General features: G+C 60.9%; 48 protein-coding genes (1 of these 48 only partly in view). 26 read left to right on the forward strand and 22 right to left on the reverse strand.

Translation table 11 applies throughout. The features are described 5' to 3' along the window. Nucleotides 1-171 precede the first annotated feature (171 nt). The gene (locus ACP7C6_RS00005; RefSeq protein WP_122684816.1) at nucleotides 172-1449 is read right to left on the reverse strand and encodes a serine/threonine transporter; all 1278 of its coding nucleotides are present in this window, start codon (nucleotides 1447-1449) and stop codon (nucleotides 172-174) included. A gap of 284 nt (nucleotides 1450-1733) precedes the next feature. Here ACP7C6_RS00005 and ACP7C6_RS00010 point away from each other — a divergent pair, with 284 nt between their 5' ends. The 5 genes from ACP7C6_RS00010 to ACP7C6_RS00030 all read left to right on the forward strand — a co-directional run bounded on the left by ACP7C6_RS00010 (nucleotide 1734) and on the right by ACP7C6_RS00030 (nucleotide 6017). Next, nucleotides 1734-2327 carry a TetR/AcrR family transcriptional regulator gene (locus ACP7C6_RS00010; RefSeq protein ID WP_028616455.1) on the forward strand — a complete coding sequence of 198 codons (594 nt, stop codon included), beginning with the start codon at nucleotides 1734-1736 and terminating at the stop codon, nucleotides 2325-2327. A gap of 184 nt (nucleotides 2328-2511) precedes the next feature. After that, nucleotides 2512-3036 (forward strand): cysteine hydrolase family protein, encoded by a 525-nt coding sequence (locus ACP7C6_RS00015; protein ID WP_426107968.1) that lies wholly within the window; start codon nucleotides 2512-2514, stop codon nucleotides 3034-3036. Between the two features lie 53 nt (nucleotides 3037-3089). Beyond that, on the forward strand, nucleotides 3090-4043 hold the full coding sequence (locus ACP7C6_RS00020) for a 2-hydroxyacid dehydrogenase (RefSeq protein ID WP_236321729.1): 954 nt from the start codon (nucleotides 3090-3092) through the stop codon (nucleotides 4041-4043). A gap of 129 nt (nucleotides 4044-4172) precedes the next feature. Further along, nucleotides 4173-5240 (forward strand): phosphotransferase family protein, encoded by a 1068-nt coding sequence (locus ACP7C6_RS00025; RefSeq protein ID WP_426107970.1) that lies wholly within the window; start codon nucleotides 4173-4175, stop codon nucleotides 5238-5240. A gap of 9 nt (nucleotides 5241-5249) precedes the next feature. Beyond that, nucleotides 5250-6017 (forward strand): SDR family oxidoreductase, encoded by a 768-nt coding sequence (locus ACP7C6_RS00030; protein ID WP_068932786.1) that lies wholly within the window; start codon nucleotides 5250-5252, stop codon nucleotides 6015-6017. A gap of 117 nt (nucleotides 6018-6134) precedes the next feature. Here ACP7C6_RS00030 and ACP7C6_RS00035 read toward each other — a convergent pair whose 3' ends face one another. Continuing rightward, nucleotides 6135-6587, reverse strand: coding sequence for a carboxymuconolactone decarboxylase family protein (locus ACP7C6_RS00035; RefSeq protein WP_426107973.1), 453 nt, complete (start codon nucleotides 6585-6587; stop codon nucleotides 6135-6137). A gap of 155 nt (nucleotides 6588-6742) precedes the next feature. Here ACP7C6_RS00035 and ACP7C6_RS00040 point away from each other — a divergent pair, with 155 nt between their 5' ends. The 3 genes from ACP7C6_RS00040 (at nucleotide 6743) to ACP7C6_RS00050 (ending at nucleotide 9039) form a co-directional block, all read left to right on the forward strand. After that, nucleotides 6743-8176, forward strand: a complete 1434-nt coding sequence (locus ACP7C6_RS00040) for a PLP-dependent aminotransferase family protein (protein WP_068932784.1) — start codon at nucleotides 6743-6745, stop codon at nucleotides 8174-8176. Nucleotides 8177-8259: 83 nt separating this feature from the next. Further along, nucleotides 8260-8541 carry a putative quinol monooxygenase gene (locus ACP7C6_RS00045; protein ID WP_028616462.1) on the forward strand — a complete coding sequence of 94 codons (282 nt, stop codon included), beginning with the start codon at nucleotides 8260-8262 and terminating at the stop codon, nucleotides 8539-8541. A gap of 96 nt (nucleotides 8542-8637) precedes the next feature. Next, nucleotides 8638-9039 (forward strand): cupin domain-containing protein, encoded by a 402-nt coding sequence (locus tag ACP7C6_RS00050; protein ID WP_028616463.1) that lies wholly within the window; start codon nucleotides 8638-8640, stop codon nucleotides 9037-9039. A 121-nt stretch (nucleotides 9040-9160) separates the two neighbouring features. On the opposite strand, the gene ACP7C6_RS00055 is transcribed toward ACP7C6_RS00050, so the two are convergent. Next, on the reverse strand, nucleotides 9161-9790 hold the full coding sequence (locus ACP7C6_RS00055; RefSeq protein ID WP_426107976.1) for a DNA-3-methyladenine glycosylase I: 630 nt from the start codon (nucleotides 9788-9790) through the stop codon (nucleotides 9161-9163). A 217-nt stretch (nucleotides 9791-10007) separates the two neighbouring features. On the opposite strand from ACP7C6_RS00055, the gene ACP7C6_RS00060 reads away from it, so the two are divergent. The 4 genes from ACP7C6_RS00060 (at nucleotide 10008) to ACP7C6_RS00075 (ending at nucleotide 13654) form a co-directional block, all read left to right on the forward strand. Continuing rightward, a complete protein-coding gene (locus ACP7C6_RS00060) occupies nucleotides 10008-11333 on the forward strand; it encodes a C4-dicarboxylate transporter DctA (RefSeq protein ID WP_311895705.1) in 1326 nt (441 codons plus the stop codon). A gap of 169 nt (nucleotides 11334-11502) precedes the next feature. Beyond that, the gene (locus ACP7C6_RS00065; protein ID WP_028616466.1) at nucleotides 11503-12204 is read left to right on the forward strand and encodes a FadR/GntR family transcriptional regulator; all 702 of its coding nucleotides are present in this window, start codon (nucleotides 11503-11505) and stop codon (nucleotides 12202-12204) included. Between the two features lie 17 nt (nucleotides 12205-12221). Next, nucleotides 12222-12905 (forward strand): GntR family transcriptional regulator, encoded by a 684-nt coding sequence (locus ACP7C6_RS00070; protein WP_028616467.1) that lies wholly within the window; start codon nucleotides 12222-12224, stop codon nucleotides 12903-12905. Between the two features lie 128 nt (nucleotides 12906-13033). Beyond that, complete coding sequence (locus ACP7C6_RS00075) at nucleotides 13034-13654, forward strand: hypothetical protein (RefSeq protein ID WP_028616468.1); 621 nt, start codon at nucleotides 13034-13036, stop codon at nucleotides 13652-13654. A gap of 54 nt (nucleotides 13655-13708) precedes the next feature. Here ACP7C6_RS00075 and ACP7C6_RS00080 read toward each other — a convergent pair whose 3' ends face one another. Beyond that, nucleotides 13709-18577: an NAD-glutamate dehydrogenase gene (locus ACP7C6_RS00080; RefSeq protein ID WP_028616469.1), complete on the reverse strand. Its 4869-nt coding sequence runs from the start codon at nucleotides 18575-18577 to the stop codon at nucleotides 13709-13711. A 491-nt stretch (nucleotides 18578-19068) separates the two neighbouring features. Between ACP7C6_RS00080 and ACP7C6_RS00085 the strand changes: the two genes are divergently transcribed. From ACP7C6_RS00085 to ACP7C6_RS00115, 7 genes are all read left to right on the forward strand, one after another. Beyond that, a complete protein-coding gene (locus ACP7C6_RS00085) occupies nucleotides 19069-19422 on the forward strand; it encodes a hypothetical protein (protein WP_028616470.1) in 354 nt (117 codons plus the stop codon). A gap of 292 nt (nucleotides 19423-19714) precedes the next feature. Then, the gene (locus ACP7C6_RS00090; protein ID WP_003174327.1) at nucleotides 19715-20674 is read left to right on the forward strand and encodes an AAA family ATPase; all 960 of its coding nucleotides are present in this window, start codon (nucleotides 19715-19717) and stop codon (nucleotides 20672-20674) included. A gap of 5 nt (nucleotides 20675-20679) precedes the next feature. After that, complete coding sequence (locus ACP7C6_RS00095) at nucleotides 20680-21609, forward strand: DUF58 domain-containing protein (protein ID WP_426107982.1); 930 nt, start codon at nucleotides 20680-20682, stop codon at nucleotides 21607-21609. Beyond that, complete coding sequence (locus ACP7C6_RS00100) at nucleotides 21609-22103, forward strand: DUF4381 domain-containing protein (RefSeq protein WP_028616472.1); 495 nt, start codon at nucleotides 21609-21611, stop codon at nucleotides 22101-22103. Before ACP7C6_RS00095 ends, ACP7C6_RS00100 begins: the two co-directional genes overlap by 1 nt. Further along, nucleotides 22096-23184: a vWA domain-containing protein gene (locus ACP7C6_RS00105; protein ID WP_122814562.1), complete on the forward strand. Its 1089-nt coding sequence runs from the start codon at nucleotides 22096-22098 to the stop codon at nucleotides 23182-23184. The genes ACP7C6_RS00100 and ACP7C6_RS00105 overlap by 8 nt, the downstream gene beginning before the upstream one ends. Continuing rightward, nucleotides 23181-24917 carry a tetratricopeptide repeat protein gene (locus ACP7C6_RS00110; RefSeq protein ID WP_426107985.1) on the forward strand — a complete coding sequence of 579 codons (1737 nt, stop codon included), beginning with the start codon at nucleotides 23181-23183 and terminating at the stop codon, nucleotides 24915-24917. Before ACP7C6_RS00105 ends, ACP7C6_RS00110 begins: the two co-directional genes overlap by 4 nt. Beyond that, the gene (locus tag ACP7C6_RS00115; protein ID WP_068935901.1) at nucleotides 24914-26554 is read left to right on the forward strand and encodes a BatD family protein; all 1641 of its coding nucleotides are present in this window, start codon (nucleotides 24914-24916) and stop codon (nucleotides 26552-26554) included. The genes ACP7C6_RS00110 and ACP7C6_RS00115 overlap by 4 nt, the downstream gene beginning before the upstream one ends. 81 nt (nucleotides 26555-26635) lie before the next feature. On the opposite strand, the gene ACP7C6_RS00120 is transcribed toward ACP7C6_RS00115, so the two are convergent. Together ACP7C6_RS00120 and ACP7C6_RS00125 are read right to left on the reverse strand one after the other, a co-directional pair. Continuing rightward, nucleotides 26636-26911, reverse strand: a complete 276-nt coding sequence (locus ACP7C6_RS00120) for a type II toxin-antitoxin system RelE/ParE family toxin (RefSeq protein ID WP_028616476.1) — start codon at nucleotides 26909-26911, stop codon at nucleotides 26636-26638. After that, the gene (locus ACP7C6_RS00125) at nucleotides 26911-27183 is read right to left on the reverse strand and encodes a CopG family ribbon-helix-helix protein (protein ID WP_028616477.1); all 273 of its coding nucleotides are present in this window, start codon (nucleotides 27181-27183) and stop codon (nucleotides 26911-26913) included. Before ACP7C6_RS00125 ends, ACP7C6_RS00120 begins: the two co-directional genes overlap by 1 nt. Before the next feature lie 416 nt (nucleotides 27184-27599). Between ACP7C6_RS00125 and ACP7C6_RS00130 the strand changes: the two genes are divergently transcribed. The 3 genes from ACP7C6_RS00130 to ACP7C6_RS00140 are packed head-to-tail and all read left to right on the forward strand — an operon-like array spanning nucleotide 27600 to nucleotide 33066. Continuing rightward, the gene (locus ACP7C6_RS00130) at nucleotides 27600-28841 is read left to right on the forward strand and encodes an exonuclease SbcCD subunit D C-terminal domain-containing protein (RefSeq protein WP_028616478.1); all 1242 of its coding nucleotides are present in this window, start codon (nucleotides 27600-27602) and stop codon (nucleotides 28839-28841) included. Then, complete coding sequence (locus ACP7C6_RS00135) at nucleotides 28838-32476, forward strand: AAA family ATPase (RefSeq protein ID WP_308907516.1); 3639 nt, start codon at nucleotides 28838-28840, stop codon at nucleotides 32474-32476. The genes ACP7C6_RS00130 and ACP7C6_RS00135 overlap by 4 nt, the downstream gene beginning before the upstream one ends. Continuing rightward, nucleotides 32473-33066, forward strand: a complete 594-nt coding sequence (locus ACP7C6_RS00140; RefSeq protein ID WP_068935895.1) for a glutathione S-transferase — start codon at nucleotides 32473-32475, stop codon at nucleotides 33064-33066. Before ACP7C6_RS00135 ends, ACP7C6_RS00140 begins: the two co-directional genes overlap by 4 nt. A gap of 32 nt (nucleotides 33067-33098) precedes the next feature. Here the strand turns inward: ACP7C6_RS00140 and ACP7C6_RS00145 are convergent, their stop codons facing one another. The 5 genes from ACP7C6_RS00145 to ACP7C6_RS00165 form a co-directional block, all read right to left on the reverse strand. Then, nucleotides 33099-33278 carry a hypothetical protein gene (locus ACP7C6_RS00145; protein ID WP_016980181.1) on the reverse strand — a complete coding sequence of 60 codons (180 nt, stop codon included), beginning with the start codon at nucleotides 33276-33278 and terminating at the stop codon, nucleotides 33099-33101. A gap of 156 nt (nucleotides 33279-33434) precedes the next feature. After that, nucleotides 33435-34610 (reverse strand): lactonase family protein, encoded by a 1176-nt coding sequence (locus tag ACP7C6_RS00150; RefSeq protein WP_426107990.1) that lies wholly within the window; start codon nucleotides 34608-34610, stop codon nucleotides 33435-33437. Then, nucleotides 34597-34893 (reverse strand): DUF5629 family protein, encoded by a 297-nt coding sequence (locus tag ACP7C6_RS00155; RefSeq protein ID WP_426107992.1) that lies wholly within the window; start codon nucleotides 34891-34893, stop codon nucleotides 34597-34599. Before ACP7C6_RS00155 ends, ACP7C6_RS00150 begins: the two co-directional genes overlap by 14 nt. A 78-nt stretch (nucleotides 34894-34971) precedes the next feature. Further along, complete coding sequence (locus ACP7C6_RS00160) at nucleotides 34972-37347, reverse strand: efflux RND transporter permease subunit (RefSeq protein WP_028616482.1); 2376 nt, start codon at nucleotides 37345-37347, stop codon at nucleotides 34972-34974. Nucleotides 37348-37362: 15 nt separating this feature from the next. Continuing rightward, entirely contained in the window at nucleotides 37363-38391 is a 1029-nt protein-coding gene (locus ACP7C6_RS00165; RefSeq protein WP_426108314.1) for a WD40/YVTN/BNR-like repeat-containing protein, read from the reverse strand. A 306-nt stretch (nucleotides 38392-38697) separates the two neighbouring features. On the opposite strand from ACP7C6_RS00165, the gene ACP7C6_RS00170 reads away from it, so the two are divergent. Beyond that, nucleotides 38698-39813, forward strand: coding sequence for a Gfo/Idh/MocA family protein (locus ACP7C6_RS00170; RefSeq protein ID WP_426107994.1), 1116 nt, complete (start codon nucleotides 38698-38700; stop codon nucleotides 39811-39813). Nucleotides 39814-39883: 70 nt separating this feature from the next. Here the strand turns inward: ACP7C6_RS00170 and ACP7C6_RS00175 are convergent, their stop codons facing one another. From ACP7C6_RS00175 to ACP7C6_RS00220, 10 genes are all read right to left on the reverse strand, one after another. Then, the gene (locus ACP7C6_RS00175) at nucleotides 39884-41587 is read right to left on the reverse strand and encodes an AMP-binding protein (RefSeq protein WP_068935889.1); all 1704 of its coding nucleotides are present in this window, start codon (nucleotides 41585-41587) and stop codon (nucleotides 39884-39886) included. A 31-nt stretch (nucleotides 41588-41618) separates the two neighbouring features. After that, nucleotides 41619-42917 carry an acetyl-CoA C-acetyltransferase gene (locus tag ACP7C6_RS00180; protein WP_068935887.1) on the reverse strand — a complete coding sequence of 433 codons (1299 nt, stop codon included), beginning with the start codon at nucleotides 42915-42917 and terminating at the stop codon, nucleotides 41619-41621. Then, nucleotides 42914-43804, reverse strand: coding sequence for a MaoC/PaaZ C-terminal domain-containing protein (locus tag ACP7C6_RS00185; RefSeq protein WP_426107997.1), 891 nt, complete (start codon nucleotides 43802-43804; stop codon nucleotides 42914-42916). Before ACP7C6_RS00185 ends, ACP7C6_RS00180 begins: the two co-directional genes overlap by 4 nt. A gap of 3 nt (nucleotides 43805-43807) precedes the next feature. Continuing rightward, the gene (locus ACP7C6_RS00190) at nucleotides 43808-45151 is read right to left on the reverse strand and encodes a 3-oxoacyl-ACP reductase (protein WP_311892647.1); all 1344 of its coding nucleotides are present in this window, start codon (nucleotides 45149-45151) and stop codon (nucleotides 43808-43810) included. Nucleotides 45152-45241: 90 nt separating this feature from the next. Continuing rightward, complete coding sequence (locus tag ACP7C6_RS00195) at nucleotides 45242-47767, reverse strand: acyl-CoA dehydrogenase (protein WP_426107999.1); 2526 nt, start codon at nucleotides 47765-47767, stop codon at nucleotides 45242-45244. A 313-nt stretch (nucleotides 47768-48080) separates the two neighbouring features. After that, nucleotides 48081-49538: an outer membrane protein transport protein gene (locus ACP7C6_RS00200; protein ID WP_122728263.1), complete on the reverse strand. Its 1458-nt coding sequence runs from the start codon at nucleotides 49536-49538 to the stop codon at nucleotides 48081-48083. A gap of 185 nt (nucleotides 49539-49723) precedes the next feature. Further along, nucleotides 49724-50227, reverse strand: a complete 504-nt coding sequence (praB, locus tag ACP7C6_RS00205) for an alkane oxidation protein activator PraB (protein ID WP_311892652.1) — start codon at nucleotides 50225-50227, stop codon at nucleotides 49724-49726. Between the two features lie 132 nt (nucleotides 50228-50359). Next, nucleotides 50360-50854 (reverse strand): alkane oxidation protein activator PraA, encoded by a 495-nt coding sequence (gene praA / locus ACP7C6_RS00210; protein WP_028616492.1) that lies wholly within the window; start codon nucleotides 50852-50854, stop codon nucleotides 50360-50362. Between the two features lie 133 nt (nucleotides 50855-50987). Next, nucleotides 50988-52268 (reverse strand): alkane 1-monooxygenase, encoded by a 1281-nt coding sequence (locus tag ACP7C6_RS00215; protein WP_068935880.1) that lies wholly within the window; start codon nucleotides 52266-52268, stop codon nucleotides 50988-50990. 294 nt (nucleotides 52269-52562) lie between these two features. Next, complete coding sequence (locus ACP7C6_RS00220) at nucleotides 52563-53561, reverse strand: alpha/beta fold hydrolase (RefSeq protein ID WP_305381220.1); 999 nt, start codon at nucleotides 53559-53561, stop codon at nucleotides 52563-52565. A gap of 267 nt (nucleotides 53562-53828) precedes the next feature. Between ACP7C6_RS00220 and ACP7C6_RS00225 the strand changes: the two genes are divergently transcribed. The 3 genes from ACP7C6_RS00225 to ACP7C6_RS00235 are packed head-to-tail and all read left to right on the forward strand — an operon-like array spanning nucleotide 53829 to nucleotide 57103. After that, nucleotides 53829-55367 carry a flavin-containing monooxygenase gene (locus ACP7C6_RS00225; RefSeq protein ID WP_426108003.1) on the forward strand — a complete coding sequence of 513 codons (1539 nt, stop codon included), beginning with the start codon at nucleotides 53829-53831 and terminating at the stop codon, nucleotides 55365-55367. Next, nucleotides 55364-56254 carry an SDR family NAD(P)-dependent oxidoreductase gene (locus ACP7C6_RS00230; protein WP_028616496.1) on the forward strand — a complete coding sequence of 297 codons (891 nt, stop codon included), beginning with the start codon at nucleotides 55364-55366 and terminating at the stop codon, nucleotides 56252-56254. The genes ACP7C6_RS00225 and ACP7C6_RS00230 overlap by 4 nt, the downstream gene beginning before the upstream one ends. A 15-nt stretch (nucleotides 56255-56269) precedes the next feature. Then, nucleotides 56270-57103 (forward strand): metal-dependent hydrolase, encoded by an 834-nt coding sequence (locus tag ACP7C6_RS00235; protein ID WP_028616497.1) that lies wholly within the window; start codon nucleotides 56270-56272, stop codon nucleotides 57101-57103. Here the strand turns inward: ACP7C6_RS00235 and ACP7C6_RS00240 are convergent. After that, a protein-coding gene (locus ACP7C6_RS00240) for an EAL domain-containing protein (RefSeq protein WP_028616498.1) crosses the window boundary here: on the reverse strand, nucleotides 57100-57486 show its end. Its footprint extends 1689 nt past the window's final position; the window shows 387 of its 2076 coding nt (coding positions 1690-2076); its start codon lies off the right edge, out of view; it ends in the stop codon at nucleotides 57100-57102. The genes ACP7C6_RS00235 and ACP7C6_RS00240 overlap by 4 nt on opposite strands.

Raw genomic sequence — 57486 nt, forward strand, 5'->3', positions numbered from 1 at the left:
GGATTCAAGCCGGAGTGAGGGCACACCGAGCCTAAGCGAGGTGCCGAGTGTTGGGGCAAGAGCCTTTTGGTTACTTTTGGGCTCTTTTCAAAAGTGACCCGCCGTAAGGGCGGAACCAATATCAGCCATCACCGCAGCAACGGATATGTACACCAACAGACCACACCAACCTCAAGCAAAAAACGAATAAACCACCGCACTGATCGCCACCAACCCCACCGCCGTGACAAACACATTGGACGCCTGCCCACGGTACTTGGCCATGGCCGGCACCTTACGGATGGCATACATCGGCATCAGAAACAGGATCGAAGCAATGATCGGACCGCCCAGCGCCTCAATCATCCTGAGAATGCTTGGGTTCAACGTGGCAACGATCCAGCACACCACCAACATGAACGCCGCCGTCATCCGGTCCAGACGCTTGGCCTCAGGACGACGACCGGTCTTCAGCACCAGCCCCTTGAGGCCTTCACTCGCACCGATGTAATGCCCCAAGAACGACTTGGCAATCGCCACAAACGCGATCAACGGCGCTGCAAACTCGATGGTCGGATTATTGAAGTGGTTGGCCAGATACGACAGGATCGACAAATTCTGTGCCTTCGCCTCGGCGAGCTGCGCCGGTGACAGGGTCAGCACGCAACTGAACACGAAGAACAGCACCATCACCACCATCAGCAGATGCGCGCGAGACAGGATCTGCGAGCTGCGCTCATCAGCGTGGACGCCGTACTGGCGCTTCTGGTCCACCGCAAAGGCCGAAATGATCGGCGAATGGTTAAACGAGAACACCATCACCGGAATCGCCAGCCACAGGGTATTGAGCAAGGCGGACGGCGCAGGCACCACGCTGGCAGTGCTGAGAATGCCGCCATTCCAGTGCGGGATCAGGTACACCGCCAGGAACAGCAACGCGACGATAAACGGATACACCATCAGGCTCATCGCCTTGACGATCACTTGCTCACCGCAACGCACCACGGCCAGCAAACCGAGGATCAGCACGAACGACAGGAGCGCCCGTGGCGGCGGCATGATGTGCAGTTGATGCTCCATGAAGCTGCCGACGGTGTTGGTCAACGCCACGCTGTAGATCAGCAGGATCGGAAAAATGGCGAAGAAGTACAGCAAAGTGATCAGCGCGCCGGCCTTGATGCCGAAGTGCTCTTCGACCACGTCGGTGATGTCGGAGCCTTCACGGCCGGACAGCACGAAACGGGTCAGGCCACGGTGGGCGAAGAAGGTCATCGGGAACGCCAGCAGCGCGAGGATCACCAGCGGCCAGAAGCCACCCAGGCCCGCGTTGATCGGCAAGAACAGCGTACCGGCGCCAATGGCGGTGCCGAACAGGCCAAGCATCCAGGTGGTGTCCTGGCGGCTCCAGCTTGTGAGGGTTGCAGGTGTCGTTGCATAGCGTTCGTCGACGCTATTGGCCTGATCATTCATCCGGTCGGATCTCCGCATTTACACGGCCGGGACGAGTCAGAAAAACCTGACAGGCAGCGCCCCGACCATAGAAGGGGCCGGATTGTCCGGGATTCTTGTGAATAAGCAAAGACTTAGCTGAGGAACGGTGGTGCGGTGCAGGCCCGCAGGGGCACCTGTATACGGCGGTATTCGGGGCGTGCGGCTGAATGTGAAATATACATTCCCGCACAAATCTATTTTAGAATCGCACGTGATCCTGTAGTTTTCATCCAGCATCCGCCGTTTATCCAGAGAGCCCTGCCATGCCTCGCGTTTCCCGCAAACAAGCCGAACTCAATCGCGAAATCATCGTCGAGGCTGCCACGCATCTGTTTCGCGAACGCGGCTTGCACGGCATTAGTCTGTCGGACGTCATGGCCGCCGCGGGCTTGACCCACGGCGGTTTCTACGGGCACTTCGCCTCCAAGGAAGCCCTCGCCACCGAAGCCTGCCAGCAGGCATTCGAGCAAGCGAACCTGGGCTGGCAGGCAAAAATCGATCACAGCGAAGATCAACAGGCTGCCCGCGTGGCCGTGATGGGGCCTTATCTGACAGCCACCCATCGCGACAACCCTGGCGATGGCTGCCCTGTGTCGGCCTTCGCCCCGGACATGTGCCATGAGCCCGCCGACAGCGCCTTGCAGCATGCTTTTATTGAGGGCGTCGAGAAGTCGCTTGAGGTCTTTGCGCAGCTACAGGATGGAGATCGCCAGGCAATGCTGGCCAACTACGCGATGATGATTGGCGCAGTGACCCTAGCGCGTGCGACACGTGGCATTGAGCTGTCAGATGAGTTCCTGGTTGCTGCACGAAATGCCCTACTGGCCGTTGACAGCCCTTCCTCCGTCCCGGCATGATCAGGCCATGAACATTTTCCAGCGCTTCCTCACCCGCACCACCACCACGACCGCTTACGGCGGGTCGCGCGGTGGCTGTGAGTGCCTGAGCTAGACACTTCACAGATTCAACCCAAGGCCCCGCCAGCAATGGACGGGGCCTTTTTATTGCTCCGTCCATGTGGCTATCACAAGGAGCAACACCATGGCTGACGCCCTGCTGATCATCGACATGCAAACCGGCTTATACGATGGCCCGGAAAAACCCTTCGAGCGCGAACGCGTGCTCGCCACCCTCAACCTGCTGATTCAGCGTGCACGCCATGCTGGCGCCCCGATCTTCTTCGCCCGTCACACCGGCCCGGCAGGTTCACCGATTGAAGCCGGGAGCCCGCTCTGGCAGTTGTGGCATGAGCTTGAGGTGGATGAGTCCCGCGATCAACTGTTCAACAAAACCCGCCCCAGCTGCTTCCTGGGCACAAATCTAGAACAGCAACTGAGAGCAGCGCAGGTCAAAGACCTGGTGATCGCCGGTATGAAAACCCAGTTCTGCATCGACACTACTTGCCGGGTCGCCGTGGAATTAGGGTTTTCGGTGGCGCTACCGGAAGACGGCCATACCTGCATGGACACACCGGCACTCAAGGCCGAAGCGATTATCGAGCATCACAATGCGACCCTTGCCGGGGCGTTTGTGAAGCGTACATGCGCGGCCGAGGTCCGCTTCTGATCGCACAGATACGGCATACTCCCCCACTCAAACCCTTCAGGAAGAGCCTTCCGATGACCGCTACTGTTCTGGTCCTGGTTGAAACCATCAACGAATACCTGCCCATCATCGAGGGCAATGACTTTCATGTGATCCTGGCACCGACACCCGCCGAACGCGCCGAAGCCATCAAGGCCCATGGCAGCCAGATCAGGGCCGTGCTGACCCGTGGCCCGCTGGGCTTGTACGCCGAGGAAATCGCCGCCCTGCCCCTGCTGGAAATCATCTGTGTGATCGGTGCCGGCTACGAGCACGTCGACCTGCAAGCCGCCAGCAATCGCGGGATCGTCGTGACCAATGGCGCCGGGGTGAATGCGCCGTCGGTGGCCGATCACGCCATGGCACTGCTGCTGTCGCTGGTGCGCGGCATCCCGCAGACCGACGCCGCCGTACGCCGCAGCGAATGGCCGAAAGTGATGCGCCCGTCCCTGGGCGGCAAGCAACTGGGCATCCTCGGGCTGGGTGCGGTGGGCCTGGAGATCGCCAAACGTGCAGCCTTGGGCTTTGGCATGGAGGTGAGTTATCACAACCGCCAGCCGCGCGATGACGTGGACTACACCTACTGCGCCACTGCGGTGGAACTGGCGCGCACCTCGGACTTCCTGATCCTGGCCACGCCCGGCGGCGCCAGCACCCGCCACTTGATCGATCGCCACGCCCTGGATGCCTTGGGCCCGAATGGCTACCTGGTCAATATTGGCCGTGGCAGCGTGGTGGTCACCGCCGACCTGGTCGCTGCTCTGGAACAACGCCGCATCGGTGGCGCCGCATTGGATGTATTCGACGACGAACCCCAAGTGCCCGACGCCCTCAAGAAACTCAGCAATACCGTGCTCACCTCCCACGTCGCGGGCCTGTCGCCCGAAGCGGCCCATGACACCGTGCAGCGCGTGGCCGACAACCTGGTGGAATACTTCGCCGGTCGCCCCGTGCTCACGCCGGTTGCCCTGCCCTCGCCCACTAAATGACCGATCAGGCACGCTGATCATCATCCAACACGCTAACCTATTAAGCCGCCCCGACCTTGTCGCTGGGCGGTTGTGCGCATTAGATTAGGAAATAGTCCAAGGCCTTTAGAATAAGCAGAAGGGATAAGCATGGCGCTGAACGACCAATCGACCCAGATTCGCCCAGGCGAAGAACTTGATGCCAGCCTGATCGATCCCTACCTCAAGGCCCATATCCCCGGCCTGAGCGGCACGCCCACCATCAGCCAGTTTCCCGGTGGCGCGTCCAACCTGACCTACCTGCTGGAATACCCTGGCCAGGAATTCGTGCTGCGCCGCCCGCCCTTTGGCCACAAGGCCAAGTCCGCCCACGACATGGGCCGCGAGTACCGCATTCTCAACCAGCTCAAAGATGGCTTCCCCTATTGCCCCAAGGCCTACGTGCATTGCACCGATGAGTCAGTGATCGGCGCCGAGTTCTATGTGATGGAGCGGGTCAACGGCATCATCCTGCGCTCCGACCTGCCACCTGAACTGGGCCTGGACGCCACCAAGACCGAAGCGCTGTGCAAAAGCTTCATCGACAAGTTCGTCGAACTGCACCAGGTGGACTACAGCGCCTGCGGCCTCGCCGACCTGGGCAAGCCGGAAGGCTATGTAGCGCGCCAGATCCTGGGCTGGAGCGATCGCTACGAAAAAGCCCTGACCCCCGACGCGCCGCGCTGGGAAGCGGTACGCGCCTGGCTCAACGACAAGATGCCCGCCGACCACCCGACCTCCAGCATCGTGCACAACGACTATCGCTTCGATAACGTGATCCTCGACCCGCACAACCCGATGCAGATCATCGGCGTGCTGGACTGGGAGCTGACCACCCTCGGCGACCCGTTGATGGACCTGGGCAACACCCTCGCCTATTGGATCGAAGCGGCCGATCCGGCGCCGGTGCAACTGATGCGCCGCCAGCCGAGCAACGCGACGGGCATGCTCACCCGCCGTGAATTCGTCGACTACTACGCTGAACGCTCGGGTATCCAGATCGATAACTTCGACTTCTACTACACCTACGGCCTGTTCCGCCTGGCCGGCATCGTGCAGCAGATCTACTACCGCTTCTTCCATGGCCAGACCCAGGACAAACGCTTTGCGCAGTTCATTCACATGAACACGCTGCTGGAGCAGATGAGCCTGAACGTCATCAGCAAATCGTCCCTTTAAGGAACCGCTATGTCCAAGACCCACCTGTTCGACCTCGACGGCAAGATCGCATTCGTTTCCGGCGCCAGCCGTGGCATCGGCGAGGCCATCGCCAAGTTGCTGGCCCAGCAAGGCGCCCATGTGATCGTATCCAGCCGCAAGCTGGAAGGCTGCCAGCACGTGGCCGACGCAATCATCGCCGATGGCGGCAAAGCCACGGCCGTGGCCTGCCATATCGGTGAAATGGAACAGATCATCCAAGTGTTCGCCGGTATCCGCGAACAGTTCGGGCGCCTGGATATCCTGGTCAACAACGCCGCGACCAACCCACAGTTCTGCAACGTACTGGACACCGATCTCGGTGCATTCCAAAAGACCGTTGATGTGAACATCCGTGGCTACTTCTTCATGTCCGTGGAAGCCGGCAAGCTGATGCGCGAGAACGGCGGCGGCAGCATCATCAACGTCGCGTCGATCAACGGGATCTCCCCCGGTGTATTCCAGGGCATCTACTCGGTGACCAAGGCCGCCGTGATCAACATGACCAAGGTGTTCGCCAAGGAGTGCGCAGCGTTCGGCATTCGCTGCAATGCCCTGCTGCCGGGCCTGACCGACACCAAGTTCGCCTCGGCGCTGGTGAAGAACGACGCGATCCTGAAAATGGCGCTCGCGCAGATCCCGCTCAAGCGCGTGGCCGACCCGAGCGAAATGGCTGGCGCGGTGCTGTTCCTGGCCAGCGATGCATCGAGCTACACCACCGGTGTGTCGCTGAACGTGGACGGTGGTTTCCTGTCCTGATCTCACAAACGACACCCCACCCTGTAGGAGCGAGCTTGCTCGCGAAGAAAGTCAGGCCACCGCGAGCCTCCAGACAGCACGCGTTATCGTTGACGACCTTCGCGAGCAAGCTCGCTCCTACAGAGGTGAGGCATTCGGCGGCTGCTGTCGAAAACTGACCGCCAGGCGGTTCCAGCCACTGATGCTGGACACCGCCATGGTCAGGTCTACCAGTTCCTGCTCGCTGAACTCCATCCGCACGGCGGCGAACAGTTCATCCGATACCACCGAGGTCGGCAGTGTCGCGACCGATTCGCTCCAGGCCAACGCGGCCTTTTCCCGCGCCGTGAAGAACGGCGAATCCCGCCAGACGCATAACGCGAACAAACGTCGCTCGGTCTCGCCGCGCTGACGTGCCGCCATCGAGTGCATGTCCGTACAGAAACCACAGTGGTTGAGCTGCGAGACACGGATCTTGATCAGTTCCAGCAAAGGCTTTTCGATGGACAAGCCGAAGGTCGTCGCCTCCAGCATCAGCATGCCTTTGAGCGCCTGCGGTGAGGCGGTGTAGTAATCCAGGCGCGGTTCCATGGGGATTGCTCTCTGGCGGTAGGTTCAATGACAGTCCAGCCTAGAACCCACAGGGCATAAGCCCTATAGCCAATCGGCCGGTTTATGCAGAGACCATTTTGAGCCTGCCGCGCACGCGCGTACGCTTGGCGCAAAGTAAATGCCCGGAATAAGACATGGAACTGCACGTTGTGATCAACGGCCGTAAGGATCTGGCCGAACAGTTGTACCAACAGTTGCGTGAAGCCATTGGCTCCGGGCGCCTGGCGGCCGGCGCGCAGCTGCCGCCCAGCCGCTTGCTCGCCGAGCAGTTGGGTGTGTCACGCAAGACCGTGTCGGACACCTATGCCACCCTGACCTACGAGGGATTGCTGATCGGCAAGACCGGTCGCGGCACCTTCGTCAACGCCCGTGCGCCACAGACCGAACGCCTGCAAACCGCCACCGACCTGGCCTGCGCCGCCAACCTGGCGAAGTGGCAATCACTGCCCTCGCCCATGCGCCACCCCACCCGCGACAGCACGCTGCGCTATGAATTTATCGGCGGCGCCACCAGCCGCAACCAGTTCCCCCAGGATGAATGGCGGCGCTGCACACAGGACGCTCTACGCCGCATCGCCCAAAACAGCGGTTTCTACAGCCAGCCCGAAGGCTTGCCGGCGCTGCGCAGTGCCATTGCCGGGCATATCGCGTTTTCACGCGGGGTCAACTGCCGTGACAGCGACATCGTGGTCACCAACGGCGCGCAGCAGGCGCTGGACCTGATCGCCCGTGTGGTACTGGAACCGGGCAGCATCGTCGCCATGGAAGACCCCGGCTACAGCCCTGCGCGCCAAATGTTCATGGCCATGGGCGCCCGTGTCGCCAGCGTGCCGGTGGACGAACAGGGTATCCGCGTCGACCAGATTCCCGACGGCACACGCCTGATCTACGTGACGCCCTCCCACCAGTTCCCGCTCGGCATGCCGATGAGCCTGCCGCGCCGTGAAGCCTTGCTGGCGCGGGCGTTCGAACTGGGCGCGATCATTATCGAGGACGACTACGACAGCGAGTTCCGCTACGAAGGGCGACCTACCGACTCCCTGCAAAGCATGGACACCCGTGGCGTGGTGACCTACGTCGGCACCTTCTCGAAAACCTTGCTGCCGGAGCTGCGCCTCGGTTACGCGGTGCTGCCACCCGCGATTTATGGCGCAGTCCTCAAGGCCAAGCAGCTGACCGACCAGCACAGTTCCACACTGCCGCAATGGGCCCTGGCCAAGTTCATCAGTGAAGGCTACCTGCTCAAGCATATCCGTCGCTGCCACACGGTCTACGCCGGGCGCCGTGAACGCATCCTGCAACGCCTGGCGGGCGACTTGTCGCCGTGGTTCGAAGCGGTACCAACCGTGGCCGGCTTTCACATGGCCGCGCTGTGCAAGGTGCCGGTGAACATTCCCCTGCTGATGGAACTGGCACGCCAGGTAGAAGTGGGCTTGTATCCCCTGGATGTGTTCTTCCACGATGTGCCGGTCCGCCCGGGGCTGATCATCGGCTTCGGCGCCATCGAAACCCTGGACATCGACCCGGCGCTGGACAAGGTGCGAGACATTCTTCAGCAGATTGGCTAGTGGATTTTCCGCCGGATTGGTCATTGGTCCGGGCTCAGTCAGGCTCTAGCCTGTGCACTGACCCGACCTCGGAGACCATCGCCATGCCAGCCTGTGCCTTCAACACTGTCCATGTCCGTGCAGTAGCCGGGCGCTCAGCGGAACTGGGCGAGCGCCTGCAGCAGATAGGCGACGCCGTGCGCACCGCCCCCGGCTGTCTGGACTACAGGGTGCACCGCGACCCGATAGACCGCGATCTGTGGATCGTCACGGGTCATTGGGCCTGTGCCGAGCAGCTCAGCGCACACTTCGCATTACCGGCCCTGCAAGGCTTTATCGAATTGACCCGTGAACACCTGGCCCGTCGCCTGGATTTCGACCACTGAAGTATTGGTCTCCTGGTCTTAGCCAGGATTGGTCATTGGTCACCCAGGCCTTGCGGCGTAGGGTGAAGAAGTCTTGAACTACTCGGAAACTTCGCCATGAAACGACTGCTCGCCGCCTCCCTGATGCTCGCCTCGCTCAGCGCCTTTGCCCACGAACCGGTGTACAACCAGGAGTCGATCAAGGTTCTGCAAGAACACGCTTTGACCAATGTACCCGGCAAGAAAACCATCATGCTCACCGTGGACTACGCCCCCGGCCAGGCCACCGTGCCCCACAGCCACACGGGCACGGCGGTGGCCTATGTGCTGGAAGGCGCGATTACGTCGCGGGTGAATGATGAGAAAGCGAAGACCTACCAGGTCGGCGAATCGTTCTACGAACCTGCGGGCTCGCGGCACTTTGAATCGAGTAATGCCAGCCAGACAAAACCGGCCAAGTTGCTGGTGGTGATGGTACTGGATGACAAGGCTGAGGTGCTTACCCCCCTTCCAAAATAACCAACCCTTGCAGGAGCCGGCTTGCCGGCGATCACGGTGGTTCAGCCAACACATCTGTGCCTGATAGATCGTAACGCCGGCAAGCCGGCGCCTACAGGTTCAAGCGAGTAGCGTCAGTGACTCAGGGGCGTTTGAACTGGCCGCGCAGGTTTTCGATCTGCTCGCGACACGCGCAACCCTCAAGATGATCATTGACCATCCCCATCGCCTGCATCAACGCGTACATTGTGGTCGGCCCCACATAGGTCCAACCACGCTTCTTCAAGGCTTTCGACAAACGTACCGAAGCCGGTGATGTGGGGTTGCCCGTCCAATAAGCCATATCCACTTGTGTCGGGCGCTCATCTTCACTGGGCTCAAACGCCCACAACCAGCGTGCCAACGAACCCGACTCGTCCACCAACTCACAAGCCCGGCGCGCATTGTTGATGGTGGACACAATCTTGGCCCGATTACGCACGATGCCCGGATCCTGCATCAACCGTGCGATATCCGCCTCGCCATACTGCGCGACCCGGCGAAAATCAAAACCCTCGAACGCCACCCGAAACTGCTCACGCTTGCGCAGGATGGTGATCCACGCCATGCCCGCCTGAAAACCCTCCAGGCAGATCTTCTCGTACAACTGGATATCATCCGCCACCGGCACGCCCCACTCCGAGTCGTGGTAACGCGGGTATTCCGGCGCCGCTGCGCGCCAGGTGCAGTAGGTCTGCCCGGTTTCGTCAGTGGTCAGTCCTGGTGTGTCCATCCATCACCTCATGTGCCGAGCGGCGGATGATAAGCGAAAAATTTTCCCTCGCGCCAACCGCTCAAGCACCACCCTTACCGACCAACTGGTCAGACCGGGACCTGTCAACCGCCAAATAATTGCTTGTGATTTCAAAAATACCGGGCGTAGACTGGCCGCGCACTGGACTTACCGGTAAGACCACAACAATTAAGCCCTGGAACCACCAGGGCACCGAATAGAGATCCCTCCCATGCTCAGATGGTGCTCGCGTTCGATTTTCCTGCAAGTCGTGATTGGCCTGATGCTCGGCATCCTCTGCGGTCTGGCCCTTCCCGAATTCTCCTCGCAACTCAAACCCCTGGGTGACGGCTTTATCAAGCTGATCAAGATGCTGATCGGCCTGATCGTGTTCTGCGTGGTGGTCAGCGGCATTTCCGGCGCGGGCGACCTGAAGAAAGTCGGACGCATCGGCCTCAAGTCGGTGATCTACTTTGAAATCCTGACCACCGTCGCCCTGGTGATCGGCCTGGTGATGGCTTTCAGCACCGGTATCGGCCAAGGCGCCAATATCCACCTGGAGCAGTTGTCGTCCGCCGGCCTCAATGAACTGGCCGACAAGGGCCAGCACATCCGCGGCACTAGCCAGTTCCTCATGGACTTGATCCCCAACTCGGTGATCGGCGCCTTTGCCGACAATAACGTGTTGCAGGTGTTGCTGTTCTCGGTGCTGTTCGGCAGTGCGTTGAACCTGGTGGGCGAATCCGCCTCGGGCATCTCGCGGCTGATCAATGAACTGAGCCATGTGATCTTCCGCATCATGGGCATGATCGTGCGCCTCGCTCCCATCGGTGTGTTCGGCGCGATTGCCTTTACCACCAGCACCTACGGCCTGGATTCCCTCCAACACCTGGGCAGCCTGGTGGGATTGTTCTACCTGACCTGCTTTGCCTTCGTCGGGCTGATCCTCGGCCTGGTAATGCGTCTGTCGGGCCTGCGCATGCTGCCTTTGCTCAAATACCTGCGTGAAGAGCTGCTGATCGTGATGGGCACCGCCTCCTCCGACGCCGTGCTGCCACAGATCATGCGTAAACTTGAACATCTGGGCATCGGCAGCTCCACCGTGGGCCTGGTGATTCCGACCGGGTATTCGTTCAACCTCGACGGGTTCTCCATCTACCTGACCCTGGCCATCGTGTTTATCGCCAACGCCACCGGCACGCCGCTGTCGATGACTGATCTGATGACCATCCTGCTGGTATCGCTGATCACCTCCAAAGGCGCCCACGGGATCCCCGGGTCAGCGCTGGTGATCCTGGCGGCGACGCTCACGGCAATTCCGGCGATCCCGGTGGTGGGCCTGGTGCTGGTGTTGGCGGTGGATTGGTTCATGGGCATCGGTCGCGCATTGACTAACCTGATCGGCAATTGCGTCGCCACCGTGGCCATCGCCCGCTGGGAAAAAGACATCGACATCCAGCGCGCCAACAAGGTGCTCGACGGCCAGCAAGGGTATGCCTTCCAGGCCAAGAAACCGGTACTGCCCGCGCACCAAGAGTTCTGACCGATTTCATGAGCGACACCGTTCAAATGTGGGAGCGGGCTTGCTCGCGAAAGCGCTGGGTCAGTCACAGATGGATTGACTGAATGACCGCATTCGCGAGCAAGTCCGCTCCCACAGTTAAAAGTCGCCATGCTCGCTAATGTAGTCGCAACATAAAGGAGAGGTAGACGTGATCAGCACCTCAACCGTCGTCAATTCAGTGGTAGAAAAACTCCGCGCCGCCCTGGCGCGGGGTCAGTGGCGCCGTGGCGAAATGCTCCCCGGTCAGCGCGAACTGGCCGAACAGATGGGCATCAGCCGCCCCAGCCTGCGTGAAGCGGTGATCGTACTGGAAACCCTCGGGCTGGTGCGCTCCATGCCCGGCAAAGGCGTGGTGGTGCTGGAAACCAGCGTCAGCGAGCCGCAATCCAGCGACGCCGTGGCCGACGCCAGCCTGGAAGACATCCTGCAACTGCGCTACACCCTCGAACCCTTCATCGTCGGCCTGGTGGCCCAGTCCATCAGCAGCAAGGAAGTCGGCCAACTGCGCCTGACCCTGATGGACATGCGCGAAGCCCTCGACGCGGGTGACGCAGAGGCCGGAATGAATGCCTACATAGCTTTTCACGAAGAACTGTTCGCCCTCACCTCCAACCCGATCTTCCAGAACGTGGTGCAACAGACCAGCAACGCCCTCAAGCAAAGCGCCCAGGTACTGCGCAACTCGCCAGAACACCTGGCAGAGCGCCTGCAGGAAAACGAAGCCGTGGTGCGCGCCATCCGCAACAAGAACAGCGCCCTGGCCAGCGCCGAGATGCGTCGGCACATCCTTCAGGAAGGCTTGCGCATGGGCATTCGCTTGAACATCCCGGACGACCATCTGGGTAGCTGATTTTTTGGAGACAGGCCATGACCGCCCACGCCTTGCACTACGAACCTATCCTCCCGACCCTGCGCCTGGTCGCCGGTAAAAAGCCTTCGGTCGATGACATCTACCCGCGCCTGTTCGACGCCATTCTTGAACAGCGTATCGCCCCGGCCAGCCGCTTTACCGAAGAAGGCCTGGGCGAGATCTTCGGGGTGAGCCGCAGCGTGATTCGCCGCGTATTGGCAAAGCTGTCCCATCAGCAAGTGATCATTCTGCGTCCCAACCAGCGCGCCCAGGTGGCTGCGCCGGATGCGCAGCAAGCCCGGGAAATCCTGGAAGCGCGGCGGCTGACGGAGATCACCGTGGTGCAATTGGCCTGTGCGCAGGCCACGTCGACGCAAATCCGGCATCTACGCGAACTGATTGCTCAGGAACGCGAGCATATTGAACGGGACCAACGCGGGCCAGCCATTCGCCTCTCCGGAGAATTCCACCTGCAACTCGCAGCGATGGCGCGTAACGCGCCCTTGGCGCAATTTCTCAACAGCCTGGTGCCGTTGACCTCCTTGATCATTGCCCAGTACGAAGCGAAGGCGTGCACCTATTGCGCGTGGCAAGAGCATGAAGCGATTGTGGATGCCGTAGAACAACGCGATGTGAACAGCGCAATAAACCTGATGACCCAACATCTGGATCACCTGGAAGCCAAATTGCTCAGCCACTAGGACCAGATGGCCCACCCTGACTGACTACAATTACAACGCTGATTTACGAAATCACCGACAGCACGGACGGTTATAGAACTGCAAAACTGCGTTCATTCCTAAAGCCTTGGACACGGATGAATAGCACTATGCACCCCCTCACTTTCGCACTGGTCACTGGCCTGGTCATTACGCAGTTCAGTGCCGATCTACGGGCCGGCGACGCGTTAACTGCCGGGACTGACATCATCACCCCGGCAACCCCCGTGTGGTTGGTTGAACAACCCTACGCGGATAGCCCGATGCTGACCGCCCGCACCTTCGGTGGCAGCGCTTACGGCGACTACCACGTCAAGGCCAGCCTTGAGATCAGCTGTTTCCCAAAGAGCCCGACCGCCAGCATTGCACTGCAAATCACACCGGAATCACTGGGCTTTGACATCGCGCCATTCGAAGGACCAGACGCCAGCGCAAATGGGCCATTGCGCATCACTACTGCAACACGCACGGCCATCGATCACTCGGTAAACGGCGTCTGGACTTACGGCGGTGCATTCCAGATCGGTACGATATTTGCGCTCAGTGCTACTGTTCCGCACGACGAATTAGCCTATTGGGCCAGCGATGCCTCACGCGGCCAGACACTAAAACTCTCAATAGCGCCCGCCAAAGAGGGTGGCAAACCGCTGACCGCAACGTTCTTGTTGCCTACAAACAACAACGGCTTGAAAAGAGTCATCCAGCCGTGCCTGGCCAATGCCAGTTTTTAACCGAAAAAAAAGCCCCGTATCTCAGGATACGGGGCTTTTTGTCTTACAGCTGAATCACGCCGGTTGCAGCACCGACTGACCGCTCAACGCCAGGTCCAGCAACTCACGGTTGGCCACCGCGTACATGGCGTAGTCCGTACCCACAGCGGCACGGATTTCCACCATCATCGCCACCCAACGCTCTGCCATGTCCTTGTGCTGCTCAAGCCACAGGGCCACGCGGGCTTCCATGTCTTGTGGCGCGTCGGCCATTTGCAGCACGGAGATGGTGATCGCGCGTTGCTGCCAGTCCACGTCATCGCGGAAGGCTTCACGGGCCTGGGCCTGCCAGTTGTTGGCCACCGGCAGATCGCTGATCTGCTGCAGGTACCACGGCAGGTCCAGGGCGCTGCCGACGGCGAAGTAGGCCTTGGCTACTTCAGCGGCGTCATGCCCGGTCACGTCGGCGGCTTCGATGATCGGCAGCAAGGTGTACAGGTGAGTAGTGCCTGCAACCATGCGTGCCAACAACTCCGGCACACCGGCTTCGGTGTACTTGCCGTAACGGTTCTGCCAGCCTTCGCGGGTCGGGCCTTCCAGCAGTTCGTCGAGCTTGAGGCCCAACGCCGCCAGGTGCGGACCGAAGTGCGCGGTGTCACGCCCAGCGTCCTGCTCGTTGCGACGGCTGCGCAAGAACCAGCGCGTCGCGCGGCGGCCCAGGCGCATCAGTTCGTCCATCAACTCCAGTTGCACGTCAGCGGAAACCTGGTGGTCCAGGGCTTCAATCTGACGGAACCAGTGCGGGAGGTGGAAGATGTCACGCACGATCACATAAGCGCCAGCAACGTTCGCCGGACTCATGCCCGTTGACTCCTTGAGTCGTTGAACGAAGGTGATGCCCATGTGGTTGACCAGGTCGTTGGCGATCTGGGTGCTGACGATCTCACGCTTCAGGCGGTGGCGACGCATGGCCTCGGAGAACTTGGCGACCAGGCTCGGTGGGAACGCGGTCTCCATGTCACGGGTCAGGTAGTCATCATCCGGCACCAGGGACTTGAGCAGCGCTTCCTTGAGGTCGATCTTGCTGTAGGAGATCAGCACCGACAGCTCCGGACGGGTCAGGCCCTTGCCATTCGCGGCGCGCTCGGTGAGCTGCTCCTCGGTCGGCAGGTACTCGATGGCGCGGTCCAGCTTGCCACGGCCTTCCAGGTCGCTCATCAGGCGCTTGTACTCGGCGGCACGCTCGTAGGCACGGCGCGCAGCCAGGGACAGGGCCTGGGTCTGCTTGTAGTTGTTGCCCAACACCAGGTTGCCGACTTCGTCGGTCATGCTCGCCAGCAACTGGTTGCGTTGCTTGTCGGTCATGTCACCGGCCTGCACCACTTCGTTGAGCAGGATCTTGATGTTCACTTCATGGTCGGAGCAGTCCACACCACCGGCGTTGTCGATGAAGTCGGTGTTGGAACCGCCGCCATTGAGGCCGAATTCCACACGACCCAGCTGGGTCATGCCGAGGTTGCCGCCCTCGCCTACCACCTTGCAGCGCAGCTCGTTGCCATTGACGCGCAGCGCGTCGTTGGCCTTGTCGCCCACGTCGGCATGGCTTTCGGTGCTGGCCTTGACGTAGGTACCGATGCCGCCATTCCACAACAGGTCCACCGGCGCCTTGAGCAAGGCGTTCAGCAGTTCGGTCGGGGTCAGTTTGTCGGCCGAGATGTCGAAGCGCTCTTTCATCTGTGGCGAGATGGCAATGCTCTTCGCGCTGCGCGAGAAGATACCGCCGCCTTCGGACATGATGCTGGTGTCGTAGTCGGTCCAGGCCGAACGTGGCAGCTCGAACATGCGCTGGCGCTCGACGAAGCTGGTGGCCGGGTTCGGGTTTGGATCGATAAAGATATGCAGGTGGTTGAACGCTGCGACCAGTTGCAGCTTGTCGGACATCAACAGGCCGTTACCGAACACGTCACCGGCCATGTCGCCGACGCCCACCACGGTGATGCTGTCTTCCTGCACGTTGATACCGCGCTCACGGAAGTGACGCTGCACACCGACCCACGCGCCCTTGGCGGTGATGCCCATCTTCTTGTGGTCGTAACCAGCGGAACCGCCGGACGCGAACGCATCGCCCAGCCAGAAGCCGTAGTCGATGGCGATGCCGTTGGCGATGTCGGAGAAGGTCGCAGTGCCCTTGTCCGCTGCGACGACCAGGTACGGGTCATCGTCGTCATGGCGCACGACGTTGGCCGGCGGCACCAGGGCGCCGTCTTTCAGGTTGTCGGTGATATCCAGCAGGCCGGAAATGAAGATGCGGTAGCAGGCGATGCCCTCGGCCGCGATCTCGTCCCGGCTGCCGCCCAATGGCAGGCGACGCGGCAGGAAGCCGCCCTTCGCACCCACGGGCACGATGACCGAGTTTTTCACTTGCTGGGCTTTTACCAGGCCAAGCACTTCGGTACGGAAGTCTTCTTCACGGTCGGACCAGCGCAGGCCGCCGCGCGCGACGTTGCCGAAGCGCAGGTGCACACCCTCAACCCGTGGCGAGTACACGAAGATTTCAAACTTCGGCACTGGCTTAGGCAATTCAGGGATCGCGTGCGGGTTGAACTTGAAGCTGAAGTACGACTTGTTCTGGCCGTTGGCGTCGGTCTGGTAGAAGTTGGTGCGCAGGGTGGCCTTGATCAGGTCCAGGTAGCGACGCAGGATGCGGTCTTCGTTGAGCACCTGGACGTCGTCCAGGGCGGTGAGGATCGCTTGCTCCAGGCGTTGCTGCTTGTCTTCCAGGTCTTCGGCGGTGAGCTTGCGCGCCAGGTAGAAGCGGGTCTTGAACAACCGGGTCAATTCGCGGGCGATGTCGGTGTGGTTGTTCAGGGTGCTGGCGATGTAACCCAGGTCGAAGCCCAGGCGGATCTGCTTCAGGTAACGGGCGTAGGCACGCAGCAGCGCCACGTCGCGCCATGGCAGGCCGGCGGTCAGTACCAGGCGGTTGAACGCATCGTTTTCGGCGTCGCCATGCACGATGTGCACAAACGCGTCCTGCAGGGTGTCGTTGAGCTGCTGGATGTCCAGGTTCACGCCTTCGGCGGCAATGAACGCGAAGTCATGGATCCAGAACTCACGGCCATTGGCATGGCGCAGACGGTACGGGAATTCACCCAGCACACGCAGGCCGAGGTTTTCCAGGATCGGCAACACGTCGGACAGCGCCAGCGGGGTGTCGGCGTGGTAGAGCTTGCAATGCAGCTCGCGCTGGCCGGAAACCTGGCCCAGCGGCTGGTAGAAGCTCATTACCAAAGGGTTGGCTTCGGTCAGGCTGAGCAGGTGCTGCATGTCGACTACGGCCGAATGCGCAGCGAAACGCTCGCGGTAACCGGCCGGGAAACCTTTCGGGAAATCCGCCAGCACGTTGGTGCCGTGGGCCTCGCCGAAGCTTTCCACCACCAGGCTGGAATAATCGTCCTGCCAGCTGCGGCAAGCCTGTACCACTTCTTTTTCCAGTTGCAGCGGGTCGATGTCCAGGCGGTTCTTCGGGTCAACGCGCAGGATCAACTGCACACGGGCCAGCACGGACTCGGAGAAGAAAGTCCAGAACTCGCAGTCCGAAGCCTTCAGGCGATCCATCAGCACTTGCTGGATCTTCTGGCGCACTTCGGTGGAATAGATGTCGCGTGGCACGTAGGCCAGGCAGTAGCAGAAACGACCGTAAGGGTCTTTGCGCAGGAATACGCGGATCTTGTTGCGTTCCTGGATCTGTACGATCGACATCACGGTGCTGAACAGTTCGTCGACCGGGGTCTGGAACAAATCGTCGCGTGGCAGCACTTCAACCACCTGTGCCAGTTCCTTGCCCAGGTGAGCCTTGGGCTGGAAGCCGGAGCGGCGTTCGATTTCCGCGACCTTGCGACGGATATACGGAATCACCCGCACGCTTTCGCCATACACCGACGAGGTGTACAGGCCCATGAAGCGGTGTTCCTTGATCACTGTGCCGTCGGCGCTGATCTCACGGATCGACACGTAGTCCGGATACGCCGGGCGGTGCACGCGGCTCGGGTGCGCCGCCTTGGCAAACGACAGCACGGTCGGCTCACGCAGGTAGGCCACGGCATAGTCTTCGATGCGCAGGTCGTCGGCGGTGAGGCCGGCGCGCAACAGTTTGGTCAGGCCGAGGAACGAATCGGCGTCATATTCGATATGACCGCCATCCGCCTCGTCACGTACCACGAATTCTTCATAGCCGAGGAAGGTGAAGTGGTTGCCCACCAGCCATTCCAGGAAGTTCTTGATCTCGGCCTTCTCTTCGCCGTCGATGCTGAACTGGCTCGCGTCGATACCGGCCAGCAGGTCCTGGACCTTGGCTTTCATCGGTTCGAAATCAGCCACGGCTACGCGTACTTCGCCCAGCACCTGCTCCAGCTCTTTGCTCAGCACGTTCAGTTCGGCGGCGTTGGCGCAGCGGTCGATTTCCAGGTACATCAGCGATTCTTGCAGGATGCCTTCGCCCTGGGTGCCTTTTGGCAGGATTTCCACCAGCTCGCCCTTGGCGCCACGGCGTACGCTGAGCACGGTGGTCTGCAAGGTGTGGATGCTGTAGCCGCGGCGGTTCAGCTCGGTACGGACCGAGTCCACCAGGAATGGCAGGTCATGGTGCAGCACTTCGACCGCAGTATGGGTCGACTGCCAGCCATGACGTTCGTAATCGGGGTTGTAGACCCGCACTTGCGGTTGGGTATGGTCAAAGCGCTCAAGCAGGCGCCACGCAGAAAGAGTGCAACCGGCCAGGTCGGAAAGGCGACGCTGGGTCAGTTCGTCCAGGGAAATGATGCCGAAAAATTGTTCAGCGAACAGCGCCACTTGTGGCAGTGCCTGTTCACTGATGTGCTGCGCCAGTGCCGCTTGCAGTTGATGCTGGAAGTCGGCCTTGCTGGCTGCGGTGAAGAACGCCATCTGTGGTACTCCGCTTGGGCTTGTTATTGATGGAAGCGTCGCGTGTTATCCCCTTGCGGGGAGACCGTCAGCGCTGTTCGCTGGTACTGATATAAGCACACTAGCGAATCAGGGTGACAGGTGAGTGAAGCTGGACAAGACAGTCAGGTCACATACAACTTCCATTGGACATACGCCTTGCCAGGCGACGGTACGACGGGCAGGTCAGGTTCCCGGCACAGGGCACATCCGTTGCGCAGCTTAACGAGTGTGGGAAGCCCGCTGCTTGCGACGCTGCGACATATTCGGTCATCGGTAAGCAGGCACTGGGTTGCTACTTGGGCAACCCGCAATATCCGGCAAAGAAACCGGCTATTTCAACGCCCGCGAGTACCAGAAATGACTGATAGTGCCCGTCAGGTCATGCACTGGGTCTGACACAGGATGCAGCACAAAATTCGCCGCAATGGCACAATTGCCCGCATTACGCCCTACCCCAGACAGGATTCCCCATGCTGCAGCTGAAAACCGACGCCCTGATGGTCACCCCGTGCGATGACGAAGAAGACAACATGGCGATGCTCTGCTGCCACGGCAAGAACGGCGAGATGTTCATGCTGACCCGCTACCCGGATGAGGACGAAGTGGAACTGACCTGGGATTACGAACCGTCGACCCTCGACGGGCTGAAAGTCACCCTGGGCGCCACGACCCTGCTGGTTGAACTGGCCGCAGGTGATGCCGATGCCCTGGGCGGCAAGGACCAGTTGGAGATCACCCACGCCACGGCCGCCTCCGACCTGGACGAGGTTGAAGAGACCTTGCAGAACATTCTCAACGGTACCGGCACCTTCACCCGGATTTAAACCGCACCAACGATAAAATGTGGGAGCTGGCTTGCCTGCGATGCGGGCGACTCGGTCTATCAGTCAGACCAGGGCGATGCCATCGCAGGCAAGCCAGCTCCCACAGTAACGGTGTTCGCAACAGAAAGTACGCGTGCCTCTGTTTGTGCGTTACACACAAAAATCCTACAAGTATTGCCAAAAATACCCGTTACTCCGTTAGTCGCCGCCCCCCTCGATGCATTAAAGTAGACGCCCCAGGCCTTGGCATTTTTCACGATGCCCCGACTCATCTCTCCAGGAACCGTCATCGATGGAACATCGTGAAGCGCTGCTTGCGCTGCGAACCTTTCTCTCTACGCAGATTCTCGGCCAGGAAAAACTCATCGATCGCTTGCTGATCGCCTTGCTCGCCGACGGCCATATGCTGGTGGAAGGTGCGCCAGGCCTGGCCAAGACCAAGGCCATCAAAGAGTTGGCCGAAGGCATCGAAGCGCAGTTCCATCGCATCCAGTTCACCCCCGACCTGCTGCCCGCCGACATCACCGGCACCGAGATCTATCGCCCGGAAACCGGCAGTTTCGTGTTCCAGCAAGGGCCGATCTTCCACAACCTGGTGTTGGCGGACGAAATCAACCGCGCCCCGGCCAAGGTGCAGTCAGCCTTGCTGGAGGCCATGGCCGAGCGCCAGGTCAGCGTCGGGCGCAGCACTTACGACCTGTCGCCGCTGTTCCTGGTGATGGCCACGCAAAACCCCATCGAGCAGGAAGGCACCTACCCGCTGCCCGAAGCCCAGCTCGACCGTTTCCTGATGCATGTGAAAATCGGCTTCCCGGACGCCGCCGTCGAGCGACGCATCCTGCAACAAGCCCGTGGCGAAGCGCTCAACGGCGAAACCAAGCCAGAGCGGCGTGTCAGCCAGCAGGCGATCTTCGCCGCGCGCAAGGAAATCCTCGGCCTGTACATGGCCGACGCCGTGGAGGAATACCTGGTGCAACTGGTGATGGCCACGCGCACCCCGGCCAAGTTCGACCCGGAAATGGCCGAGTGGATCGCCTACGGCGCCAGCCCACGCGGCTCCATCGCCCTTGACCGCTGTGCCCGCGCCCATGCCTGGCTGGCCGGTCGCGACTTCGTCAGCCCGGAAGATATCCAGGCGGTACTGTTCGACGTGCTGCGCCATCGCATCATCCTGTCGTTCGAGGCCGAAGCCGCTGGCATTGACCAGGACCGTGTGGTGCAGCGCATTCTCGACGTCGTTGCCGTCGCTTGAAACCCATGAACGCCGGTGATGGGATCCGCGCCACGCTCAGCGAATTGATCGAGATGCGCCATCGCGTGCGCGAAGTGCAGCTGTTTTCCACGCCGAGCCAGCGCAGCCCATTGATCGGCCTGCACCACTCCAAGCTGCGCGGGCGTGGCGTGGACTTCGACCAGGTGCGCGTGTACCAGGCCGGCGACGATGTGCGCACCATCGACTGGCGCGTCACCGCACGCACTCAGGAGCCGCACACCAAGCTGTTCCATGAAGAACGCGAGCGGCCGATCTTCATCATGGTGGAGCAAAGCTGCCGGCTGTTTTTCGGCTCGGGGCAGATGTTCAAGTCGGTGCTGGCCGCCCAGGCCGCCAGCCTGATCGGTTGGGCCGCGCTGGGGCATAACGACCGTGTGGGCGGGCTAGTGTTTGGCGACAACGAGCATTATGAAATCAAGCCGCGCCGCAGCAAGCAAAGCCTGCTGCAACTGCTCAACCGCCTGGTGCGCGTCAACCAGAGCCTGAGCACCGAGAGCCGCCCCGAAGCCGACGCCCTCGGCATGGCCCTGCGCCGTGGCCGCGAGGTGTTGCGCCCTGGCAGCCTGGTGATTGTGATCTGCGACGAACGTGCGCTGACCGAAGGCGCCGAGCAACAGCTGAGCTTGCTGTCGAGACATTGCGATTTGTTGCTGCTACCGATTTCCGATCCACTCGACCACGCCCTGCCTGCCGCCGGGCTGCTGCGTTTTGCCGAGCGCGGCGCCCAGCTGGAACTGGACACACTGAATTTCGACCTGCGCCAGGCCTACAAGGCCCAGGCCGAAGCGCGCATTGCGCGCTGGGAGCTGCTCGCGCAGAAACTGCGCGTGCTGTTGATGCCCCTGAGCACCCAGAGCGAAATGGTCGAGCAACTGCGCGAATACCTCAACCCGCGACGCCCGGTTAAAAAATAATGAGCAGCCTTGACCAACTGCAACCGCTGATCGCCCCACCCGCCATCGGCTTCTGGCCGCCCGCGCCGGGTTGGTGGCTGTTGCTGCTGGTGATTCCGCTGCTCGGCTGGGGCCTGTGGTCACTGCGCCGCTTTCTGCCGACCCGCCGCCCCATCGCCCGTGCCGAACAACCGCTGGACCCGCTGCGCATCGCCGCCCTGGCAGAGCTTGCGTTAATGCCCAAGCCTTACGATGGCGCGCCCGCCGGTGCCTGGTTGCAACAGCTCAATGGCCTGCTCAAGCGCTTGTGCCGCAACGACTACCCCTACAGCCAGAGCCACACCCTCAACGGCCGCAAATGGCTGGCATTCCTCGACAACCGCTGCCCCGCTGCCGGCCTCACGCGCTGGATGGTATTGGTAGAAGGTGCCTACAAACCCGAATGCAAACTCGACGACAAGGCCATCGCCGGCCTGACCCAAGCCGTCGACACCTGGATTCGCAAACATGTTTGAGTTCGCCTGGCCGTGGATCTTTGCCCTGTTGCCCTTGCCGTGGTTGATGCGCCTCGTGCTGCCGGCCGCCGACAGTGGCGAGCCCGCATTGAAAGTCAGCTACCTCAGCGACCTCGAAGGACTGGCCCGTCGCCGCGCCCGCGTCAACCTGCCCGGCTGGCGCCAGCAAGCACCGTTCGTGGTGCTGTGGTTGCTACTGCTCACCGCTGCCGCGCGCCCGGAATGGCTCGGCGAACCGCTGCCAATCGCCGCCAGTGGCCGTGATCTGTTGGTGGCAGTGGACGTTTCGGGGTCCATGGATTTCCCGGATATGAATTGGCAGGACGAGGACGTGAGTCGCTTGAGCCTGGTCAAGCACCTGCTCGGCGATTTCCTTGAGGGGCGCGAAGGTGATCGCGTCGGCCTGATCCTGTTCGGCAGCCAGGCATATCTGCAAGCCCCGTTGACTTTTGACCGCCGCACCGTGCGCACCTGGCTGGACGAAGCGCGCATCGGCATTGCCGGCAAGAACACCGCGATTGGCGACGCCATCGGCTTGGCCCTCAAGCGCCTGCGCCAGCGCCCGGCGCAGAGCCGCGTGCTGATCCTGGTCACTGACGGCGCCAACAACGCCGGGCAAATCGACCCGCTGACCGCCGCGCGCCTGGCGGCTGAAGAAGGCGTAAAAATCTATCCAATCGGCATCGGTGCCGACCCGGAGCAAACCGGCTCCTTGGGTATTCTGGGCGTCAACCCGAGCCTCGACTTGGACGAACCTGCACTCAAGGCCATCGCCGAAGCCACCGGCGGTCAGTACTTCCGCGCTCGCGATGGTGAAGAGCTGCAAGCGATCAAAGAGACGCTTGACCAACTGGAGCCGGTCGAACAGCAACCCACCCAAGCACGCCCGGCCCTGGCGCTGTACAGCGCGCCACTGGCCCTGGCCTTGGTGCTGAGCATGTTGCTGGTGATTCAAGAACGCTGGCCGAACAACGCGCTGCAACGGCTGTTCAACAAACTATCAAGCAAGGGGATATTCCTGCAACAACACCCTGAGTGGCGTCAGCGCCTCAAGCGTCTGCGTTTGCGGAGGCGTCGATGATCGACCTGTGGCCGCACTGGTTTCGTCCTTGGTGGTTGTTGCTGCTGCCGTTGCTTGGCTGGCTGCTGTGGCACCTGTGGCACCGGCAAAAACGCGCTGGGCGCTGGCAGATGATCCTGCCGCCGGCCTTCCACGCCGTGCTGCTCAGTGGTGGCAACGGCCGAGAAAGCAAATCACCGTGGATAGTGTTGGGTATTGCCTGGCTGCTGGCCGTGCTGGCATTGCTCGGCCCGAGCTGGCAGCGTGTGGAGCAGTCCAGCCAGAAGCCTTCCGACCCGCTGGTGGTGTTGCTGGAACTGACCCCGGAAATGCTCGCCACCGACAGCCCGCCCAACCGCCTGGAGCAGGCACGCCGCAAGCTGTACGACTTGTTGCAGGCGCGCACCGATGCGCAAACCGCCATCGTCGTGTATGCCGGCAGCGCACACACCCTGGTACCGCTGTCGGATGACCTGGCTACCAGCCGCAACCTGCTGGAAGCCCTGCGCCCGTCGATCATGCCTGAGCCGGGCCATCGCGCCGACCTGGCCGTCGAGAAAGCCCTCGGCCTGCTCAAGCAAGGTGGCCTCGGCCAGGGTCGCCTGTTGCTGATTGGCTCCTCGCTGTCCAAACAGGAACGCCAGGGCTTTCGCCTGTTGCTGCAAAGCGCCCAGGCGCCCACCCTGTCGATTCTGGGCATCGGCAGCCGTGAAGGCACCCCTGTGACCCAGGAGAGCGGCGAATTCCTCAAGGACGAACAAGGCGCGATCCTCGTCCCACGCCTCGATAGCCCGACACTCAAGGCCTTCGCCAGTGAAATGGGCGGCCGCTACCGCGCTGCGCGCCTGGACGACAAGGACCTGCGTCAACTCGGCGTGCTCGACCCGCCACAAACCCTGCGCAACGACGGCCAACTGCTGCACCTCGACACCTGGGCCGACCAGGGTTACTGGCTACTCCTGCCCTTGTTGCTACTCGCTGCCAGCGCCGGGCGGCGTGGCTGGTTGTTCTGCCTGCCGCTGCTGCTGTTGAGCGCGCCGCAGCCCAGCTACGCATTCGGCTTGCAGGACTTGTGGTTGCGCCCCGACCAGCAAGGCCAATACCTGCTGAAGAAAAAACGCCCCGCCGAAGCCGCCGAACACTTCCAGGACCCGCAGTGGAAAGGCGTGGCGCTTTACGAGGCCGGCAACTATGCCGAGGCGATCAAGCTGTTTGCCGAAGGCAATGACGCCTACTCCCACTACAATCGAGGTAACGCCCTGGCCAAGTCCGGTGAGTTGGAAGCCGCCATCGACGCCTACGAACAGGCCCTGGAAGCGCAACCCGACCTGCAACCGGCGCTGAAAAACAAGGCGTTGGTGGAAGCCCTGATGCAGGAACAGGCCGAACCGGAGCCCACCGAGCCTGCAAAGAACGAGGATGACGAAACCACCCAACCCGGCCAAACTGCGCAACCGGGCGCCAGTGGGCAAAACGCTACGGGGGGCGAGCCGCCGTCCCAAGGCCAGGGAGCCGGCACTGACGACACCCAGCCCGGCAACACACCGCAAACCACGGGTAACGAAGTGCCGGGCAGCGAACTGGGTGACGAACAGACCACCACCCCGCCGCTACGCCCTAATGACGCCAGTCTCGACGGTGAACACCGCCAGGCCCTGGAGCAATGGCTGCAGGAAATCCCGGACAACCCCGGCGAACTGCTGCGCCGCAAATTCTGGTACGAACAGCAACAACATCAGGACAAGACTCGATGAGCCGCCGCACCACCCTACTGCTCCTGCTCGCCCTCTCGGCAGGCCACGCCCAGGCGGCGACCCTGTCCGCCAGCGTCGACCGCAGCCGCGTCAACTCCGGGGAAACGGTGGAACTGACGGTGGAATCCAGCGACGTCACGCAGTTCGGCAAGCCCGACCTGTCGCCGCTGGATGCGCAGTTCGAAGTCAGCGGCACGCGCCAGATCAACCAACTCACCACCCTGGGCGGCGATAACCACGCCACCACACGCTGGATCATCACCCTGTTGCCCAAGGAAAACGGCACAGTGGTCATCCCGCCCCTGCAAGTGGGCGAATACAAGACCCAGCCGATCAGCCTGCAAGTGGTAGAAACCGCCAGCCAGAACACCGCCGCCGAGCTCGCGCCGGTGTTTGTCGAGGCCAACCTCGACCAGACCAGCGTCTACGTCCAGGCCCAGGCGCTGTTGACCGTGCGCGTCTACCACTCAGTGTCGCTGTATGACGACAGCAGCCTCACACCCTTGCAAATTGCCGATGCGCGCGTGGAGCAGCTGGGTGAGTCGCGTACCTACGAAAAGGTCATCAACAGCATCCGCCACGGGGTGATCGAAACCCGCTACGCGATCTATCCGCAGCACAGCGGCACCCTGGCGATCCCGGCGCAGACCTTCAGCGCGACGCTGGTGGAGTCGCGCCCGCCCCAGGAAAACACCCTGCAAGGCACCAAGCCCGGCAAGCTGATCCACGTCAGTTCTGCGCAGTTGCCGCTGGTGGTCAAACCCAAGCCCGCGCTGTACCCCGCCGATACGCCATGGCTGCCGGCACGCAGCCTGACCCTTAGCGAACACTGGAACCCAGAGCCTGAGCATGTGCAGGTCGGCGACTCCCTGACCCGCAGCCTCACGGTCAAGGCCGAGGGCCTGTCCAGCGCGCAACTGCCGGCGCTGCCCAGCACCGAGATCAACGGCCTGCGCCGCTACCCGGACCAACCGTTACTCGGCAACCAGACCAACGACCGTGGCCTGATCGGCAGCCGCGAAGACCGCGAAGCCCTGGTGCCCACCCGCGCCGGCAACCTGGAACTGCCCGCCGTGGAAGTGGTGTGGTGGAACACCCATGAAGATCACTTGGAGCGCACCAGCCTGCCGGCGCGCACCGTGCAAGTTGCGATCAACCCGAGCCTGGCAGTGGACACGCCCGCCACCCCCACAGTCATCACCGCGCCTGACGATGAACGCCTGTGGCTGTGGCAACTGAGCACGTTGGTCCTTGCCTGCACGACCCTGCTGGGTTTTGGCCTGTGGTGGCGTGCACGTCGACAACCGGCCGTGCTACGCGCCGCGCAAACCGGCCCGAGCCCACGCACCTTGCTCGACGACCTCAAACGCGCCACCCAGGCCAACGACCCGCATGCCACCCGCCAGGCGCTCGACGCCTGGGCGCGGCAGCAACCGGAAACACTCGCGGATATGGCGGCGCGGTTTGTGCCGCTGTCGGATGCACTGGATGGGTTGAACGGCGCGCTGTACAGCGAGAGTGGGCATTTCTGGCTGGGTGAAGATCTATGGCGTGCGGTGAAGGCCATTCCGGTGGCTGAGCGCGAGGTGGACCCGGCGACGGATACCACCAGCTTGCCGCCGCTCTATCCCAAGTAACGCGGATCCAACCAACACCACAAAACCCTGTGGGAGCTGGCTTGCCTGCTCCCACAGGGGATCTAGCGTTTGATCGATAAGCTACCGATCCTCTCGGGTATGCCACAGGCGCAATAGATAGACAGTGGAATCCACTATCTCGTAACGCATTTCGTAATGACCGATCTGAATCCTGCGCACATCCCTGGGCTCGAACTCTTCCAGGCGTTCGCCGATACGAGGGTTAGCGAGCAGCGTCATGGGCGCAGCGGTAAGTTGCTGCACCGTTCGTGCAGCGGCGGGTTGATTGACCAATGCTAGAAACTCATACAGTCGGGCGAGGTCGGAAAGCGCTTTGGCCGTCCACTTCAACTCCATCAGCGCGGCACCGGCAATGGCGCATCGCCGCTGAGGCTATCAGCCCAGGCCTGGACTGCCTGGTGGTCAATCACGCGGCCAGCGTCAACATCGGCCAAGGCCTCGCGGGTCAGACGACTACGCTCTTCTTCCTGTTCAATCCAGGCAGACAGCGCCTGCTTGACGATCCAGTTTCTGGAGCGTTCCAGACGCTCTGCCATCAAATCGACCTTTTGGGCCAGTTGCTCGGGCACGTGCGCGGTGACAGACCTGGTTTTAGAGGGGGTGGCCATGTGGGACGACTCCTGATTGGTAGAGTTCTCTGGTGGCTTTAAGTATGCGCCACGACGCAGCAATCTTAATCAAAGTTAATCATAGTGAGTAACTGTACAACATCAACCGCCCTTGCGCCTGCTTACTCCACTGGCAAAGTGTCGCTCCGTCGCTGCGCAGCCGCGACCGCGACCGCGACCGCAGCGGGCACCATCCAAGGGATGAGCAGTGATCAGCACTTGATCAACAGCGCCAAAACACTCGCCGACCGAGCGCTGGACTGCCTGCATAGCGCATAGCCCCTGTGGGAGCTGGCTTGCCTGCAATAGCGGTGGGTCATCCAGCAGATTTTTCGAATGACACACCACCATCGCAGGCAAGCCAGCTCCCACACAGGTAAACTCCCCTCCTTTTCATCTCTTCAACGGAGTTCGCCTTGCGTCTGTTTCACACCTCCGACTGGCACCTGGGCCAAAACCTCCACGGCCAGGAACGCGACTTCGAACACGCCTGTTTTCTCGAGTGGCTGCTGGGTCAACTGAAAGCCCATCTGCCGGATGTACTGCTCATCGCCGGGGATATCTTCGACACGGTCAACCCACCGCTCAAGGCCCAGGAGCGTCTGTATGACTTCATCATCAGCGCTCACGAACAGAACCCCAAGCTGACGATTGTGATGATCGCCGGCAACCATGACTCCGGCTCGCGTATCGAACTGCCCGCGCCGTTGATGCGCCGCCTGCGCACTCATGCGCTCGGCCGCGTGTTGTGGCTGGATGACGGCCAACTCGACGCCGAACGCCTGCTGATCCCCCTGCCGGACGCCAAAGGCAAGATCGCCGCCTGGTGCCTCGCGTTGCCGTTCCTGCGCCCGGCAGAAGTGACCGGTGCGCACTTGGGTGACGACTACCTGCGCGGTATCGGCCAGGTGCATGAATGGTTGATCGCCGCCGCTAACGCCAAGCGCAAAAAAGGCCAGGCGCTGATTGCTATCAGCCATGCGCACATGGCCGGTGGTTCGGTGTCGGAAGACTCCGAGCGCAGCCTGATCATCGGCAATGCCGAGGCGTTGCCGGCCAGTCTGTTTGATCGAAGTGTCGCTTACGTCGCCCTCGGCCATTTGCACAAACCGCAGAAGGTCAATGGCGAGGAACGCATTCGCTACAGCGGCTCGCCGATTCCGCTGTCGTTTTCCGAAATCGGCTACAAGCACCAGATCCTCGACGTGACTTTCCAGGGCCAATGCCTGGTGAGTGTCGAGCCGCTGCTGATTCCGCGCTCGGTCGACCTGCAACGCCTGGACGCCGCGCCGCTGGCCGATATCCTCAAGGCCCTGGCCGAGTTGCCCGACGTCGACCTGCTGGCCGAAACCCAGCGCCACCCTTGGCTGGAAGTACGCGTACGCCTTGACGAGCCGCAACCCGACCTGCGCCAGCAGATCGAAAGCGCCCTGCAAGGCAAGGCCGTGCGCCTGGTGCGCATCGCCGCTGAATACGCAGGTAAAGGCAGCCGTGAAGACGAAGGCGACGACCGCCTGATCGAACTCGACCAGCTCACGCCCCAGGAACTGTTCAGCCGCGCCTGGCAGGACAGTTATGGCAGTGAAGTGGATGAACAGACTTTGAAGGACTTCGCCGTGCTGCTCCAGGAAGTGCAACAGGAGGATGAACAGCCATGAAGATCCTCGCTATCCGCTTGAAAAACCTGGCTTCATTGGCTGGCCCGTTTGAAATCGACTTTACCGCCGAGCCCCTGGCCAGTGCCGGATTGTTCGCGATTACCGGGCCGACCGGCGCCGGTAAAAGTACCCTGCTCGATGCCTTGTGCCTGGCGTTGTTTGGCGCCGTGCCGCGCCTGGGCGACACCGGCCAGGCGAAGATGCCGGATGCCGACAGCGACATTTCCATCGGCGACCCGCGCACCCTGCTGCGGCGTGGCACCGGTGGCGGTTACGCCGAAGTGGATTTCGTCGGCGTGAGTGGCCGTCGCTATCGCGCGCGCTGGGAAGCCAATCGCGCCCGCGACAAGGCCAGCGGCAAGTTGCAGAACAGCCGCCAGAGCCTGATCGACCTGGACAGCGACCAACTGCTGGCCAGCCAGAAAACCGAATACAAAACCCAGCTGGAACTGGCCCTGGGCCTCAACTTCGAACAGTTCACCCGCGCCGTATTGCTCGCGCAAAGTGAGTTCAGCGCCTTCCTCAAGGCCAACGACAACGAGCGCAGCGAACTGCTGGAAAAGCTCACCGACACGGCCCTGTATACCCAACTCGGCCGGCGCGCATTCGACAAGGCCAAAGAGGCCCGGGATGCGCACAAGCAGTTGCAGGACCAGGCGACCGGTGTGGTGCCGTTGGCGCCCGAGGCACGTGTGGAGCTGGATCAGCAGTTCGATGCTGCACAACAGCAACTCAAGACCCAGCAAGCCCAACTCAAGCAACTTGAACTTCAGCACACCTGGCTCAAGGAGCTGCGCGAATGGCAGGAACGCCAACTCGCCGCCACCGAACAACTGCAGCGTGCACAGGCCGAATGGGATAATCAGCGCCAGCAACGTGAAGACCTGGGCCGCCTGGACCAATTGGCGCCACAACGTCATCAGTTTGCGCGTCAGGCAGAAGTCAGCAACGTGCTTGCTCCGTTGGCCGCGCAGATTCAGTCGCATATCCAACAACAAGCCCAACTGCACACCCGCCAGGAGCAGGCCCAGCAGCAACAAGCCAGCGCACAAACTGCGTTGGCTGAAGCCCTGAAAAACCAAACTGATGCAGTGCCATTGCTGCGACAGGCGTTTGAAGAGCAAAGCACCCTCGCCCACTTGACCAAAGAGCTGGCCAAGCGCACCGAGGAAAAACAGCAGCACGAAAGCGCCTGCACCGAAGGCCAGGCCCAACTCACCGGGCTGCTGGAAAAACAGAGCCATGTCGCTGAACGCCTGCAACGCCTGGCGACCGAGCTTGAGCACAGCGCCGTCCTCGCGCCACTGAGCGATGCCTGGAGCGCCTACCGCGACCGTCTGCAACAGCTGATGCTGATCGGCAATCGCCTGAATAAGGGCCAGGCCGAACTGCCGCAATTGGAACAGCGCGCGACCAGCGCCGCCGAACAGTTCACTCAGCAACGCGAAGCCCTGGACCTGCTGTATCAGGAAGCCGGTGCCGAACCTCATGCCGTGGCCGAGCAGATCCAATTGCTGGCCAGCCTGCTGCAAGACAATCGCAAACAGCAACGCGCCTTCGAAGACCTGACGCGCCTGTGGGACAACCAGCAACAGCTGGACCAACACGCCGCCAGCCTGACGCAAAAGCTCACCGATGCCCAACAGCAACGCGAACAACTGAACCAGATCGGCCTGCAAACCAAGGCCGAGCTGACCGTTGCCGAACAGACACTGAACGTGACCAAACAACTGCTGGAACGCCAGCGCCTGGCCCGCAGCGCCAGCGTCGAGGAGTTGCGCGAGCAGTTGCAGGACGACCAACCCTGCCCGGTGTGCGGCAGCCACGAACACCCGTACCACCAGCCCGAAGCGTTGCTGCAAAGCCTCGGTCGTCATGACGAAAACGAAGAAGCCACCGCGCAGAGAGCCGTGGACAGCCTCAAGGAAAAACTCACCGAGTTGCGCGGCGAAGTGGGCGGTTTGATCGCCCAACAGAAGGAGTACCTGCAACAGCAGGAACACCTGGCGACGCAACAACAAGCACTCCAGCCAAGCCTGGATGCGCACCCGCTGGCCGCGTCGTTGCTCAACCAGGAAGCCGCCAAACGCAGCACCTGGCTTGAGCAGCAATTGGGCCAACTGAGCCAAAGCATCACTCAGGACGAACAACGCCAAAGCGCCCTGCTCAACCTGCAACAAAACGCCGGGCGCTTGCAGCAGCAGTTGCACGCGGCCCAGGAAGCCAGCCAGCAGGCCCGTCAATTGCTGGTCGATCAGCAACGCGAGCTGACCAGCGACCGTGAACGCCTCGACCAGGAACTGAGCGCCTTCGCCAGCCTGTTGCCCGCAGAAATCCTGGATGGTCTGCGCGCCGAGCCGGCTGCTACCTTCATGCAGCTGGACCAGCAAGTCAGTCAGCGCCTGGAACAGCTGGGTCACCAACGCGATGAGCTGGCCGAGCAACAAGAACGCCAACAGGCGATCGAGAAGGCACAGACCCACCAGCAACATCGTCAGCATCAGCTTGATGCGCTGATTCAGCAGGTCACCGAACTGACTGTCCAGCAACAGACGGCACAGGAAAAACTCAGCACGCTGCTCGGTGAACACACCAGTGCCGAACACTGGCAGCAACAGTTGGATCAGGCCGTGACCCAGTCACGCCAAAGCGAAACCGACGCCAACAAACACCTGCAAGAAATCCACAACGCCCTGATTCAACTGGCCGCCGACCTCAAGGCCCAGCAGGAGCGTGAACAGGCGTTGCTGGCCGAACAACAGGCCCTCGTCACGCGTATCAGCGAATGGCGCGCCTTGCATCCGGAACTCGACGACGCTGGCCTCACCCGCTTGCTGGCCTACGATGACGCTCAGGTCAGCCAATTGCGCCAACAGTTGCAGCACAGCGAAAAAGCCGTCGAACAGGCCAAGGTGTTGTTGCAAGAGCGCGAGCAGCGCCTCGCCGATCACCAGGCCCTGCACAATGGCAACCTCGCAGCCGAGGAGCTGGACAGCACCTTGGCTACGCTCAATCAACAACTGGCCGAGAGCGAGAAACACTGCGCCGAATTGCGCGCGCGCCAATCCGAAGACCAGCGCCGCCAGGACGCCAACCAGGCCTTTGCCGAGCAGATCGCCAAGGCCTATGACGAGTGGCAACGCTGGGCACGCCTGAACGCGCTTATCGGCTCGGCCACCGGCGATACTTTCCGCAAGATCGCCCAGGCCTACAACCTCGACCTGCTGGTGCACCACGCCAACGTGCAATTGCGCCAACTGGTACGGCGTTATCGCCTCAAACGCGGCGGCAGCATGCTCGGCCTGTTGGTGATGGACACGGAAATGGGCGACGAGCTGCGCTCGGTGCATTCATTGTCCGGCGGCGAAACCTTCCTGGTGTCCCTGGCGCTGGCGCTGGGCCTGGCGTCGATGGCCTCCAGCACATTGAAAATCGAATCACTGTTTATCGATGAGGGCTTCGGCAGCCTCGACCCGGAATCCCTGCAATTGGCGATGGACGCGCTGGATGGCTTGCAGGCCCAGGGCCGTAAAGTGGCGGTGATCTCCCACGTACAGGAGATGCACGAACGCATTCCGGTGCAAATCCAGGTCAAGCGTCAGGGCAATGGCTTGAGCACGTTGGAGGTCAAGTGAGCGAGGCGCTGCTGTATTCGTTCCGGCGCTGCCCCTATGCGATGCGGGCGCGGCTGGCCCTGCGCTACTCGGGCGTACCGGTGCGCATCGTCGAGGTGAGCCTCAAGGCCAAGCCCGCAGAAATGCTGGCGCTGTCGCCCAAGGGCACGGTGCCAGTGCTGAACGTTGACGGGCAGGTGATTGAAGAAAGCCTGGAAATCATGCAGTGGGCCTTGGCGCAGAACGACCCGGATAACTGGTTGCTGCAAGGCGACCCGGCCATATTCGCGTTGATTGCCGAGAACGACCAAGGCTTCAAGTATCACTTGAATCGATACAAGTACGCCGAGCGCTACCCGGAGCAGCCGATGGAGCATTATCGGGCCGGGGGTGAAGTGTTCCTGCAAAAGCTGGAAGCGTTATTGGCAGATCGGGATTACCTGATGGCCAACCACCTGACCCTGGCGGATGCTGCACTGGCGCCGTTTGTGCGTCAGTATGCCCATGTGGATCGAGTGTGGTTTGCCGGTACTCCGTACAAGCGGTTGCAGGCTTGGCTTGAGCGCTTTATGGACTCAGCGTTGTTCATCGCGGTGATGGCAAAACCCTGAATCCCGCGTCGCCTGCATCGCCCGCAACGCGCTTACTGCTGGGTTTTGTGATCCAGTGCGGCGTAGAAGTTGGCGCTTTGTTGCAGGTATTTCTGGGTGTAGGCGCTGGTGCTGGATTTTTTGCCGGAGACTTCCACGCTGGCCGCGGCTGGCAGGGCAACAGTGGCGGAAACAGCGGAAGCGGCGATGATGGAGAAGAGATTCAGATTCATGTCGGTAACCCTTGTGTTCGTTTGGTTGAGTGGCCGGGGAAGGCCTTGGAACCAAACTTACGCCCGAGGGCTAAGCCTTAGAAATGCTTTGAAACAGTAGCCGCTATTAATGGAATTAATAGAAAGGCTCAGGCCCCGCATGGCGGGGCCTGTGGCTTATTGACGCACCAGGAACTTGAGGTCGCTGGGCGCATCGATCGGCAATTTCTGCACGGTTTTACCCAGCAGGCCGGTTTTGGGATCGCGTTCGACCACCACGATTTCATTGCTTTTCTGATTGGCGATCAGCAAAAACTTGCCGCTCGGGTCCAGGCTGAACTCGCGCGGATGGTCACCTTCCACGGAACGGCGTTGCAGTTCCTTGAGGTGCGCGGTGGCGGGGTCGATGCTGAACACCAGCAGTTGATTGGCCGTGCCACGGTTGCTCAGGTACAGGAATTTGCCATCGCTGGAGGCGTGCAACGCGGCACCGGCCTTGTCGGCCACCGGTTGCCCGGCGGCGAAGTCCACCAACTGCGTCTGGGTCAGTTGGCCGTCCTTGTAGTCGAACACCGCCACCTGCGCGCTCATCTCGGTGGTCAGCCAGGCATGCTTGCCATCCGCACTGAACAGCAGATGGCGCGGACCGCTGCCAGGCGGCAATTCCACCGAGGCCGGGTTGGCCGGGGTCAACGGCAGCTCATGGTTGGCCTTAGGGTCGTAGTGGTAGGCAAACACCTTGTCCGCACCCAGGTCCTGCACAAACACGTACTTGCCATCCGGCGACGACACCACCGAATGCACGTGGTTGGACGCCTGGCGCTCAGGGTTGACGCGACTGGCCGGGTGCCCGCTCAGTTGCACCGGCGCCGACAGCTTGCCCGTGGCATCCACCGGCAGCGCCGCCAGGCTTCCGCCCGGATCTTCCAGCACCGAATAGTTGGCGACGAACAGGTAGCGTCCATCGGCAGCCACGCTGGAATGGGTCGGCTCATTGCCCAGGCTCTGCACCTGGTTGATCAACGTCAGCTGATGATTCTGCGGATCGATGCTGTAGCTGCTCACCCGCCCGACCGGGTCTTTCTGGCCTGGACCGTTCTCGTTGACCACAAACAGGTGCTTCTGGTCCTTGGAGATCGTCAGCCACGACGGATTGGCCGCCTTGGCCGCCAACACCGGCTGGCCTTGGAACTTGCCAGTGCGGCTGTCGAATTGCAGGCGATAGATACCTTCGCTGCTGCCGGCGGTGTAGCTGCCGACCAACAGCTCATAGGTGTCGGCCGGCGCGGCTTGCACCGACATGGCACCAACACTGCCCGCCATCAGCAGGGGCCAGAATTTACGCATCATCATCCGCTTCATCCTCGTCGTTATTGTTGTCGCCCTTGATCGCGCTCAGGCAGACCAGACGATGTTCACCGTCGTCGTTGCGCAAGAGCCAGCTTTGCAGGCTGTCATCAAAGATGGCGGCGTTCAGTTGTTCTGCACTGAAGTCCCAACGCTTGAGTTCCCGGCCGTCCATGCTTTCGATCAGCAAGTGCTGGTCGAACGTGAAGTCGAAGGCGTGCAGCCCGTTGATGATCAGCATGTCGCTGTCGGTCAGGGCGGTGCTCAGGTTGGGTTGCGAATCGGTCATGATGTGAAGTCACTGCGGGGGAAAAGACACATGATAGGTCAATTCCCCCGCGGTGCCTTGCGGCAATGGTCTAATCGATCAATGTGCGAAGAGTGAATTGCCCTTCTGCCCCGCCAGTTTCTCCGGCTTGATCAGGAACCGCGCCAGCGCCGGCAACAGCCACAGCGCCCCGAACATGTTCCACAGCAGCATGAAGGTGAGCATCAGGCCCATGTCGGCCTGGAACTTGATCGCCGAGAAGATCCAGGTGCACACACCGATCGCCAGGCACAAACCCGTGAACAGCACGGCCTTGCCGGTGGACTTGAGTGTCTGGTAGTACGCCTCTTGTAGCGGCAAGCCGGCGCGCAGGAAGCTTTCCAGGCGGCTGTAGATGTAGATGCCGTAGTCCACGCCAATCCCCACGCCCAGCGCCACCACCGGCAAGGTTGCCACCTTGACGCCGATACCCATGAACGCCATCAACGCGTTGCCCAGCACCGAGGTCAGCACCAGTGGCAGCACGATGCACAGGGTTGCCGCCCAGGAGCGGAAGGTGATCATGCACATGGTCGCCACGCACAGGTACACCAGGATCAGGATGGTCAGTTCTGACTCCTTGATCACCTCGTTGGTGGCCGCCTCGATCCCGGCGTTACCGGCGGCGAGGATGAACTCCAGGCCGTCCTTGTTGTTCTCCTTGGCGAAGTCCTGCACGGCATGCACCGCGCGATCGAGGGTTTCGGCCTTGTGGTCGTTGAGGAACACCAGCACCGGCGCCAGGGAGCAGTTGTTGTTGTACAAGCCATCGGCACGGGCGATGGAGTTGTTCAGCACATCCGGGTTACGCGACAGGGTTTCCCATTTCAGATTGCCCTCGTTCATGCCCTTGATCATTTGCTTGGACACGGTCACCAGCGAGATCGCCGACTGCACGCCCTCGGTGTTCTGCATCTTCCACATCAACTGGTCGATGGGCGCCATGGCTTCATAGCGCGAGCAGCCTTCGGCCTTGGTCTTGACCATCACCACCAGCACGTCGGAACTGGTGGAGTAGTTGCTGATGATGAAGTTGTTGTCTTTGTTGTAGCGCGAGTCCGGGCGCAGTTCCGGCGCGCCTTGGTCGAGGTCGCCGATCTTGAGGTTCTGGCTGTACCAGAGACCACCCCCAAAGGCGATCAGGGCCAGGAAGATCGAGACCGGTGCGACTTTCGGGCTGGCGAATTTCGACAGCATGCGCCAGAACGGGTGTTCGCGGTTCGCGTCTTTCTTGCTCTTGGCGATGGCGCGCTTGCTGATGCCGACGTAGGAAATCGCCACCGGCAGTAGGATCAGGTTAGTGAACACGATCACCGCCACGCCGATAGAGGCGCCGATGGCCAGTTCACGGATCACGCCGATGTCGATGATCAGCAGCGTGATGAAGCCCACCGCGTCAGCGAGGATCGCGATCATTCCCGGCAGGAACAGTTGGCGGAAGGTGCGGCGTGCAGCGGTCAGGGCGTTGTCCGCCTCGCTGGATTGCAGGGCGATACCGTTGATCTTCTGCACGCCGTGGGAAATACCAATGGCGAAGATCAGGAACGGCACCAGCATCGAGTAGGGATCCAGCCCGAAACCGGCGGCATGCATCAGGCCCAGTTGCCAGACCACCGCCACCAGAGTGGTGCTCAACACCGCAATGGTGCTGCGCAGGCAGTTGGTGAACCACAGCAGCAGGACCAGGGTAATACCGAACGCCACGCCGAAGAACAGCACCACCATGATCAGGCCATCGATCAGGTCACCGACTTTCTTGGCGAAGCCGACGATGTGGATCTGGACGTTGGGGTTCTGCTCCTGGAATTTGGTGCGGATCTTGTCTTCAAGTTCATGGGAGAACTTGCGGTAGTCGAGGGCCAGCAACTTGCCCTGATCCTGCGGGTCCGGGTAGGACTCCAGCAGCGGGATGTCGACGATGCTCGATTTGAAATCGTTAGCCACCAGGCGCCCGACCTGGCCCGACTTGAGCACGTTGTTGCGCAACTGATCGAGGCTTTCCGGCGAGCCGTTGTAGCTTTGCGGGATCACTTCACCGCCGGCAAAGCCCTCTTCGGTCACTTCGGTCCAGCGGACGCTGGGGCTCCACAACGATTTCAGGCCCGAGCGGTCGACGCCGGAGATGTAGAACACTTCGTCGTTGATCTGACGCAGGGTCTCCATGTACTCCTTGGTGAAGATGTCACCGTCCTTGGCCTCCACCGAGATGCGCACCGTGTTGCCCAGGTTCGCCAGGTCATTGCGGTGCTCCATCATCTTCTCGATGAAGGGGTGCTTGAGCGGGATCATCTTTTCAAAGCTGGTGGACGGGCGAATCAAGGTCGCCTGCCAGAACAGGAAAATGCTCACCAGCAGGCAAATCACGATCACTGCCGGGCGGTTGTTGAAGATCAGGCGCTCAAGAAAGGTCGCTTTATCGTTGTGATGACTGCTCATTCTTTCCCCGCCTTCTTATTGTTTTGTAGGTTCGGCGCCATCGGCTTTAGCGACGCGAACGCCCCCCTGCCCGGCCAGAATCAAGTTGCCATTGCCCGCCGCCGTGACGGACGACAGGGAAATCCGATCCGGACGGTTGAACACGCTGAAGGTCACGCCGTCGTCATGGCTGACCACTACGCTGCCGCCGTTGCCGACCACGACAATCGAGCCGTCCTCCAGCAAGGTCGCGCCGGACAAACCAAACTCCAGCGCTCCCCGCGCAGCGTTCAGTTCGACGGGCTCCCAGGTGCTGCCGAAATCCTTGGAACGGTACAGGTTGCCGCGCAAGCCATAGGCCAGCAGGGTTTGCGGCTGGGCGGTGCCGATCACGCCAAACAGCGAGCCCTCGTAGGGGCCTTCGATTTTCTCCCAGGTCTGGCCGTCGTCGCTGGAGCGGAACATGCTGCCCTGCTCGCCGACGATGAACAGCCCGGCGTCCTTGATATGGGCGATGGCGTTGAGGTGATACTGGTCTTCGTTGTCGAGGCGGTCGCTGACGTCTTGCCAGGTCTTGCCGCCGTCGGTGGTTTCGATCAGCGCACCGTAGGCGCCGACCGCCAGGCCGTGATTGGCATCGTTGAACCACACGTCGAGCAGCGGGGCTTCGCGTTTAAGATCCTGGTACTGCTGGGTCCAGGTGGCGCCGGCGTCGGAACTGGCAAGAATCTGCGCATCGTGGCCCACCGCCCAGCCTTGCTTGTCATCGACGAAAAACACCGCCGTGAGCAACTGTCGGGTGGGGACTTTGGCTTGGGTCCAGGTGCTGCCCTGGTCATCGGAATAGAGGATGTGCCCGCGATCACCGACCGCCACCAGGCGCTTGCCCGCGTGGACTACATCGATCATCAGGCCTTTGGCGGCCTTGGGGGATTCAATCGCAAACGAGGTATCGCTGGCGGCCTGGACGGCTGCCGGTAACACGACAGCGCCAAACAGCGAGAGCGCTGCGGCCAGCATCGCAACCCTGCGTGCGGCGCGTGGGCGGCAGACAACCCAACCCATGACAGGCTCACTCATAGACCTTTCTCCCATTTATTATTGTTATCGCTGCCTTCCGGGGCCTTGAAACCTGCAATCTAGAGCGCCTGGAGGAAGCAGGGGCCATCCTATCGGGCTTTCGAATCGTCTGACAATCGGCGCTACGTTATCTTTTGTTAACTGAGCCCCTTTCGTCAGCGCCTGAATATAGCTGCATTCGCGGGGCTGATTGCCGCAGCATCAATGAATTTTTATTCCATCTATTGAAATATGGGAATATTTATTCCATTAATAGCCTTCCTGAAAACAATAATCCAAAGGACCACGGCGATGCGTGAACTCGGAATCGGCTTGATCGGCACAGGCTTTATGGGGCGCGCCCACGCCCTGGCCTTCAATAACGCCCGCGCGGTATTCGAGCTGCCGGTACACCTCAAGCTGGCAGCACTGGCCGACGCCGACACCGAGCGCGCACAACGCTGCGCCAAGGACTGGGGATTTGCCCAGGCCCATAGCGATTGGCAGGCGTTGATCAATGACCCCAACGTCGACGTAGTGGCCATCACCACGCCCAACCATTTGCACTACCCCATGGCCATGGCGGCCATCGCGGCGGGCAAGGCGGTGTACTGCGAAAAACCCCTGGCCGTGAGCCTGGAACAAGCCGATGCCATGCGCCGCGCCGCCAGTACTGCGGGCGTGGTGACGCGGGTGGGCTACAACTACCAGCACAACCCGATGATCACGCTGGCGCGGCAGATGGTTGCCAGCGGCGAGTTGGGCGAGATCATCAGCTTCCAGGGCGAGTTCAGCGAAGATTTCATGGCCGACCCGGCCTCACCATGGTCATGGCGCTGCGAAGTCGAGCATGCCGGCGGCGCCCTGGCGGACCTGGGCAGCCACTTGCTGTCGATGGCGCGTTATCTGGTAGGCGACGTGGTGAGTGTGTGTGCCGACACCCAGACCGTCCACGCCCGACGACCTGCCGTCAAAGGCAGTGCGCAGTTGAAACCCATCGCGGTGGATGACCAGGTGCACGCCCTGCTGCGCTTCGCCAATGGCGCGCGTGGAACGGTGAGCAGCAGTTGGCTCAAGCAGGGGTACAAAAACCACCTAAGTTTCGAAATCAGCGGGACCCGTGGCACCTTGGCATTCGATCAGGAGCGCTTGAATGAATTACAGGTGTGTCGCGTCGGCCAGGACGGTTTCCAGCGTTTGCTCGCAGGCCCTGCCCTGCCCGGTTATGCGGCGTTCAGCCCGGCGGCGGGGCATCAGTTGGGCTACAACGAGTTGAAGACGCTGGAAGTTCAGGAGTTGATTCTGGCGTTGGCGGGTCAAGGTGCGGATGGCACTGACTTTGACGCAGCGTGGGAAGTTGAGCGGTTGGCGACGGCGATTCGCGTGGCGGCCAAAGAAGAACGCTGGGTACACGTCGAAGAGGTTTAACAGCCCCGAAACTTGTGGTGAGCGAGCTTGCCTCGCGCGGGGCAAGCCCGCTCACCACAAAAAGCAAAGTCTAGCGCAGTGCTCGGCGCAGGACTTTGCCCACGGTGGTCTTTGGCAGCTCAGTAGTGCGGAACTCCACGTACTTCGGCACCTTGTACCCCGTCAGGTACTCCCGGCAATGCGCAAGAATCTGCTCCTGGGTCAAGTTCGGGTCCTTGCGCACCACGATGATCTTGACCTTCTCCCCGGTCACGCCATCTTCCACGCCAATCGCCGCCACTTCGGCCACACCAGGATGCAGCGCCACCACGTCCTCGATTTCATTGGGGTACACGTTGAAGCCGGAGACCAGGATCATGTCCTTTTTCCGGTCTACCAGGCGGATAAAGCCGCGCGCGTCCATCACGCCGATATCCCCGGTCGACAACCACCCTTCGGCATCCAGCACCTCGGCAGTGGCCTCCGGACGTTTCCAATAGCCTTGCATCACTTGCGGCCCGCGCACTTGCAGTTCGCCCTGCTCGCCAACCTCAGCCAACTCACCGTTTTCGCGGATAAACCGCACCCAGGTCGAGGGCAATGGCACGCCGATGCTGCCGGTGAATTCCATCTCGCGCATGCGCGCAATGTTGATCGGGCTGATGCTCACCACCGGCGAACATTCGGTGAGGCCGTAGCCTTCGATGATCGGCAGCCCGGTGACTTCCTTCCAGCGCTTGGCCACCGCCGTGTGCGTGGCCATGCCGCCCGCGATCACCATGCGCAGGTCGGAAAAGTCACGTGCGCAGAATTCCTTGTTCTCGAGCAGGCCGTTAAACAAGGTGTTGACCCCGGCAATCCCGTTGAAGCGCTCCTTGCGCAGGATCATCTGCACGCGCTTCACGTCCCGTGGGTTGGCGATCAGGATGTTGCGCCCGCCCAGGCACATGAACATCAGGCAATTCACCGTCAGGGAAAAGATGTGGTACAGCGGCAACAAGGTGACGTTGGTTTCCTGCTTGTCCTGGTCCAGTTGGTCGCCAACCCAGGCCTTGGCTTGCAGCAGGTTGGCGATGATATTGCGGTGACTGAGCATCACGCCCTTCGCGTCGCCGGTGGTACCGCCGGTGTATTGCAGGAAGGCCAAGTCGTCGAGGTGCATCTCCACCGGGAAATGAGTGAGCGCCCGCCCCTGTTTCAGCACCTGGTTGAAGCGTAGCGCGCCGCGCAGGTTGAACGCCGGCACCTGCTTTTGCACGCGGCGCAGGATGAAGTTCATCGCTGCCCCTTTGAACGTGCCGAGCAAATCGCCGATGGCCGCGATCACCACACGCTTGACGCTGCTGCCGGTGATGACTTTTTCCAGGGTGTGGGCGAAGTTCTCGAAGATCACCACGGTTTCCGCGCCGCTGTCCTTGAGCAGGTGCTTGAGTTCATGGGAGGTGTACAGCGGGTTGACGTTGACCACCACCGCGCCGGTCAGGATCGTGCCCAACAGGCAAATCGGATACTGCAAGCAGTTGGGCATCATCAGCGCCACACGATCGCCTTTCTTGACGCCTTGCCCCTGCAGCCAGGCGGCGAAGGCATAGCCTTGCACCTGCCAGTCGGCGTAGGTCATTTCGGTGCCGATGCTGACGTACGCCACTCGCTCGCGAAATTTCTCCAGGTGCTCCAGGAACACCTCGCGCAGCGACGGGTATTCCTCGATAGCGGCGTCGATATCCGCCGGGACGCCGGGCAGGTAAGCGTTCAACCAGATCCGTTCGGTGTGTTCCAGGCTTACAGCGTTCATGGCAGTCTCCTTGTTGTTGTTTTTGATAGAGCTACTTTTCGACGATGGCGGTAATGCCCAGCCCGCCCGCCGCGCAGATGGAAATCAGGCCGCGCCCGCCGCCGTTCTCATGGATGATCTTGGCCAGCGCCGCCAATTGCCGGCCTCCTGTGGCAGCAAAGGGATGGCCACAGCCCAGTGAACCACCGTTGACGTTCATCTTCGCGCGATCGATGGTGCCCAGAGGCGCTTCCAAGCCTAGGCGCTCGCGGCAATAATCGGGGTCTTCCCAGGCCTTGAGCGTGCACAACACCTGGGCCGCAAAAGCTTCATGGATCTCGAAGAAGTCGAAGTCATCGAAGCTCAGCCCTTCGCGCTTGAGCATGCGCGGCACCGCATAGGCCGGAGCCATCAGCAGGCCCTCGGTGCCGTCGACGAAATTCACCGCCGCCGTTTCGCCGGTACGCAGGTAGGCCAGCACCGGCCAGCCGTTGGCAACCGCCCACTCTTCACTGGCCAGCAGCACCACCGAGGCGCCGTCGGTCAGGGGCGTGGAGTTGCCGGCTGTGAGGGTGCCGTTCTGGCGGTCGTAGGCTGGAGATAGGCCAGCGAGCTTTTCCAGGCTGGCATCGGCGCGCAGGTTGTTGTCCCTGGCCAGGCCGCGATGGGGGCTGATCAAGTCGTCGAAGAAGCCGCGCTTGTAGGCCGCATCCAGGCGCTGATGGCTGGTGAGGGTCAACTCATCCTGGGCCAGGCGCTTGATCTGCCAGCGCTTGGCCATTTCTTCGCAGTGTTCGCCCATGGACAGGCCAGTGCGCGGCTCGCCGTTGCGCGGTAACAGTGGTTTGAAGAACATTGAGGGCCGGACCTTGAGCAACGTCTTCAACTTGTCGCCCATACCCTTGGCACGATTGGCTGCGAGCAACGTGTGACGCAAGGACTCATTGATACCGATGGGCGCGTCAGAGGTGGTGTCGGATCCGCCCGCAATGCCCACCTCGATCTGCCCGAGGGCAATCTTGTTCGCCACCAGCAAGGCGGCTTCCAGCCCGGTGCCGCAGGCTTGTTGCACATCGTAGGCCGGCGTATCCGGCGACAAGGTGGTGGACAGCAACGACTCACGGGCCAGGTTGAAATCCCGCGAGTGCTTGATCACCGCCCCGGCGGCAAACTCACCGAGGCGTTGGCCGTGCAGGTTGTAGCGGTCGACCAGACCTTGCAACGCGGCGACCAGCAGGTCCTGGTTGCTGTCGTGGGCGTACACCGTGTTGGAGCGAGCAAACGGGATGCGGTTGCCGCCGATGATCGCGACGCGGCGGACCGGGGCCGGGTTGAAGCTGTAGTCACTCATTCCAGGTTCTCTTTCCAGATGAAAAGGCCACGCATATGGGGTTTGTCGCCGGCGAAATTGCGCACTTCGAACTCGCGGCGCGGGCTGGTCACCGGATGACTCCACAGCGCGACCTGACCGGGCAGGAAGATCGGCAGCTTGAAGTCACAATGGGCCTCGGCCTGGTCCAGGCCACTGGGCGGTTGCTGGGCGGCGAGCGCACGGCCCAGGGTCCACATGCCATGGGCAATAGCACGGCGAAAGCCGAACAGCTTGGCGCCGATCACCGAGGTGTGAATCGGGTTGAAATCCCCTGACACCTTGGCAAAACGCCGGCCCAGGTCGGCGGGCAACACCCAGCGCTGCGTGCGCAGCAAGCCCGCCTCCTGCAAGGGCAACACGTCACCCCACGGTTCGCCAACCGGGTCCTTGACGTCCCGGCGCAGGTACAGGCTGTCGCTTTCCCACACCAGCGTGTCGGCACCGTAGGCACGGGTGGCGATGCTCAGCGCCTGGCCCTTGGGATGGGCGACCCAGCGCTCGCAATACACCTCAATGCGCAACGCCTGGTCTTCGTGCAAGCGCTGGTGCTGACGGATGCGATTGGCCAGGTGCACCATACCGCTGGCCGGGTACGGAAAGCTGGGGCGAGTCAGCAGCATCAAGTGCAAAGGGAACGCCAGCACATGGGGATAGGACAGCGGCACCCCCTGCTCGCGGCGAAAACCACAGGCACGACCATAGGCGGCGATGTCGGCGGCAGACAACGCCACTGCCGAACGCACCAGGCGTTCCGTGGGCAGTACAGGCGCACCGTCAAGCTTGGGCTTGCGCAAGGCGCGCACGCCGTCCAGCAGCAAGCGGGTGCGTGAAGGCGGCGGATCAATGATCTGCGTCACGTAGTCCATGGCTCAGGCTCCCAGCAGGCTTTGGCCGCACACCCGTACGACTTGGCCGTTGACCCCGCCGGACGCCGGATGCGCCAGCCAGGCGATAGTTTCGGCCACGTCGATCGGCTGCCCGCCCTGGGACAGCGAATTCATGCGCCGCCCAGCCTCACGGATCATCAGCGGGATCTTGGCGGTCATCTGGGTTTCGATAAACCCCGGCGCCACCGCATTCACCGTCACTTGCTGTGCCGATGCACGCGGTGCCAGGCCCTGCACCAGGCCGATCACACCGGCCTTTGAGGTGGCGTAATTGCTTTGTCCGAGGTTGCCGGCGATGCCGGAAATCGACGAGACACAGACAATCCGTCCTCCAGGATTCAGGCCTTGGCTATCCAATAACGCATTGCTGAGCTGCAAAGGCGCTTCGAGGTTCACCGCCAGTACGCTGCGCCACGCGGCCTCGGTCATTTTGGCGATGGTTTTGTCACGGGTGATCCCGGCGTTGTGCACCACCACGTCAAAGGCGCCGTAGTGGCTGACATGGGCTTGTAGCAGTGCGGCTGCGTCCGTCGCGGTGATGTCCAGGGGCAGCGCCGAACCGCCGACGCTGTCCGCCGCCTGTTGCAATGCCGCCTGGGCCTGGGGCACATCCACGCACACTACGTGCGCGCCGTCCCGCGCTAATACCTGGGCAATCGCCAGGCCGATGCCACGGGAGGCGCCGGTGACCAGGGCACGACGTCCGGCGAAGGGTTTGTCCCAATTGACCGTGACTGGGCCGTCCACGGTTTTTTCCAGGCGCACCACCTGCCCCGACACATAGGCCGAACGGCGCGACAGGAAGAAACGCAAGCTGCTGTCCAGCGCGTCTTCAGCTCCCGGCGCCACGTAGATCAACTGCACAGTGATCGCCCTACGCAGCTCCTTGGCCAGCGAGCGCACCAAGCCTTCAAGGGCGCGTTGGGCGATGGCCTGGGGTAAATCCTGGCAATGTTCCGGCGCGGTGCCGAGCACCACCACGCGGCCGTGGTGGCCAAGGCGCTTGGCGTTGGCGTGGAAGAACACATACAGCTCGTCCAACTGTTGCAGGTCGACCACGGCGCTGGCGTCAAATACGGCGCCCTGCACTTTCACCGTAGACGGCGCCTTGAGCGTGGCCGGGGTGGCAATGACGGTGTCCGTTGCCGCGAAGATCCGCTGCACCTCGTCGGCCAGGCGCCCTGCCCCGGCGACGATCACCGGGTTGACCAAGCCCTGCTGGCCGCGGCGGTAGCGTTGCAATGGCAAGGGTTGCGGCAAGCCGATGGCCTGGGCCAGGCGACGGCCCCAGGCGGAATTGACGAAAGAAAGGTAGCTGTCACTCATAGGTAGTTCTACTCACAACGCTGTCTTGGCTGTAAACCCGATCAGTGTGGGAGCGGGCTTGCTCGCTCCCACATTTGGACCGTGTTTCTCCTAATTGACCGAGGCGTTTTCACCTTGGGCGGTTCGGCGCTTTGGCACAGGCTCCAGCGCTTGCTTGCGCTGCTGCAACGCCTCCAGCAAGCCGAAGTCCTGCGGAAAGTCATCTACCTGGATGCCGTGGTCGGCGTATTCCACATAACGGCCGAGCAAGGTGTCCTCGTCATCGCTGATCAAGTCCAGCGCGCGCGCCTTGACACGCCAGGCGGTGAAGGCTGTGGCGGAGATCGGCATGGGTTCGATCACGCCTTGCTTGACCGCGGGCTTGAGCCGGGCATCGATCAGCTCGACCTGCGGCAGCAGGCGGAAACCCAGTTCGCCGTAGGCCAATTTGTCGATTTCCGGACGTGGGATATAGGAATTGGCCAGCAAGCGGTCGCGGGTTTCGCCCGGTGTCTGCACCACCTCGGCCACTTGGGCCAGCAGACGATCCGAGGGTTTGCGCAGTGGGATACCGAACGGGAACGTCAGGCCACGCAACACCGCTGCGGCAGGTTTCGACGGGTAGTTATCGAGCACTTCCGCCAGCGCTTCGTGGGCCCGCAGCAACGCGTCCTGGGCCGCCCAGTGCACCAGTGGCAGATCCGCCTGGGGCCGGCCATCGTCCTCAAAACGCTTGAGCACGCAGGACAGGATGTACAGCTGCGACAGAATATCGCCCAAACGCCCGGTGATACTTTCCTTGCGCTTGAGGGCACCGCCCAGCACGCCCATGGAAATGTCCGAAATCAGCGCAAGCACCACTGACAGACGATTGGCCTGGCGGTAGTAGGACGCCAGCGCCGGGTCGGTCTTGGTCGGGGCAGAAATCAACCGCCCTCCTGTCAGGGAATGCACCGCAGCACGGACGGTATTGGCCAACACAAAGCTCACGTGGCCGAACATGGCGCTGTCGAAGGCTTCCAGCGCTTGACGTTTGTCCGGATTGCGCGCCGCTTCCATCTCACGGAATACATAGGGATGGCAGCGGATCAGGCCCTGACCAAAGATGATCAGGCAGCGCGTCATGATGTTCGCGCCTTCCACCGTAATGGCAATGGGGCTTTGCTGGTAGGCACGGGCCAGGAAGTTGTTGGGGCCCATGCAGATGCCCTTGCCGGCCACGATATCCATGCCGTCATTGACGATGATCCGCGCACGCTCGGTGACGTGGTACTTGGCGATCGCCGAGATCACCGACGGTTTCTCACCCGCGTCCAGGGACGCTACCGACACCTTGCGCACCGCATCGCAGGCATACAGATGTCCAGCCATGCGCGCCAAGGGCGCCTGCACACCTTCGAATTTGCCGATGGGCAGGCCGAACTGTTTGCGCATCGCGGCATAGGCGGTGGTGCCACGCACCGCCACCTTGCCCAGGCCGACGTTGGCCGACGGCAGGGAAATAGCCCGGCCGGCTGCCAGGCATTCCATCAACATGCGCCAGCCGTTGCCGACTTGTTCGCGGCCGCCAATCACCCATTCCAGTGGGATGAATACATCCTTGCCGGTGGTAGGACCGTTCTGGAAAACGGCATTGAGTGGCCAATGGCGGCGACCGCTGTTTACCCCCGGATGGGACGTCGGGATCAACGCACAGGTGATCCCCAGCGAGCCGGGCTGGCCAAGTAAGCCATCCGGGTCTTCGGCGCGAAACGCCAGGCCGAGCACCGTGGCAATCGGGCCCAGGGTGATGTAGCGCTTGTCCCAGGTCACGCGGAAACCCAGGACTTCCTGGCCTTCATGCTGGCCTTTGCAGACAATGCCCAGGTCAGGAATCGCCCCGGCATCGGACCCCGCATACGGGCTGGTCAGGGCAAAGCACGGGATGTCTTCACCCCGCGCCAAGCGCGGCAGGTAGTAATTGCGCTGGGCATCGGTGCCGTAATGCAACAGCAGCTCGGCCGGGCCTAGGGAGTTAGGCACCATCACCGAAATGGCGGCCGCCGAGCAACGCGTCGACAGCTTCATCACCACCTGCGAGTGCGCGTAGTGGGAGAAGCCTTTGCCGCCGTATTGCTTGGGAATGATCATGCCGAGGAACCCGGCATCCTTGGTGTACTGCCAGCCTTCGGGCGACATGTCTTGCCAGACCTGGGTGGTTTCCCAGTCGTTGGCGATATCGCACAGGGTTTCGACTTCGTTGTCGAGGAAGGCTTGCTCTTCAGCGCTCAGGCTGGCCGGCGCGGCTTGCAGCAGGCGCTGCCAGTTGGGCTTGCCGCTGAACAGCTCGGCATCCCACCACACGGTGCCGGACTCGATGGCGGCGCGTTCGGTGTCGGACATAGCCGGCATGATCGTACGAAACAAGCCCAAGGCCTTGCTGGTCAGCAAGGTACGGCGCAGGGGTTTGATCGTCATCAACAACGCGGGAGCGACCACCAGTACCGCCGCGACTGTGGCGCCTAAACCGGCCACCACGTTGAACAGGTAACCCGCCGCCAGCCAGATCAGGCCTGCACCCAACCAATGAAGGGCAGCGGCTTGTCGATACGCCAGGGCAATCGCAGCTGCGAAACCCACCAATAACCAGATAACCATGGAGATACCTCTACTCGATTCAGGGTACGGCCTACGTGCGCCAGGTCGGATGACATGCGGCGTAACGCCACACTACAAAATTCGAAAACTATATTCAAATTTTGTTTTGAAATTATTATTTAATACGTGCGCAAAAAAAGGGCGGCTGAGCGGGCCGCCGGGTCAACCAGTCGAGAAAACAGCGCCTGGCCTGAGCAGCCAGGGCTATTGAGCGCAAGATACTCAGTAGAACAAAGGACGAACTGCAGGGTTAAGGCAGCAAGATGCGCTTGGTGCCTTGACCCCATATCCTACTTAACCATCAGATTAACCATCAGAACGCGTAAGTGGCCGACAGACTGACCACGTCGCCCGACGACTCGGCTTTACCGTCAAGGCTAGCGCCCCCCAGGCGATCAACGTTTTTGGTCTTCAACTTGACCTCCTGAACGAACTGGTGGGAATAGGCGACGTCAAGGCTCAAGCCCTTCACCGCTTTTACGTCATAGCCAGCACCGAGTGACAGGAAGGTGCGATCGCCATCTGGAATCCGCGGGTCACGGGTTGAATTGCGGGTGGGCGTCTGGTCAATGGCTACGCCAGCACGCAGGGTCAGCTCATCGGTGGCGCGGAAGTCGCCGCCGACCGAATACATCCACGTGTCTTTGTAGTTGTAAGGAATAGAAACGATCTCGATATCACCAGACTTCAGCGTGAGATCCTTGAACGATGACCACTGCGTCCATACCACGCTCGCGCCCAGGGTTAAGCGATCGTTGAATTGGTGAACCCAGTCAAAACCGGCGGTGGCAGGAATATCCAATTGGGTGCTGGCGTGGGCACCGTCGGGGAACAGTTTGAGGCCCGGATAAGCCACTTCAACCAATGTGCCATTCCCACCAATCGGGCTAGGTTGGGTCATCAACGCATAGTTATAGGCATCCGCACGAATATTGTACTTGCCCGTCATCTTGTTTTTGATCTTGGCGTGATAGTTGAGGCCCAGGGTATCTCTATCAGTGGGTTTCCATGTCACACCGGTAAACCAGCCCGTCGAAATATTGTCGACCTTGACTCGCATCAACGCGCCGCCGACACCTGATGGCAACTGCACGCCATTGAGTTCAGGACTCGTGGAATTGGACGCCGCCGAAAACAAATCGATGTTCTGGCTAACAAAACCTTTGCTGTGCTGAACGATCAGGCCGCCACCAATGGAAAACTGATCAGTGACCTTGAACGAAAGAGAGCCTGTCAGCCCGACGGTTTCGATTTTGGTATCTACCGCAAAATCACGAAATTTGGAGTCTTCGTTCCATGTCGAACGCATGCCTTGGGGCACTACCTGGCTTAAACCAAACGCGAAGCGGTCTCCAAGCGGCATCACCATGAATCCGGTCGGCAACCAAGCAGTGAAACCACCTTGCCCACCATCATTGTTGTTCACCACGGCCGCCGGGACGTCGGGAAAACCATTGTCCCCAATCGGAATATTGGCGACGGGGTCACCTTTATAATCGTTGGCACTGCCCTTGTACTTGATCTTGATGCGCGCGTAGTCAACCGTAAATTGCGCAACATTGTGTTCTACAAAAGCCATTGCCGCCGGGTTGTTGTAAGCAGAACTCGGGTCATTTTTGAACAGCGAACCGCCGGCAAATGCCCTCCCCCAACCAGGTGCGCCATAAGTAGGCGTGGAGAAACCGCCGGCGTGTACAGGCGTGGCGACCATCACCCCTCCCATTAGCGCCAATCCCAGCAGAACCTGTACCTGTTGTTTCTTATTATTCATACGGCACTCCTTATTGTTATCTCACTGAACCGGCCCCAGCCGACTGAGGGTGCTGCTTGGTTTTTCCTGATGGTTATTTGTTAAATGCACGGCGCTACAAGGGACATCTGTTGCCCTGAAACAAGCGCCTCACCCGAGGCGCTTGTCTTTTTACGGGTGATCAGCCCTTCATTCTCGAGCGAACATCAAGGGATGATGGTCAGCGCCGGCGATGGGGTCACGCTCAGGCTTACAACTGTGCAACTGCCACTAAGGTTCTGATTGCTCGCGGTCAGCGCAGACCCGTTGTAACCCACATTGATGGTGCTCGGACCACAGTTGGAGGCGGGGTAAAGGAACGAGCTGGCAATGGTGTAGCCGACGTTCGAAACGGTTCCGGACAACACACCGTTAGGACCGGTCGCGGTCAGGGTCCACGGCAAGCCCGTGATCTGTGGCAGGTTGCACAGGCCCCCACCAGAAACGGTGACGGTATTGATTTTTGCTACACCGGCACCGTCAACCCGGCCCGCGAAAGTTGCGGTGCAGTTGACGGCCGCCTGGAACGAGGAAGGCGACTTCACCGTGATTGTGCCGGGCGCGGTAAAGTTGGTATTGATTGGCGTAATACTATATGCATTCGCCATCGAAGCAGCACCCATGCAAACAGTCAAAGCAGTCAACGACACGAGGGTTTTCAAGCTTTTCATTGTTTTTCCTCACATGTTATGGCGAAGTCATTTCGCCAGGGGTAATGGCCATGAACGAGAGGTCACGGTGAAACTGCAGAACTTCCCTTTCCAGCCAAATTTCAATTCAATTACCGAAACACCATCTAACGCTTATTCAACAACTTTGAAGTTCGGCGGCATCTTGATCGACACCGTCTTGATCTTGCAGTCTTCGCCGATCGGGACATTGGCGGCTTCCAACTTGCCGGTGGCGTTATCCCAGGTACCGTCGGCGGTCGAGGGGCCGCACTTGCCGCCGAGGCCGAATGCATGCACATCGACGCTGATCTTCGACATGGAGCCGCTCTTGGTGTCTTTGGCTACTAAGATCCATGGCAAGTTGGTGGCTTCGACCCGGCTGCACTTGAGGCCACCGTCGAATTCAACTTTGTCGACGTTCACTGATGAACCATCGGCGGCGACCTTGCCGGCCACCTTGATGGTGCAGTCGGCACTGATCAGCGCGCCTTTGGAAAAGCTGATGGGCCCCTGGGCGGTAAACGCACTGCCGGCGGGTTCGATGCGCGCTGCCTGGGCCTGGTGATAGGCGATCAGGCCCAGCGCAGCCAATACGATATGTGTGGTGAATTTGGCAGGTGCTTGCATGGTGTACGTCCTTCCCTTTAATTATTTTTGTTCGGGTCAAACAACTTTCTGGCAACCGATCTGGAAAATCCCGGGCGATAGAGGCCTGCGCGGCACGCAGGCCCCGAGTACGCAAACAATGTGTTACATGAACTTAAAACGGTTTGGCGCTGTTGCTGTACTTCTCCAGGTACTTCAACCGTTGTGAAGGTTGAAGATTTGTAAGAGTGATATCCCCGGCATAATGATTCAGTACACGATGGTCCATGCGGCGGCGCCACAAGTACGGCACATACGCCCAGACAATCATGCTCGCGTAGCCATAGGGCAGTTGCGGCGATTCATCAAAGTGGCGCAACGACTGGTAACTACGGGTCGGATTGGCATGGTGATCAGAGTGCCGTTGAAGTTGGAACAGGAAGATATTGGTAACAATACGGTTGCTGTTCCATGAATGCCGTGGCGAGCAGCGCTCATAACGACCATTGGGCAACTTCTGGCGTTTAAGTCCGTAGTGTTCGACATAGTTCACTACTTCCAACAGCGAGAAACCGTAGATGCCTTGGATGATCAGGAACGGCACAACCGCCCATCCAAGCCAGGCGATCATCGCCCCCCACAACACCACGCTGTACATCCAGGCGCTCAGCACACCGTTTTGCCAGTGCCAGGCCGGCAGGTCGAGCTTGCGCAGACGTTCGCGCTCCAGGTTCCAGGCCGAGCGGGCACTGAACCAGACCGAGCGTGGCAGGAACGCCCAGAAACTCTCCCCCAGCCGCGAACTGGCAGGATCTTCTGGCGTGGCAACACGTACGTGATGGCCACGGTTATGTTCGGTGTAGAAGTGCCCGTAGAAGGTCGGGGCCAGGGTGACCTTGGCCAGGAACACTTCCAGCGCATTGGGTTTATGCCCCAGCTCATGGGCCGTGTTGATCGCGATGCCAGTTGCGGCGCCGGTCGACATGGCCATGCCCAGGTAAGTGAACCAACTCACTTCGCCATGCAGTTGAGTGCGTGCAGTGATGTAGCTGGCGGTATGGGACAACCAACTCGACGGCTCCAGGTTCGCGGTGGCCTGCAACAGCCCACCCTGGATGATCCAGTCGATACCGCCAGCGGCGAGCCAACCCGTAATCAGTACCGACGAGATGACAAACAGCACGCCGGTGTAGACGATCCAGCGGTAGTAACTTTGGGATTCAAGGTGGCTGACGGCTGATTCGGGCGGGTTGCTCACGTCTTCACCGAGCAGGCCGTCAATCAGCGGGATCAGGCCGAAGATCACCAATACACCGACCCACCAGAGTTGCTGGATACCGGTGGTAATGGCCAGTGCGCCAGACAACAAAGGGGTGGCCAGGGGCATGATGCCCAACCACCACAGGTGACGCTTGCCGTCGGTCCATACGCTTGGAGCTGCCAGTGTCTGATTCATGGCAGCCACCGATGCTGGGAAGCGGAAAACAGGTTCAGGGAGCGTTGACTGCTCCAGGAAATCAACCATGCGATAAAAGACGTTTTTTTCATTTTTATTCGCTCTTAGGCATTTCAAAAATCATTTCAAAATAAACATTGAAATATTTTTTTAAAGAAATAGCGCGGAATCGTTAGGTCGTCAACTACTTTTTCGAGGCCTTTTCTACGTGACTGGGCAGTCTCTTTTTCAGCCGCCTGGTCAGGTCTCTAGGGCAAGCATTTCGGACGGTACAACCCGCAGTGGACGACACGGTTATTTGCTTGCCAACGCAAACGGCGGATGCAGGATCGCAGCGGTTGGCGCTGGCCGCGCACGCTTGGCCAACTGTTGCACCGCCTCCACCACCCGCGCGGTGGCGGTGATCGGCAACATGTGCCCGCGTCCCTCCACCACCTGCAGCTTCAGGCCTGGGACCTTGTCGGCCAGGGCCTGGCCGTGTTTGCGAAAGTCCAGGACCTTGTCCTGCGCGCCATAGATCAGGCTGATGGGCAACGTTAATTGCGGGTAGCGCTTGACCATGTCCGGCAGGGCGTCATTGACCAGGCAGATCTCGCTGGACGCGGCATAGAAGTTGTCGGGGCGCATGCCCAGCAGGCCACCTCCACGGGTGGCGAAATCGTCAGGGGCATTGTCTGGTGCGAACACCCCCTTGACCACCGCACGGCGCGTCAACAGGCCAATGGGCACCGTGAGGGTGTGAGACACCCAGCGCCGCAGCCAAGCCGGTCGCACCGCCAGTGACCAGAACACCACGGGCAACGTGGGTTGAGGATGGGTCAGTGGCGCCACCAATACCAACCCCGACACCGCATGGGGATGGTCGAGGGCCAGCGCCAGGGAAATCGCACCGCCCAGGGAATGCCCCAGCACCATGGGTTTATCCAGGCCGAGCGTATTGATAAAGGCCGCCACCTGACGCGCCTGGGCCGGCAGGTCCGCAGCGGTGCCTTTGTGGCGCGTGGAATATCCTGACCCAGGACGGTCAAGCGTGATGACACGGAAGTGTTCACGCAACTGCCCGGACAGTGCATACGTCAGGTTGCGACTGCTGCCCATCAACCCGTGAATCATCACCAGCGGTGGGCCCTTACCCTCTTCGTAGTAATGAAAGCGCTCGCCATCCACCTCCAGAAAGCGCCCGTTGCTCGGAACGGCGGCTTCAATGCGCCGTTTCATCCACGCGCTGAATCCCCATAAAACGGCGCTCGCGCCTATCAACACAGCCGCAGCGATAACCCATTCAACAGCCATAGCTCGGTCCTCTGCATCCCTGCTGCTGTCGACCCGACCGGAATTGATCAAGGCCTCAGCTATCGCCCATACCCTGGGCCTGAACATCGTGCTTGTCCGTCGGACAAATCACACATGAGGAGCCTGGGACTAGCGTAGGCGATATTTTCAGGTAGATTATTTAAAATCTTTTTTAAAATAAGTAATTCAATTTTTCTTTGCAATGGTGTTCTATCTAAAAGACACAACAAGAAAAGGAGCACACCCGATGCCCATGAAGGAATGCTTATGAATAACCAGAGCGACTCTATCGACATCGCGATCATTGGCTCCGGCTTTGCCGGCCTGTGCATGGCGATCAAGCTCAAGGAGGCCGGGTTCACCGACTTCTTTATCGCCGAACAGGCCGACACCCTCGGCGGCACCTGGCGTGACAACCACTACCCAGGCTGCGCCTGCGATGTGCAGTCCCATGTGTATTCGTTTTCCTTCGCGCCGAACCCGAACTGGACGCGGCAGTTCGCGCCACAAGCGGAGATCCGCGCTTATCTGGAGCAATGCGCCACGCGTTTCGAGCTGGCGCCCTACTTGCGTTTCGGCATGGGCCTTGAACGGGCAGTTTTCGATGAGCAACAACAGCGCTGGCAATTGCGCTTCAGCGATGGTCGCCAGGTCAGTGCACGGGTGCTGGTCTCGGGTATGGGCGGCCTGTCGCGGCCGGCGCTGCCGGAGATTCCAGGGCTCGACAGCTTCAAGGGCAAGCGCTTTCACTCACAGCAGTGGGACCACGCGTACTCCTTGAAGGGTAAACGCGTGGCGGTGATCGGCACGGGCGCCAGCGCCATTCAATTCGTGCCGCAGATAGCGCCGCACGTGGCTCACCTGGACCTGTTCCAGCGCACGCCACCGTGGATCATGCCCAAGCCCGACCGGGCCATTTCGCCTTTCGAACGCTGGTTGTTCAAACACCTGCCTTTCACCCAACGCCTGGTGCGCAGCGCCTTTTATTGGGCGCTGGAGGGCCGCGTGGTCGGCTTTGCCCTGCACCCACGGCTGATGAAGATGGTGCAGAAAATCGCCCTGCGCCACCTGCACAAACAAGTGGCGCGCCCTTCCCTGCGCAAGACCCTGACCCCGGACTACACCATCGGCTGCAAGCGCGTGCTGATCTCCAATGACTACTACCCTGCGCTGTCACGCAGCAATGTCGAGGTGGTCACCGACAATGTATTGCGCATCGAAGCCGACGGTGTGATCACCGCCGACGGTATCAAGCACCCGGCCGACTGCCTGATCTTCGGCACCGGCTTCCAGGCCACCGATCCCCTGCCCCGCGACTGCATCATCGGGCACGGCGGCGTGGACCTGATGGACACCTGGCAAGACGGTGCCCATGCCTACAAGGGCACTACGGTGCCCGGTTATCCCAACCTGTTCCTGATCGTCGGGCCCAACACTGGCCTGGGGCACAACTCGATGATCCTGATGATCGAAGCACAGGTGACCTACATCCTCGACGCGCTTGAGCAAATGCAGCGGCATCGCATCGCCAGCGTGGATGTCAAACCCAGCGTGGAAAGCGCATACAACCAACAGCTGCAGGCCCAGCTCAAGCGCACCATCTGGAACACCGGAGGATGCCAAAGCTGGTACCTGGACCCACGCACGGGCAAGAACACCACGTTATGGCCGGGCTCGACCTGGCGCTTCAAACGCGTCACCCGCCAGTTTGCGCTCAAGGACTATGTGACCAGTCTGATGCCGGTCAATGCGCCCAACCGGCCTGTACCTACGCCCCATTCCACTGCCGAAGGGAGCTTGTCATGAAGTCATTCAACGGCCGTGTCGCGGCCATTACCGGCGCTGCATCCGGCATGGGGCGCGCCTTGGCAATGGCCCTGGCGCGGGAGGGTTGCCACCTGGCGTTGGCGGACAAAAACAGCCAGGGGCTGGAACAGACGTTGGCATTGATCAAGGCCTCAACCCTGGCACCGGTGTTGATCACTACGCAGGTGCTGGATGTGTCCGATCGCACGGCCATGGAGGACTGGGCTGCACGCTGCGCAGCCGATCACGGCCAGGTCAACCTGGTCTTCAACAATGCCGGGGTGGCCCTGTCGAGCACGGTGGAGGGCGTGGACTACGCCGACCTGGAATGGATCGTCGGCATCAACTTCTGGGGGGTGGTCCACGGCACCAAGGCGTTTCTGCCGTACCTCAAAGCCTCAGGCGACGGCCATATCGTCAACACCTCCAGCGTGTTCGGCCTGTTTGCCCAACCGGGCATGAGCGGCTACAACGCCACCAAGTTTGCCGTGCGCGGCTTTACCGAATCCCTGCGCCAGGAACTGGATATGCAGGGTTGCGGCGTGTCAGCCACCTGCGTGCACCCCGGCGGCATTCGCACCGATATCTGTCGCAGCAGCCGTATCGACGCCAACATGACAGGGTTCCTGATCCACAGCGAACAACAGGCCCGCGCCGACTTCGAAAAGCTGTTCATCACCGACGCCGACCAGGCTGCCAAAGTGATCCTGCACGGCGTACGCAAGAACAAGCGCCGCGTGCTAATCGGCCGCGACGCGTATTTCCTCGACCTGCTCGCCCGCTGCCTGCCGGCGGCCTATCAAGCGCTGGTGGTGTTCGCCAGCAAACGCATGGCGCCCAAGCCACGCACGCCGGTGTTTGAAACCAACGACGAGCCCCGTCTCTGAACAGGAGCACGCATTATGTTGCCGATCCGCCGTGACATCCGTTTCGCCCTGCCCGCCGAGCACATCAAGGACTGGCATGAACAGGGTCCGTTCATCACGCACTTCTTCAATGCGCTGTCGCTCCTATTTCCCCAGGGCGAACTGTTTTTCATGGACAGCGTGCGTCACTACCGCCAGCGTATTGATGACCCTGAGCTAAAAAAAGAGGTCCAGGGGTTTATCGGCCAGGAAGCCATGCACAGCCGCGAACACGTGGCCTACAACGACTTGCTGCAAGCGGCCGGGTTGCCGGCGCATACCTTGGACCGCCGATTGAAGTTCATCCTCGATTGGCAGAAAAAACACATGCCGGCGTCTTTCAACCTGGCCGTGACCATTGCCTTGGAACACTACACCGCGATGCTGGCCGAAATCCTGCTGAGCGATCCGTCTCGCTTCGGTGACTCACTCAAGGGCTACCAACAGATGTGGTACTGGCATGCCCTGGAGGAAACCGAACACAAAGCAGTGGCCTTCGATGTCTGGAACACCGTAATCAAGCCCGGCCCCATGCGCTATTTGCTGCGTACCGGGACCATGCTCACCACCACGGTGTTGTTCTGGCTGGTGGTGTTCGATTTTCACCTGCGCCTGCTGATCGCTGACCGGAAGTCTGGCGGGCATCTGAAAGGCTTCTGGCGCATGCTGAAATTTCTGTATGGCCCCAGGGGCGTGTTCCCACGGATGCTGGTGCCGTGGCTGCATTACTTTAAACCCGGCTTTCACCCCTGGGATCACGACAACCGTGCGCGCCTGGCCGGGATTGACGCCCTGGTCGAGGAGATCGAGCAGACCCAACGCGTGTATTAGGCTCGCGCCAAGGCAGCGCGCTCACGCACAAAACCTTCCAACTGATCGCCCGGCAGTGCCTTGCTGAAATACCAGCCCTGAATGATCAACTCGGCGCCGGTGTTCAGGAAGGCCAACTGCTCGGCGGTCTCCACGCCTTCCACCACCACGCCCAGGTTCAGCGCCTCACAGAAGCGCAACATGCCGGTCATGACCTGAGCGCCCTTGGGATCGTGCTGGGCCACCACGAAACTACGATCGATCTTGATGAAATCCACCGGAAACTGATGCAGGTAACTCAAGGCCGAAAACCCGGTACCGAAGTCATCGATATAGACCTTGGCGCCGATGGCTTGCAGCTTCTGGATAGTCTGGCGCGTGGCTTGGATATCGCTGACCAGCGC

Source organism: Pseudomonas sp. TWR1-1-4, assembly GCF_049897165.1.
Lineage (GTDB): Bacteria > Pseudomonadota > Gammaproteobacteria > Pseudomonadales > Pseudomonadaceae > Aquipseudomonas > Aquipseudomonas canadensis.

What these genes read in the sequence shown, in the direction of transcription:
- ACP7C6_RS00195 (WP_426107999.1), bottom strand. Translation starts at nt 47,767, where the DNA reads ATGGTTATCTGGTTATTGGTGGGTTTCGCAGCTGCGATTGCCCTGGCG.
- ACP7C6_RS00095 (WP_426107982.1), top strand. Translation starts at nt 20,680, where the DNA reads ATGAACGCCGGTGATGGGATCCGCGCCACGCTCAGCGAATTGATCGAG.
- ACP7C6_RS00185 (WP_426107997.1), bottom strand. Translation starts at nt 43,804, where the DNA reads ATGGACTACGTGACGCAGATCATTGATCCGCCGCCTTCACGCACCCGC.
- praB (WP_311892652.1), bottom strand. Translation starts at nt 50,227, where the DNA reads ATGAAAAGCTTGAAAACCCTCGTGTCGTTGACTGCTTTGACTGTTTGC.
- ACP7C6_RS00055 (WP_426107976.1), bottom strand. Translation starts at nt 9,790, where the DNA reads ATGGACACACCAGGACTGACCACTGACGAAACCGGGCAGACCTACTGC.
- ACP7C6_RS00230 (WP_028616496.1), top strand. Translation starts at nt 55,364, where the DNA reads ATGAAGTCATTCAACGGCCGTGTCGCGGCCATTACCGGCGCTGCATCC.
- ACP7C6_RS00030 (WP_068932786.1), top strand. Translation starts at nt 5,250, where the DNA reads ATGTCCAAGACCCACCTGTTCGACCTCGACGGCAAGATCGCATTCGTT.
- ACP7C6_RS00110 (WP_426107985.1), top strand. Translation starts at nt 23,181, where the DNA reads ATGATCGACCTGTGGCCGCACTGGTTTCGTCCTTGGTGGTTGTTGCTG.
- ACP7C6_RS00015 (WP_426107968.1), top strand. Translation starts at nt 2,512, where the DNA reads ATGGCTGACGCCCTGCTGATCATCGACATGCAAACCGGCTTATACGAT.
- ACP7C6_RS00150 (WP_426107990.1), bottom strand. Translation starts at nt 34,610, where the DNA reads ATGATGATGCGTAAATTCTGGCCCCTGCTGATGGCGGGCAGTGTTGGT.
- ACP7C6_RS00010 (WP_028616455.1), top strand. Translation starts at nt 1,734, where the DNA reads ATGCCTCGCGTTTCCCGCAAACAAGCCGAACTCAATCGCGAAATCATC.
- ACP7C6_RS00160 (WP_028616482.1), bottom strand. Translation starts at nt 37,347, where the DNA reads ATGAGCAGTCATCACAACGATAAAGCGACCTTTCTTGAGCGCCTGATC.
- ACP7C6_RS00215 (WP_068935880.1), bottom strand. Translation starts at nt 52,268, where the DNA reads ATGAATCAGACACTGGCAGCTCCAAGCGTATGGACCGACGGCAAGCGT.
- ACP7C6_RS00235 (WP_028616497.1), top strand. Translation starts at nt 56,270, where the DNA reads ATGTTGCCGATCCGCCGTGACATCCGTTTCGCCCTGCCCGCCGAGCAC.
- ACP7C6_RS00175 (WP_068935889.1), bottom strand. Translation starts at nt 41,587, where the DNA reads ATGAACGCTGTAAGCCTGGAACACACCGAACGGATCTGGTTGAACGCT.
- ACP7C6_RS00090 (WP_003174327.1), top strand. Translation starts at nt 19,715, where the DNA reads ATGGAACATCGTGAAGCGCTGCTTGCGCTGCGAACCTTTCTCTCTACG.
- ACP7C6_RS00075 (WP_028616468.1), top strand. Translation starts at nt 13,034, where the DNA reads ATGCACCCCCTCACTTTCGCACTGGTCACTGGCCTGGTCATTACGCAG.
- ACP7C6_RS00050 (WP_028616463.1), top strand. Translation starts at nt 8,638, where the DNA reads ATGAAACGACTGCTCGCCGCCTCCCTGATGCTCGCCTCGCTCAGCGCC.
- ACP7C6_RS00040 (WP_068932784.1), top strand. Translation starts at nt 6,743, where the DNA reads ATGGAACTGCACGTTGTGATCAACGGCCGTAAGGATCTGGCCGAACAG.
- ACP7C6_RS00045 (WP_028616462.1), top strand. Translation starts at nt 8,260, where the DNA reads ATGCCAGCCTGTGCCTTCAACACTGTCCATGTCCGTGCAGTAGCCGGG.
- ACP7C6_RS00105 (WP_122814562.1), top strand. Translation starts at nt 22,096, where the DNA reads ATGTTTGAGTTCGCCTGGCCGTGGATCTTTGCCCTGTTGCCCTTGCCG.
- ACP7C6_RS00085 (WP_028616470.1), top strand. Translation starts at nt 19,069, where the DNA reads ATGCTGCAGCTGAAAACCGACGCCCTGATGGTCACCCCGTGCGATGAC.
- ACP7C6_RS00220 (WP_305381220.1), bottom strand. Translation starts at nt 53,561, where the DNA reads ATGGCTGTTGAATGGGTTATCGCTGCGGCTGTGTTGATAGGCGCGAGC.
- ACP7C6_RS00165 (WP_426108314.1), bottom strand. Translation starts at nt 38,391, where the DNA reads ATGGGTTGGGTTGTCTGCCGCCCACGCGCCGCACGCAGGGTTGCGATG.
- ACP7C6_RS00190 (WP_311892647.1), bottom strand. Translation starts at nt 45,151, where the DNA reads ATGAGTGACAGCTACCTTTCTTTCGTCAATTCCGCCTGGGGCCGTCGC.
- ACP7C6_RS00025 (WP_426107970.1), top strand. Translation starts at nt 4,173, where the DNA reads ATGGCGCTGAACGACCAATCGACCCAGATTCGCCCAGGCGAAGAACTT.
- ACP7C6_RS00180 (WP_068935887.1), bottom strand. Translation starts at nt 42,917, where the DNA reads ATGAGTGACTACAGCTTCAACCCGGCCCCGGTCCGCCGCGTCGCGATC.
- ACP7C6_RS00035 (WP_426107973.1), bottom strand. Translation starts at nt 6,587, where the DNA reads ATGGAACCGCGCCTGGATTACTACACCGCCTCACCGCAGGCGCTCAAA.
- ACP7C6_RS00100 (WP_028616472.1), top strand. Translation starts at nt 21,609, where the DNA reads ATGAGCAGCCTTGACCAACTGCAACCGCTGATCGCCCCACCCGCCATC.
- praA (WP_028616492.1), bottom strand. Translation starts at nt 50,854, where the DNA reads ATGCAAGCACCTGCCAAATTCACCACACATATCGTATTGGCTGCGCTG.
- ACP7C6_RS00125 (WP_028616477.1), bottom strand. Translation starts at nt 27,183, where the DNA reads ATGGCCACCCCCTCTAAAACCAGGTCTGTCACCGCGCACGTGCCCGAG.
- ACP7C6_RS00005 (WP_122684816.1), bottom strand. Translation starts at nt 1,449, where the DNA reads ATGAATGATCAGGCCAATAGCGTCGACGAACGCTATGCAACGACACCT.
- ACP7C6_RS00155 (WP_426107992.1), bottom strand. Translation starts at nt 34,893, where the DNA reads ATGACCGATTCGCAACCCAACCTGAGCACCGCCCTGACCGACAGCGAC.
- ACP7C6_RS00070 (WP_028616467.1), top strand. Translation starts at nt 12,222, where the DNA reads ATGACCGCCCACGCCTTGCACTACGAACCTATCCTCCCGACCCTGCGC.
- ACP7C6_RS00020 (WP_236321729.1), top strand. Translation starts at nt 3,090, where the DNA reads ATGACCGCTACTGTTCTGGTCCTGGTTGAAACCATCAACGAATACCTG.
- ACP7C6_RS00225 (WP_426108003.1), top strand. Translation starts at nt 53,829, where the DNA reads ATGAATAACCAGAGCGACTCTATCGACATCGCGATCATTGGCTCCGGC.
- ACP7C6_RS00135 (WP_308907516.1), top strand. Translation starts at nt 28,838, where the DNA reads ATGAAGATCCTCGCTATCCGCTTGAAAAACCTGGCTTCATTGGCTGGC.
- ACP7C6_RS00120 (WP_028616476.1), bottom strand. Translation starts at nt 26,911, where the DNA reads ATGGAGTTGAAGTGGACGGCCAAAGCGCTTTCCGACCTCGCCCGACTG.
- ACP7C6_RS00145 (WP_016980181.1), bottom strand. Translation starts at nt 33,278, where the DNA reads ATGAATCTGAATCTCTTCTCCATCATCGCCGCTTCCGCTGTTTCCGCC.
- ACP7C6_RS00200 (WP_122728263.1), bottom strand. Translation starts at nt 49,538, where the DNA reads ATGAATAATAAGAAACAACAGGTACAGGTTCTGCTGGGATTGGCGCTA.
- ACP7C6_RS00115 (WP_068935901.1), top strand. Translation starts at nt 24,914, where the DNA reads ATGAGCCGCCGCACCACCCTACTGCTCCTGCTCGCCCTCTCGGCAGGC.
- ACP7C6_RS00080 (WP_028616469.1), bottom strand. Translation starts at nt 18,577, where the DNA reads ATGGCGTTCTTCACCGCAGCCAGCAAGGCCGACTTCCAGCATCAACTG.
- ACP7C6_RS00170 (WP_426107994.1), top strand. Translation starts at nt 38,698, where the DNA reads ATGCGTGAACTCGGAATCGGCTTGATCGGCACAGGCTTTATGGGGCGC.